The organism is Saccharothrix sp. AJ9571 (assembly GCF_021725495.1).
Lineage (GTDB): Bacteria > Actinomycetota > Actinomycetes > Mycobacteriales > Pseudonocardiaceae > Amycolatopsis > Amycolatopsis magusensis.
Window position 1 is genome coordinate 2,959,778 of the sequence record NZ_CP091382.1, and the last position, 57,086, is coordinate 3,016,863.

At 70.6% G+C, this 57,086-nt stretch carries 51 protein-coding genes and 1 tRNA gene (2 of these 52 running past the window's edge); 36 read left to right on the plus strand and 16 right to left on the minus strand.

The window, feature by feature from the left end:
* Window positions 1-64, plus strand: the end of a protein-coding gene (locus L3Q67_RS13230; RefSeq protein WP_499189777.1) for a PadR family transcriptional regulator. 503 nt of this gene lie to the left of the window's left edge; 64 of the gene's 567 nt are visible here — the last part of the coding sequence; the start codon falls outside the window, past its left edge; the stop codon is at window positions 62-64.
* Window positions 61-501 carry a PNPOx family protein gene (locus L3Q67_RS13235; RefSeq protein WP_499189778.1) on the plus strand — a complete coding sequence of 147 codons (441 nt, stop codon included), beginning with the start codon at window positions 61-63 and terminating at the stop codon, window positions 499-501. The genes L3Q67_RS13230 and L3Q67_RS13235 overlap by 4 nt, the downstream gene beginning before the upstream one ends.
* A 24-nt stretch (window positions 502-525) precedes the next feature.
* Here L3Q67_RS13235 and acs read toward each other — a convergent pair whose 3' ends face one another.
* Together acs and L3Q67_RS13245 are read right to left on the minus strand one after the other, a co-directional pair.
* Complete coding sequence (gene acs / locus L3Q67_RS13240; protein WP_499189779.1) at window positions 526-2,505, minus strand: acetate--CoA ligase; 1,980 nt, start codon at window positions 2,503-2,505, stop codon at window positions 526-528.
* 164 nt (window positions 2,506-2,669) lie between these two features.
* Window positions 2,670-3,251 carry a GNAT family N-acetyltransferase gene (locus L3Q67_RS13245; RefSeq protein WP_499191521.1) on the minus strand — a complete coding sequence of 194 codons (582 nt, stop codon included), beginning with the start codon at window positions 3,249-3,251 and terminating at the stop codon, window positions 2,670-2,672.
* A gap of 94 nt (window positions 3,252-3,345) precedes the next feature.
* Between L3Q67_RS13245 and L3Q67_RS13250 the strand changes: the two genes are divergently transcribed.
* On the plus strand, window positions 3,346-3,840 hold the full coding sequence (locus tag L3Q67_RS13250; RefSeq protein WP_499189780.1) for a phosphoribosyltransferase: 495 nt from the start codon (window positions 3,346-3,348) through the stop codon (window positions 3,838-3,840).
* Window positions 3,837-4,562 carry a Fic family protein gene (locus L3Q67_RS13255; protein ID WP_499189781.1) on the plus strand — a complete coding sequence of 242 codons (726 nt, stop codon included), beginning with the start codon at window positions 3,837-3,839 and terminating at the stop codon, window positions 4,560-4,562. The genes L3Q67_RS13250 and L3Q67_RS13255 overlap by 4 nt, the downstream gene beginning before the upstream one ends.
* 41 nt (window positions 4,563-4,603) lie before the next feature.
* Here L3Q67_RS13255 and L3Q67_RS13260 read toward each other — a convergent pair whose 3' ends face one another.
* From L3Q67_RS13260 to L3Q67_RS13285, 6 genes are all read right to left on the minus strand, one after another.
* The gene (locus L3Q67_RS13260) at window positions 4,604-5,554 is read right to left on the minus strand and encodes an N-acetylmuramic acid 6-phosphate etherase (RefSeq protein ID WP_499189782.1); all 951 of its coding nucleotides are present in this window, start codon (window positions 5,552-5,554) and stop codon (window positions 4,604-4,606) included.
* Window positions 5,555-5,565: 11 nt separating this feature from the next.
* Window positions 5,566-6,528: a MurR/RpiR family transcriptional regulator gene (locus L3Q67_RS13265; protein WP_499189783.1), complete on the minus strand. Its 963-nt coding sequence runs from the start codon at window positions 6,526-6,528 to the stop codon at window positions 5,566-5,568.
* Between the two features lie 278 nt (window positions 6,529-6,806).
* Window positions 6,807-8,549: a serine hydrolase domain-containing protein gene (locus L3Q67_RS13270; RefSeq protein ID WP_499189784.1), complete on the minus strand. Its 1,743-nt coding sequence runs from the start codon at window positions 8,547-8,549 to the stop codon at window positions 6,807-6,809.
* 9 nt (window positions 8,550-8,558) lie between these two features.
* Window positions 8,559-9,812 (minus strand): exo-beta-N-acetylmuramidase NamZ family protein, encoded by a 1,254-nt coding sequence (locus tag L3Q67_RS13275; protein WP_499189785.1) that lies wholly within the window; start codon window positions 9,810-9,812, stop codon window positions 8,559-8,561.
* 4 nt (window positions 9,813-9,816) lie between these two features.
* Window positions 9,817-11,667 carry a glycoside hydrolase family 3 protein gene (locus L3Q67_RS13280; RefSeq protein ID WP_499191522.1) on the minus strand — a complete coding sequence of 617 codons (1,851 nt, stop codon included), beginning with the start codon at window positions 11,665-11,667 and terminating at the stop codon, window positions 9,817-9,819.
* Between the two features lie 559 nt (window positions 11,668-12,226).
* Window positions 12,227-13,036, minus strand: a complete 810-nt coding sequence (locus L3Q67_RS13285; RefSeq protein ID WP_499189786.1) for an HAD family hydrolase — start codon at window positions 13,034-13,036, stop codon at window positions 12,227-12,229.
* Window positions 13,037-13,427: 391 nt separating this feature from the next.
* Between L3Q67_RS13285 and ssd the strand changes: the two genes are divergently transcribed.
* The 8 genes from ssd (at window position 13,428) to L3Q67_RS13325 (ending at window position 19,543) form a co-directional block, all read left to right on the plus strand.
* Window positions 13,428-14,507 carry a CpaE-like family protein gene (gene ssd, locus L3Q67_RS13290; protein WP_499189787.1) on the plus strand — a complete coding sequence of 360 codons (1,080 nt, stop codon included), beginning with the start codon at window positions 13,428-13,430 and terminating at the stop codon, window positions 14,505-14,507.
* A 670-nt stretch (window positions 14,508-15,177) separates the two neighbouring features.
* On the plus strand, window positions 15,178-16,329 hold the full coding sequence (locus L3Q67_RS13295; RefSeq protein WP_499189788.1) for a TadA family conjugal transfer-associated ATPase: 1,152 nt from the start codon (window positions 15,178-15,180) through the stop codon (window positions 16,327-16,329).
* Window positions 16,323-17,102: a type II secretion system F family protein gene (locus tag L3Q67_RS13300; protein ID WP_499189789.1), complete on the plus strand. Its 780-nt coding sequence runs from the start codon at window positions 16,323-16,325 to the stop codon at window positions 17,100-17,102. The genes L3Q67_RS13295 and L3Q67_RS13300 overlap by 7 nt, the downstream gene beginning before the upstream one ends.
* A complete protein-coding gene (locus tag L3Q67_RS13305; RefSeq protein WP_499189790.1) occupies window positions 17,099-17,674 on the plus strand; it encodes a type II secretion system F family protein in 576 nt (191 codons plus the stop codon). The genes L3Q67_RS13300 and L3Q67_RS13305 overlap by 4 nt, the downstream gene beginning before the upstream one ends.
* 17 nt (window positions 17,675-17,691) lie before the next feature.
* Window positions 17,692-17,841, plus strand: a complete 150-nt coding sequence (locus L3Q67_RS13310) for a DUF4244 domain-containing protein (RefSeq protein ID WP_209663015.1) — start codon at window positions 17,692-17,694, stop codon at window positions 17,839-17,841.
* 20 nt (window positions 17,842-17,861) lie between these two features.
* Entirely contained in the window at window positions 17,862-18,185 is a 324-nt protein-coding gene (locus L3Q67_RS13315) for a TadE family type IV pilus minor pilin (RefSeq protein ID WP_499189791.1), read from the plus strand.
* Window positions 18,172-18,525, plus strand: coding sequence for an Rv3654c family TadE-like protein (locus tag L3Q67_RS13320; protein ID WP_499189792.1), 354 nt, complete (start codon window positions 18,172-18,174; stop codon window positions 18,523-18,525). Before L3Q67_RS13315 ends, L3Q67_RS13320 begins: the two co-directional genes overlap by 14 nt.
* A gap of 379 nt (window positions 18,526-18,904) precedes the next feature.
* Window positions 18,905-19,543, plus strand: a complete 639-nt coding sequence (locus L3Q67_RS13325) for a bifunctional DNA primase/polymerase (protein ID WP_499189793.1) — start codon at window positions 18,905-18,907, stop codon at window positions 19,541-19,543.
* Here the strand turns inward: L3Q67_RS13325 and L3Q67_RS13330 are convergent.
* Window positions 19,510-21,924 (minus strand): DEAD/DEAH box helicase, encoded by a 2,415-nt coding sequence (locus L3Q67_RS13330; RefSeq protein WP_499189794.1) that lies wholly within the window; start codon window positions 21,922-21,924, stop codon window positions 19,510-19,512. The genes L3Q67_RS13325 and L3Q67_RS13330 overlap by 34 nt on opposite strands.
* A 248-nt stretch (window positions 21,925-22,172) precedes the next feature.
* Here L3Q67_RS13330 and L3Q67_RS13335 point away from each other — a divergent pair, with 248 nt between their 5' ends.
* From L3Q67_RS13335 to L3Q67_RS13350, 4 genes are all read left to right on the plus strand, one after another.
* Window positions 22,173-24,467 carry a proton/sodium-translocating pyrophosphatase gene (locus L3Q67_RS13335; RefSeq protein ID WP_499189795.1) on the plus strand — a complete coding sequence of 765 codons (2,295 nt, stop codon included), beginning with the start codon at window positions 22,173-22,175 and terminating at the stop codon, window positions 24,465-24,467.
* A gap of 143 nt (window positions 24,468-24,610) precedes the next feature.
* Window positions 24,611-25,225, plus strand: coding sequence for a hypothetical protein (locus L3Q67_RS13340; protein WP_499189796.1), 615 nt, complete (start codon window positions 24,611-24,613; stop codon window positions 25,223-25,225).
* Between the two features lie 128 nt (window positions 25,226-25,353).
* On the plus strand, window positions 25,354-25,980 hold the full coding sequence (locus L3Q67_RS13345; RefSeq protein WP_499189797.1) for a hypothetical protein: 627 nt from the start codon (window positions 25,354-25,356) through the stop codon (window positions 25,978-25,980).
* 72 nt (window positions 25,981-26,052) lie between these two features.
* Window positions 26,053-26,670 (plus strand): hypothetical protein, encoded by a 618-nt coding sequence (locus L3Q67_RS13350; protein WP_499189798.1) that lies wholly within the window; start codon window positions 26,053-26,055, stop codon window positions 26,668-26,670.
* Here the strand turns inward: L3Q67_RS13350 and L3Q67_RS13355 are convergent.
* Window positions 26,660-27,496 (minus strand): S1 family peptidase, encoded by an 837-nt coding sequence (locus L3Q67_RS13355; protein WP_499189799.1) that lies wholly within the window; start codon window positions 27,494-27,496, stop codon window positions 26,660-26,662. The two genes, L3Q67_RS13350 and L3Q67_RS13355, sit on opposite strands and share 11 nt — an antisense overlap.
* A gap of 243 nt (window positions 27,497-27,739) precedes the next feature.
* Here L3Q67_RS13355 and topA point away from each other — a divergent pair, with 243 nt between their 5' ends.
* The 4 genes from topA to L3Q67_RS13375 all read left to right on the plus strand — a co-directional run bounded on the left by topA (window position 27,740) and on the right by L3Q67_RS13375 (window position 34,624).
* Window positions 27,740-30,607 carry a type I DNA topoisomerase gene (gene topA, locus L3Q67_RS13360; RefSeq protein WP_499189800.1) on the plus strand — a complete coding sequence of 956 codons (2,868 nt, stop codon included), beginning with the start codon at window positions 27,740-27,742 and terminating at the stop codon, window positions 30,605-30,607.
* A 115-nt stretch (window positions 30,608-30,722) separates the two neighbouring features.
* Window positions 30,723-31,268, plus strand: coding sequence for a hypothetical protein (locus L3Q67_RS13365; protein ID WP_499189801.1), 546 nt, complete (start codon window positions 30,723-30,725; stop codon window positions 31,266-31,268).
* A gap of 111 nt (window positions 31,269-31,379) precedes the next feature.
* Window positions 31,380-33,434 carry a bifunctional MFS transporter/dTMP kinase gene (locus L3Q67_RS13370; RefSeq protein WP_499189802.1) on the plus strand — a complete coding sequence of 685 codons (2,055 nt, stop codon included), beginning with the start codon at window positions 31,380-31,382 and terminating at the stop codon, window positions 33,432-33,434.
* Window positions 33,431-34,624 (plus strand): DNA polymerase III subunit delta', encoded by a 1,194-nt coding sequence (locus L3Q67_RS13375; protein WP_499189803.1) that lies wholly within the window; start codon window positions 33,431-33,433, stop codon window positions 34,622-34,624. The genes L3Q67_RS13370 and L3Q67_RS13375 overlap by 4 nt, the downstream gene beginning before the upstream one ends.
* Window positions 34,625-34,681: 57 nt before the next feature.
* On the opposite strand, the gene L3Q67_RS13380 is transcribed toward L3Q67_RS13375, so the two are convergent.
* Complete coding sequence (locus tag L3Q67_RS13380; RefSeq protein WP_499189804.1) at window positions 34,682-36,334, minus strand: hypothetical protein; 1,653 nt, start codon at window positions 36,332-36,334, stop codon at window positions 34,682-34,684.
* 102 nt (window positions 36,335-36,436) lie between these two features.
* Between L3Q67_RS13380 and L3Q67_RS13385 the strand changes: the two genes are divergently transcribed.
* Window positions 36,437-36,513 (plus strand) — tRNA-Thr (locus tag L3Q67_RS13385).
* Window positions 36,514-36,597: 84 nt separating this feature from the next.
* Here L3Q67_RS13385 and L3Q67_RS13390 read toward each other — a convergent pair.
* Both L3Q67_RS13390 and L3Q67_RS13395 read right to left on the minus strand, forming a co-directional pair.
* Window positions 36,598-36,744 carry a hypothetical protein gene (locus L3Q67_RS13390; RefSeq protein WP_499189805.1) on the minus strand — a complete coding sequence of 49 codons (147 nt, stop codon included), beginning with the start codon at window positions 36,742-36,744 and terminating at the stop codon, window positions 36,598-36,600.
* Window positions 36,745-36,899: 155 nt separating this feature from the next.
* A complete protein-coding gene (locus tag L3Q67_RS13395; protein WP_499189806.1) occupies window positions 36,900-38,363 on the minus strand; it encodes a DUF262 domain-containing protein in 1,464 nt (487 codons plus the stop codon).
* A 258-nt stretch (window positions 38,364-38,621) separates the two neighbouring features.
* Between L3Q67_RS13395 and L3Q67_RS13400 the strand changes: the two genes are divergently transcribed.
* The 5 genes from L3Q67_RS13400 to L3Q67_RS13420 all read left to right on the plus strand — a co-directional run bounded on the left by L3Q67_RS13400 (window position 38,622) and on the right by L3Q67_RS13420 (window position 44,562).
* On the plus strand, window positions 38,622-39,887 hold the full coding sequence (locus L3Q67_RS13400; protein ID WP_499189807.1) for a M14 family metallopeptidase: 1,266 nt from the start codon (window positions 38,622-38,624) through the stop codon (window positions 39,885-39,887).
* Window positions 39,888-39,905: 18 nt separating this feature from the next.
* A complete protein-coding gene (locus L3Q67_RS13405) occupies window positions 39,906-40,430 on the plus strand; it encodes a gamma carbonic anhydrase family protein (protein WP_499189808.1) in 525 nt (174 codons plus the stop codon).
* 35 nt (window positions 40,431-40,465) lie between these two features.
* Window positions 40,466-40,885, plus strand: coding sequence for an uL11 family ribosomal protein (locus tag L3Q67_RS13410; protein ID WP_499189809.1), 420 nt, complete (start codon window positions 40,466-40,468; stop codon window positions 40,883-40,885).
* A gap of 385 nt (window positions 40,886-41,270) precedes the next feature.
* A complete protein-coding gene (glyA, locus tag L3Q67_RS13415; RefSeq protein ID WP_499191523.1) occupies window positions 41,271-42,539 on the plus strand; it encodes a serine hydroxymethyltransferase in 1,269 nt (422 codons plus the stop codon).
* 367 nt (window positions 42,540-42,906) lie between these two features.
* Complete coding sequence (locus L3Q67_RS13420) at window positions 42,907-44,562, plus strand: MDR family MFS transporter (protein WP_499189810.1); 1,656 nt, start codon at window positions 42,907-42,909, stop codon at window positions 44,560-44,562.
* A 69-nt stretch (window positions 44,563-44,631) separates the two neighbouring features.
* Here the strand turns inward: L3Q67_RS13420 and L3Q67_RS13425 are convergent, their stop codons facing one another.
* The 3 genes from L3Q67_RS13425 to L3Q67_RS13435 all read right to left on the minus strand — a co-directional run bounded on the left by L3Q67_RS13425 (window position 44,632) and on the right by L3Q67_RS13435 (window position 46,530).
* Window positions 44,632-45,147 carry an inorganic diphosphatase gene (locus L3Q67_RS13425; RefSeq protein ID WP_499189811.1) on the minus strand — a complete coding sequence of 172 codons (516 nt, stop codon included), beginning with the start codon at window positions 45,145-45,147 and terminating at the stop codon, window positions 44,632-44,634.
* Window positions 45,148-45,384: 237 nt separating this feature from the next.
* The gene (locus L3Q67_RS13430) at window positions 45,385-46,260 is read right to left on the minus strand and encodes a hypothetical protein (protein WP_499189812.1); all 876 of its coding nucleotides are present in this window, start codon (window positions 46,258-46,260) and stop codon (window positions 45,385-45,387) included.
* 39 nt (window positions 46,261-46,299) lie between these two features.
* Complete coding sequence (locus L3Q67_RS13435; RefSeq protein WP_499189813.1) at window positions 46,300-46,530, minus strand: hypothetical protein; 231 nt, start codon at window positions 46,528-46,530, stop codon at window positions 46,300-46,302.
* Between the two features lie 36 nt (window positions 46,531-46,566).
* On the opposite strand from L3Q67_RS13435, the gene dacB reads away from it, so the two are divergent.
* The 10 genes from dacB to folE all read left to right on the plus strand — a co-directional run.
* On the plus strand, window positions 46,567-48,078 hold the full coding sequence (gene dacB / locus L3Q67_RS13440; RefSeq protein WP_499189814.1) for a D-alanyl-D-alanine carboxypeptidase/D-alanyl-D-alanine endopeptidase: 1,512 nt from the start codon (window positions 46,567-46,569) through the stop codon (window positions 48,076-48,078).
* Between the two features lie 17 nt (window positions 48,079-48,095).
* Window positions 48,096-49,163 (plus strand): zinc-dependent metalloprotease, encoded by a 1,068-nt coding sequence (locus tag L3Q67_RS13445; RefSeq protein ID WP_499189815.1) that lies wholly within the window; start codon window positions 48,096-48,098, stop codon window positions 49,161-49,163.
* Window positions 49,139-50,137: a tRNA lysidine(34) synthetase TilS gene (gene tilS, locus L3Q67_RS13450; protein WP_499191524.1), complete on the plus strand. Its 999-nt coding sequence runs from the start codon at window positions 49,139-49,141 to the stop codon at window positions 50,135-50,137. The genes L3Q67_RS13445 and tilS overlap by 25 nt, the downstream gene beginning before the upstream one ends.
* A 17-nt stretch (window positions 50,138-50,154) precedes the next feature.
* On the plus strand, window positions 50,155-50,703 hold the full coding sequence (gene hpt / locus L3Q67_RS13455; RefSeq protein ID WP_153028803.1) for a hypoxanthine phosphoribosyltransferase: 549 nt from the start codon (window positions 50,155-50,157) through the stop codon (window positions 50,701-50,703).
* A 129-nt stretch (window positions 50,704-50,832) separates the two neighbouring features.
* Complete coding sequence (locus tag L3Q67_RS13460; RefSeq protein ID WP_209662992.1) at window positions 50,833-51,201, plus strand: hypothetical protein; 369 nt, start codon at window positions 50,833-50,835, stop codon at window positions 51,199-51,201.
* A 20-nt stretch (window positions 51,202-51,221) separates the two neighbouring features.
* The gene (locus L3Q67_RS13465; RefSeq protein WP_499189816.1) at window positions 51,222-52,553 is read left to right on the plus strand and encodes a WXG100 family type VII secretion target; all 1,332 of its coding nucleotides are present in this window, start codon (window positions 51,222-51,224) and stop codon (window positions 52,551-52,553) included.
* Window positions 52,553-53,353 carry an ESX secretion-associated protein EspG gene (locus tag L3Q67_RS13470; protein WP_499189817.1) on the plus strand — a complete coding sequence of 267 codons (801 nt, stop codon included), beginning with the start codon at window positions 52,553-52,555 and terminating at the stop codon, window positions 53,351-53,353. The genes L3Q67_RS13465 and L3Q67_RS13470 overlap by 1 nt, the downstream gene beginning before the upstream one ends.
* A gap of 49 nt (window positions 53,354-53,402) precedes the next feature.
* Window positions 53,403-54,197 (plus strand): ESX secretion-associated protein EspG, encoded by a 795-nt coding sequence (locus L3Q67_RS13475; RefSeq protein ID WP_499191525.1) that lies wholly within the window; start codon window positions 53,403-53,405, stop codon window positions 54,195-54,197.
* 182 nt (window positions 54,198-54,379) lie between these two features.
* Window positions 54,380-56,752 (plus strand): ATP-dependent zinc metalloprotease FtsH, encoded by a 2,373-nt coding sequence (gene ftsH / locus L3Q67_RS13480; protein WP_499189818.1) that lies wholly within the window; start codon window positions 54,380-54,382, stop codon window positions 56,750-56,752.
* Between the two features lie 25 nt (window positions 56,753-56,777).
* Window positions 56,778-57,086 carry the 5' portion of a GTP cyclohydrolase I gene (gene folE, locus L3Q67_RS13485; protein ID WP_499189819.1) on the plus strand. 261 nt of this gene lie beyond the right edge of the window, so 309 of the gene's 570 nt are visible here — the first part of the coding sequence; its start codon is at window positions 56,778-56,780; the stop codon falls past the right edge of the window.

Genomic DNA, 57,086 nt, shown 5'->3' on the forward strand with positions numbered 1-57,086 from the left:
GGCCTGGTTGCGCGAAATCCTGGCGGATCTGCCTGGATTGGGCTGGAGCGAGGGAGAGTCATGAGCGGAGTTTCGCTGCCACGCGGATTGCGGACGATCAACCGCGTGGTCAAGGCATTGCAGGGTTCGGGCCTGCGGCTCGGCGATGTCCACGTGCTGACCGTGGTGGGACGCAAGAGCGGACGACCGCGGAGCACCCCGGTCACACCGTACGAAGTGGACGGTGAGCGGTACCTGCTCGGCGGTTACCCCGGCGCCGACTGGGTGCGGAACGCCCGAGTGGCGGGCGAAGGCACGCTCGCGCACGGCCGTCGCAAGAGGCGGGTGCGGCTGATCGAGGTGCCGGTGGCGGATCGGGGTCCGATGCTGCGGGCGTTCCCGGAAAAGGTGCCCAACGGCGTGGACATGATGGTGAAAGCGGGCGCGGTCACCGAGGGCAGCCCCGAGGAATTCGAGGCGAAGGCCGACCGCTTCGCAGTGTTCCGGGTCGTGGGCGCGTAACCGCCCACGACCCGGGAACCGGGGTTATTCGTCGGACTTGCCGGAGTTCAGGCCGGAGGAGATCAGGTCCATCACCGACGAGTCGGCCAGCGTGGTGACGTCACCGACCTGGCGGTTCTCGGCCACGTCGCGCAGCAGGCGGCGCATGATCTTGCCCGAGCGGGTCTTCGGCAGCTCCGGCACGACCATGATCTGACGCGGCTTCGCGATCGGGCCGATCTCCTTCGCCACGTGGTTGCGCAGCGCGGTGATCGCCTCCTCGCCCTTGGCCTCGTCCTGCGCCACGTTGCCGCGCAGGATGACGAAGGCGACAATGCCCTGCCCGGTGGTCGGGTCGGCCGCGCCGACCACGGCCGCCTCGGCCACCGTCGGGTGCGACACCAGCGCCGACTCGACCTCGGTGGTGGAGATCCGGTGCCCGGACACGTTCATCACGTCATCCACCCGGCCGAGCAGCCAGATGTCGCCGTCGTCGTCGTACTTCGCGCCGTCACCGGCGAAGTAGAAGCCCTGGTCGGCGAACCGCGACCAGTAGGTCTCGCGGTAGCGGTCGTTGTCGCCCCAGATCCCGCGCAGCATCGACGGCCACGGCTGGTCGAGCACGAGGTAGCCACCGCCACCGCGGCCGACCTCGGTGGCCTGGTCGTCGACCACCTTCGCGGAGATGCCCGGCAGCGCGCGCTGCGCCGAACCCGGCTTGGCCGCGGTGACGCCCGGCAGCGGCGAGATCATGATCGCGCCGGTCTCGGTCTGCCACCAGGTGTCCACGATCGGTGCCTTGCCCGCGCCGATGTTCTCGCGGTACCAGATCCACGCCTCGGGGTTGATCGGCTCGCCGACGCTGCCCAGCACGCGCAGCGAGGACAGGTCGTACTTCTCCGGGATCTCCTTGCCCCACTTCATGAACGTGCGGATCAGCGTGGGCGCGGTGTAGTAGATGGAGACCTTGTACTGCTGGATGATCTCCCAGTGCCTGCCCTCGTGCGGGGTGTTCGGCGTGCCTTCGTAGACCACCTGCGTGACGCGGTTCGCCAGCGGGCCGTAGACGATGTAGGTGTGCCCGGTGACCCAGCCGATGTCGGCGGTGCACCAGTAGACGTCTTCGCCCGGCTTGTGGTCGAACACGGTGTGGTGCGTGTACGCGGCCTGGGTCAGGTAACCGCCGGAGGTGTGCAGGATGCCCTTCGGCTTCCCGGTGGTGCCGGAGGTGTAAAGGATGTAGAGCGGGTGCTCGGCGTCGAAGGCCTCCGGGGTGTGCTCCTCGGACTGCGAGTCGACCAGTTCGTGCCACCACAGGTCGCGGCCCTCGGTCCACGGCACGTCGGTTTCGGTGCGGCGCACGACGATGACCTTCTCCACCGAGTCCGCGCCCTCGAGCGCCTCGTCGACGTTGGCCTTCATCGGCGCGGCCTTGCCGCGGCGGAACTGCCCGTCGGAGGTGATGACCACTCGCGCCTGGGCATCGTCCACGCGGGACCGCAGCGCGGTGGGGGAGAAGCCGCCGAACACCACGCTGTGCGTGAGGCCGAGGCGGGCGCAGGCGAGCATCGCGACGATCGCTTCGGGCACCATCTGCAGCTGGATCGCCACGCGGTCGCCCGCGACCAGGCCGAGGGAGGCGAGAGCATTGGCGGCCTTGGAGACCTCGCGCTTGAGGTCGGCGTAGGTCAGGTCCCTGGTGTCGCCCGGCTCGCCGACCCAGTGGATGGCGACCTGGTCGCCGTGGCCGTCGTCGACGTGCCGGTCCACGCAGTTGTAGGCGACGTTCAGCTTGCCGCCGACGAACCACTTGGCGAACGGCGCGTCGGACCAGTCGAGCACCTGCGTCCACTTGGTTTCCCAGTGCAGCCGTTCGGCCTGCTTGGCCCAGAACGCCTCGCGATCGGTGTCGGCTTCGGCGTAGAGGTCCGCGGTCGCGTTGGCCTGGGCGGCGAATTCGTCGCTGGGCGGGAAGGTCCGGCTCTCGTTGAGCAGATTGTCGAGCGCCGGCGACTGCTCGGTCATGGTGCGCTGCCTCCTGAATCGCGAAATCCTCGGCTACCCCGGGGGCACCGTAGCGACGTTGGTACCCGAAGTAAAAGGTTGCCTTGAGGTTACACACGCGCAGGTCGATCGGCTGGTACGAGAAAATGCCGCCGGTGGGCCGCCGGGCGCGGACGAACGGCGCCTCAGCCCAGACGAGCGGCCAACCGGTCGCGCACGAACGGCCATTCCGGTTTGGTGACGGAATACAGCACGGTGTCCCGGATCGAGCCGTCCTTGCGGACGCGGTGCCCGCGCAGCACCCCTTCCTTGACCGCACCGAGCCGCTCGATCGCGCGCTGCGACTGCTCGTTGCGGATGTCGGTCTCCCACGACACCCTGTTCGCCTCGATCTCGTCGAAAGCGTGCTGCAGCAACAGGAATTTGGCCTCGGTATTCACCGCGGTGCGCTGCCACGGCCGGCCGATCCAGGTGTGGCCGATGCTCAGGATCCGGTGCTTCGGCACGATCCCGTAGTAGGAGGTGGTGCCGGCGACCGCACCGGTCCGCACGTCGACCTGCGCGAAGGCGACGCGGTCCGGGTCGGCGAGGATGTCGTCGACCATCGCCTCGGCCTCGGCGTCGGTCTCCGGCCGGAACGTGCTCAACCAGGTCCAGACCACTGGGTCGGACCCGGCCTCGCGCAGCCCGGCGGCGTGGTCGGTGGTGAGGGGTTCTAGGCGCACGTGCTTGCCGACGAGCGTCGGCCGACGGGTCCATTCGTTGATCACAGCCTCGAACCTACGAACTCGAGTGGACTTGGCACAGAGCCATTTTCACCCGATTACAGCAGGCCACTTGGTCTGTGCCTATGCTCGGGAAGTGGCAGAACGCGAAGAGCTGACCTGGGAACTGTTCGGTGAGGCGAGCCGGGCGCTGGCCGAGGAGGTCGCGGGCAGCGGGTACGACCCCGACCTGATCCTCTCCATCGCGCGCGGCGGGCTCTTCGTCGCGGGCGCGCTCGGGTACGCGCTGGACGTGAAGAACCTGCACGTGATGAACGTGGAGTTCTACACCGGGGTCGATCAGCGCCTGGACCTGCCGGTCATGCTGCCGCCGGTGCCGAACGTGGTCGACCTGACGCAGAAGAAGGTGCTCATCGCCGACGACGTGGCCGACACCGGCGCCACGCTCAAGCTGGTCCGCGACTTCTGCGTCGACCACGTGGCCGAGGTGCGCTGCGCGGTGGTCTACGAGAAGCCGCACTCGGAGATCAGCAGCGACTACGTCTGGCGGCGGACGGACAAGTGGATCAACTTCCCGTGGTCTTCGCAGCCGCCGGTGGTCAAGCGGGATGAGCAGGTGCTGGACGCATGACCGATCCGCTCGCCCCGCTGCTGGACCTCGACGGTGTCGCCGCCGCGGTGAAGTCCGCGCAGGACGCCGTGTTCGCCGTGCACCGCCACCCGGCGAACCTGCGTGCCGGTGCCGCGACCGCCGCGGAGGCCTCGGTGCGCGCCGCCCGCGCGTCGGCCGGGATCGACGGCGGTGATCCGGACATCCCGGTGGCGGGCTCGGTCAGCGACCCGGTGCTCGCGGGCTCGCTGCGCGTGGCCGAAGCCGTGGAGTCGCTGCTCCCGGTCTGGCGCCGGGCGCCGCTGCAGGCGCTGGCCAAGCTGCACGTGCTCGCCGCCGCGGACCTGACCGCCGACGCCGACTCGCTCGGCAGACCCCGCCAGGGCACCGCCGGGCGCCTCGAACTGCTCGGGCAGCTGGTCACCGGCGCGACCTCGGTGCCGGGACCCGTGCTCACCGCGGTGGTGCACGGCGAACTGCTCACGCTGCGGCCGTTCGGTACCGCCGACGGCGTGCTCGCCCGTGCCGCCGCGCGGCTCTCGATGGTCGCCACCGGACTCGATCCGAAGGCGCTCACCGTGCCCGAGGTCGCGTGCTTCCGGCACGTGCGGAAGTACACCGCGGCCGCCGAGGCGTTCGCCTCGGGCGAGCCGGACGGTGTGCGCGAGTGGTTGCTGTTCTGCTGCCAGAGCTACGAAACCGGCGCGCGCGAAGCGACCGGTATCGCGGACTCGGCGGGCTAGCCCCCGCCGGCCCACCACCGCCCTCAACGGGGCGCTCTGTCCTAGCTGGCGCGCATGTGCAGTGACGCCAAGGCGTTGCGCACGTGCCCCTGGTTGGCTTCCAGCGCCTTGCCCGCCGTGGTGGTGTCCACTCCGGACAGCAGGTGCACCAGCGCGACCTTGAGGTCGTCACCGGACTCGGCCAGCGCTTCGGAGCAGTCCTGCTCGCTCATGCCGGTGGCCTCGCGCAGGATGCGCACGTTGCGGCCGCGCAGCTTCGCGTTGGTCGCCCGCATGCTGACCATCAGGTTGGAGTAGGTCCGGCCGAGCTTGATCATCGTGGCGGTGGAGAACGCGGTCAGGATGATCTTCTGCGCGCTGCCCGCCTTCATCCGGGTGGACCCGGCGATGGCTTCCGGGCCGGTGTCGACCGCGATCAGCACGTCCACGCCCGGCACGTTCTGCGAACGCGGGTTGCCGGAGACCAGCGCGGTCCGGCAGCCCGCCTCGGAAGCGGCCGCGAGCGCGCCGAGCACGTACGGGGTGCGCCCGGAGGCGGTGAGGCCGAGCACGAAGTCGCCCGGCTCCACCGATTCGCGGAGTTCGGCGGCACCGGCGGTGTCGTCGTCCTCCGCGTTCTCCACGGCCTGCCGGAGGGCGCGGGGCCCACCGGCGTGGTGCGCGACGAACCAGTCGGCGGGCACGTTGAAGGTCGGGACGAGTTCGGCCGCGTCGAGGGTGGCGAGCCTGCCGGAGGTGCCGGCACCGACGTAGTGCACGCGGTGCCCGCCCCGGAGGGCCTCCACCGCGAAGTCCACCGCGCGGGCGATCTGCGGCAGCACCGCGTTGACCGCGTCCGGGACCAGCTTGTCCTCGGCGTTGAGCGCGCCGAGGATGCCCACGGTGGACATCAGGTCGATGTCCATGGTGCGCGGATTCCGCTGCTCCGTCGGGGAGTCCACGTGGACCACCTGGCGGCGCAGGCCGACGAGGGGCCGAACTGTGTCCTTCACCTTCACATCCCTCATTTCCCGGTCTCCCTTGGCCGGCGGCGGCCGTCCGGCCGGACGCCGAGCCGGTGGTGGCCGACGGCGTCACGGGTGGCGTCCAGCGCGGACACGGCGGCGTCCATGTGCCGCTGCGCCACGCCGATGAACATGCAGTCGATGACGGTGAGCTGGGCGATCCGGCTGGCCGTGGCCCCCGAGCGGAAGGTGGTTTCCCTGGCCGCGGTGGTGAGCACGTGGTCGGCCACCTCGGTGATCGGGGAGCGGGGGAAGTTGGTCAGCGCGATGGTGATGGCGCCGTGCTCACGGGCCACGCGCAGGGCTTCCACGGTGTCGGTGGTGGCCCCGGTGTGCGAGATGCCGACCGCGACGTCGCCGGGCTTCAGCACGGCGGCCGAGGTCAGCATGATGTGCGTGTCGGACCAGGCGAAGCTGACCCGGCCGATGCGGTGCAGCTTCTGCTGCAGGTCGGCGGCGACGAAGGCGCTGGCGCCCACGCCGTAGACGTCCACCCGGCCCGCGCCGGCGATGAGCTCGATGACCCGCTGCAGGGCGGCCACGTCGAGCTGGTCGGCGGTCTCCTCGACCGCACGGGCGTCGGCGAAGCTGACCTTGCCGATCACCGCGGCCAGGTCGTCGTCCGGGCCGATTTCGCCGCCGAGGTTGCGGCTGGAGTGGACCTCGGACCGCGCGGTGTCCGCGGCCAGCGCGATGCGCAGCTGCGGGTAGCCGCCGACGCCGATGGCCTTGCAGAACCGGGTCACCGTGGTCTCGCTGGTGTTCGCGGCCAGCGCGACCTCGGTGATGCTGCGTCTGGCGACGTTGGACGGGTCATCGAGGACGACTTTGGCCACGCGCTGCTCCGCCCTGGCCAGGCCGGGGAGCAGCGACCGGATCCGGACCAGCGGGCTGGCTTCGGATTCCCGCACGACGGCGGGCGTTTCCGGGGTGGAGTCCGCTGCGGACTCAGGGCTGGTCACCGTGGGAAACTTACTAACCGTAGGAATCTGCGACAAGGCAACCCACACCCTTCGAGAGGAGTGCCACCCGACGGTGTTACCTGGTCGGGCAGCGCGAACTTGGTTGCTGTGAAAGTCGCTAACCAGGTCGAAGATGTTAACGTTCACTTGTTAACAACTTCGCAACTTGCTACACCCAGTGAAACTATCTGCCTCGACTGAGCCGAACGGGTAACGAAGTTGTGACTAGTCGTAGAAGATTCAACATCTTTGCGCCCGTTCAATGAGCGCTTGGTGACTCAACGACTACGCAACTGCCATCCCTCGGGCGTTACAGCTTCCGGCGCGCGTTCCAGGTCGAGGACGGCGTTACCGGACACAACGGCCTTAACGCCGTCCAAGAGCACGCCGCGGCCCGTGTACGCCTTGTCCGTGGTGTAACGCCAGCGCAGGGCCACAATTTCACTCGGCAGCACCATCGCGCTGACCGTCCACCAAGATCGGTGCCCGGTGCCGGACAGCGCCGTGACCTCCCCGCCGGGCGCGCCGGGGCCGACGGCCCGGAGTGACACCGGATGCCAGCTTGTCCCGTCCACCGTGGACTCCAGCATGAGCTGATCGGTCGGTTCGGTGTCCACGAAGGCGTCGAAGGTCACCCGCAGTGGGCGGCTACCGAGCGTAAGCGGTTTCGTGGTGAGGGTCGCCGTGGAGAGGTTGCCGATTTCGGTGAACCACGCGTCGGCGCCGTGCTTCGGCGGTACCGCGAGCGCGCGCGCCAGGCCGGTGGCCCAAGCCTCCCTGGCGACGTTGATCGACCCCCAGCTCCGGGTCGGGTGCACCCGGTTGGTCAGCAGGATGGCGATCGAGCGCGAGGTCGGGTCGATGACCAGCGAGGTGCCGGTGAACCCGGTGTGCCCCGCGGTGGCGGGTGAGGTCAGCCCGCCCATGTACCAGAGCTGGTCCAGTTCGAAGCCGAGGCCGTGGGCGTTGCCGGGGAAGGCCTGGTTGTAGTCGGTGAGCATCTGCCGGACGCTGTCCTCGCGCAGGATCCGCTGGCCGCCGTAGGCCCCGCCGTTGAGGATCGCCTGCCCGAGCCGGGACAGGTCGGCGGCGGTGGAGAACACCCCGGCGTGCCCGGCGACCCCGCCGAGCGACCAGGCGTTCTCGTCGTGCACCTGGCCGCGGACCATGCCGCGGTCCGGCACGGCCATGAACTCGGTCGCGGCGACCCGGTCGAGCTTCTCCGCGGGTGGGTTGTACCCGGTGTCCACCATGCCCAGCGGCTCGGTGATGTGCTCGCGCACCCGTACGTCCAGCGGCTGCCCGGTCAGCCGCTCGACCAGCACGCCCAGGGTGATCAGGTTCAGGTCGGAATACTTGTAGGTGCTGCCCGGCTGGTACATCGGCTTGACGTCCATGACCGCCTTGATGCGCGCGGCCTTGTCCGGCCAGTCGCGCCACAGCGGCAGGAACGGCTCCAGCCCGGAGGTGTGCGTGAGCAGCTGACCGACGGAGATCCCCGCCTTGCCGTTCACGCCGAACTCCGGCAGGTAGGTGGCCACCGGCTCGTCGACCCGGACCTGCCCGGCCTCGATCAGCTGCATCACCGCGAGCGAGGTGAACAGCTTCGAGATCGACGCCAGGTCGAAGATGGTGTCCATCCGCATCGGCACCTGCTGCCCGGCGGGCAGTTCGGTCCCGGCGCCGTCGGCGTAGCGCAGCGCGGACCCGGCCGTGTGCGTGTTGACGATCATGCCGTCGTGGATCTGCACGCCGACCGCACCGGCGAACAGCGGGTGCCCGGTGCTGTCCGGCCGGGTCCAGGCGTCGACCTTCTGCTCGGCGGCCACCAGCGGCGCCGGGTCGAGCCCGGCCTCCGCGGGCGTGGCCGGGCGCAGGGTGGTGCCCGGCGGGGCGAAGCCCGGCTGCGGCCGGTCGAACCGGCCCGCCACCGCCTCGCCCTCCGCGGCGACCACGCTCGAGGTCATGCCTGCCATGGTGACCGCCGCGATCGCGATCAGCGCGCCGAGCCTGGTCCGCATCGGTTCCCCTTACCGGTAGAGCAGGTACTGCCGCCGCTTCCGGTCGAAGTCCGCCAGCTCGCCCTGCCACGAGCCGACGATCTCGTCCACGCCCGCGCCCGCGTCGATCATGGTCCGCAGGCGCGTGGAACCGGAGAGCTTGTCGATGAAGTTGTCCGGCCGCCAGCCGAACAGGTCCGGGTGCACCTGCTTCGCGGTGACCAGCATGGCCACGCCGGTGCGGATCGCGTCGAAGGCCCGCGCGTCGGTGACGGTCAGCTGGACCCCGCCGCAGGTCTCGCCGACGAACTTGTGGAACGTCGGCACGAAGTAGTTCTCGCGGAACCGCGCGCCCGGCAGGTTCAGCTCGTCGAGCGCCTCGCGCCAGCGCCAGTCCAGCTTGGGCGCGCCGATGATCTCGAACGGCCTGGTGGTGCCGCGGCCCTCGGAGAACACGGTGCCCTCGAACAGGCAGGTGCCCGGATAGGCGAGCGCGGTGTCCGGCGTGGGCACGTTCGGGCTCGGCGGGGTCCACTGCAGCCCGGTGCCGGCGAAGAAGGTGTCCCGCCGCCAGCCCCTGACCTGGATGATCTCCAGCTTCGCCAGCTGCACGCCCTCGGCGGGCAGGAACTCCCCCTGGAAGAAGCGGGCCAGCTCGCCGACGGTCATGCCGTGCTGCTGCACGATCGGCTTGCGGCCGATGCCCGAGGCGAACGCCGGGTCCAGCATCGGCCCGTAGGCCTTGCCACCGAGCGGGTTCGGCCGGTCCAGCACGACGAAGGCGGCGCCGGTCTTCGCGGCGGCCACCATCGCGGTGTACATGGACCAGATGTAGGTGTAGAAGCGGGCGCCGACGTCGGCGATGTCGAACACCACGGTGTCCACGCCCGCCTTGGTCAGCATCCCGGCCAGCTTCGTGGCGTCGGCGCCGTACGCGTCGTACACCGGGACGCCGGTGCGCGGGTCCACGTAGTCGCCCTCGGACCCGCCGGCCTGCGCGCTGCCGCGGAAGCCGTGCTCCGGCCCGAACACGGCCAGCGGGCGGACGCCGGCGGCCACCATCGAGTCGACGATGTGCTCGTAGTTCGCCAGCACACCCGTCGGGTTGGACAGCACGCCGAGCTTGCGCCCGGCGAGCGGCTGCCAGCCCTGCTTGGCCAGCTGGTCCGCGCCGGTGACCACGCCGTGGTGCTGTGCCGTGTTCTCCTGCGCGCTCGCGCTGCCCACGGTCAGCAGTGACGCCGCCGCCGCGCCGCCGAGCAGGCGCCTCCTGGTGAAGCCCATCGCGTTACCAGCCCAGTCCGTGGCCGAAGGGGAAGAGGACCTGGCCGTCGGCCGCCGGGATGTTGACCGGCAGCTTGCCCTGCGGCGCCACCTCACCCTTGAGCACCTTGGCCAGCGAGTTCATCGTGACCTCGCGCCAGTCGTAGGTGACCGCCCAGGTCGGCACGTCCGCGTACCCCGGGTCGTACGGTTCCTGCACGCCGACCGCGATGACCGGCTTGCCGGTGGCGAGCAGGCCCTTGACCAGGTTGACCTGGTTCGCGCTGGTGCGCAGGCCGCTGGTCAGCACGATGACGGTGTCCGCGGCGTTCGCCGCTTCGACGGCCTTCGCCACGGTGGCGGCGTTCGGGCTGGTGCCGGTGGACAGCCCGGTCGCGCCCAGCGCCTTGGCCAGCGCGGCGACCGGCTCGGCGCCGTAGCCGGGGTAGTCGGGCCGGTTCCAGCCGGTGACCAGCACCTTGCCCGCGTTCGGCAGCGGCAGCAGGTTCGCGTCGTTGCGCAGCACGGTGGTCGTGCGATCGGTGAGCGCCTGCACGTCGGCCAGGTGCTGCGGGGTGCCGACCTTGCCGGCGACCGCGTTCACGTCGGCCATCGGCTTGGCGAAGACACCGCGCTTGAGCTTCAGCTTGAGGATGCGGATGACGCTCTCGTTGATCCGGTCCTCGGTGATCCGGCCGCTCTTCACCGCGTCGAGCACGCCGTTGATCGCCACGTCCAGGTGCGGCGGCATGAGCATCTGGTCGACGCCCGCCTCGAGCGCGAGCACCGGGATCTCGTGGTCCGGGTGCAGCTTGCGCACGCCCGCCATCTGCAGCGAGTCGGTGACCACGACACCGCGGTAGCCGAGTTCGCCGCGCAGCAGGTCACCCATGATCGGCTTGGACAGGGTGGCCGGGTTCCCCGACGGGTCCAGGCTCGGCACGGTGATGTGCGCGGTCATGATCGAGTCGGCGCCCGCGTCGATCGCGGCCTGGAACGGCGGCAGGTCGATCTCGCGCCACTCCTGCTCGGTGCGGTCGATCTGGGGCAGGCCGGTGTGGCTGTCCTCGGCGGCGTCACCGTGGCCGGGGAAGTGCTTGGCGGCGGTGGACACCGTTTCGGTCGCGCGCCCGGAGCGCTGGTAGCCGTCGATCTCCGCGGTGACCAGCGAACTGGCCAGCGCCGGATCGGCGGAGAACGACCGCGAGCCGATCACCGGGTTGAGGTGGTTGGAGTTGATGTCCGCGTCCGGCGCGAAGTTCTGCGAGATGCCCACGGCCCGCAGTTCGTGGCCGTTGATGGTGGCCAGGCGCTGGGCGTCCTCGGTGCTGCGGCCCGCGCCGATCGCCATGCTGCTGGGGAACTCGGTGGCAGGCTTGCCCATGCGGGTGACCCGGCCGCCTTCCTGGTCGATCGACAGGATCAGCGGCAGCCGCGCGTTCGAGTCCAGTGCGGCCCGCTGCAGGCCGTTGGAGAACTTCGCGAGCTGGACCGGGTCGTCGATGTTGTCGGTGCCGGGGTTGTTGAAGTAGATGACCCCGCCGACGCCGAACTTCTCGACCACTTCGGCGGCGGTGCCCACGCCGTACTTGGTCTGGTTGCCCGAGTGCACCTCGTCGGCCGACTTGCCCCAGACGTCGGCGACGAACAACTGGCCGACCTTCTGCTCCAGCGTCATGCCCGCGAGCGACTGCCGCGCTTCGGCCGTCTCGGCTTCGTCCAGCCGTTGCGCCGCCTGCTCCCGCTTCACCGGGCTGTCCGCCGGGTTCATCGCGGAGGCGGGAACGGCCCCCGCGAGACCGGTGGTGGCGAGCAACGCGGCGAGCGAAGCGGCGACCGCATGATGCCTCCGGGGGTGGTTTCGCGTGCGCGCGATACTCACGTCGGCCTCCCTGTTCTGTTCTGCTTGCTGACAGGTGTAGCCGGTGTGGCGTGGGTGACTCACTTGAATGGACCGGCATCGGGAAGCTACTCACCGGAGCTGGGCAGGTCAACGACCCGCTGTGCCGTTCGGAGTACGCAGCGCTCACACCGTGACTCCGGCGTGTCATGAATATCGTTCAAGCCCCGAACGTGCTGCAGGCGGTACCGACGAATCGGCACCGCCTGCTCGCGCGGACTGCTGGGTTACCAAGCGTGCAACTCCAGTCGTACCTACCTGGACTCGGCGTCCGGCGTCCCGGTACGCAATCCCTAGACGACAAGCCTCCCGCGGCGTGCTGCGCGTGGGTGCCCGGAGTCCGCGCACGGAGTTCTTTCGGGGTGGAGTGAGGCTTCTCTTCGCCTCGTCCCTGGCCGACAAGATGTCCGCACTCACTTTGTACGCCAGTGACGCCGGTCACTTCAAGGGCTTGATCGGGTGCACCGGTACAGAGACCCGATTCAGTGACCCCCGCACCCGCTGTCACCAGCGGTTATGGCATCCGGGTGGAGTTTCAGGGCTTGCTTTTCCGGCGTTTGGCGAGGCCGTACCAGGTGGCACCGGCGGCCACCGCGCCCACACCGATGCCGACCGCGAGCGCCGGGCCCGCGAGGCGGGTCCGCAGCGGCACGGGGTGGGTGAAGGCGAGCACCGGCCAGCCGCGTTCGGCCGCCAGCCGGCGCAGCAGCCGGTCCGGGTTGACCACGTGCGGGCTGCCGACCACTTCGAGCAACGGGATGTCGGTGCTGGAGTCGGTGTAGGCGGCGCAGCCGGCCAGGTCGTACCCGCGCTCGGCGGCCAGGCGCTTCGCCGCGACCGCCTTGTTCTCGCCGTAGCAGTAGAAGTCCACTTCGCCGGAGTAGCGGCCGTCGACGATCTGCATCCGCGTGCCCACGCTGTGGGTGGCGCCGAGCATTTCCGCGATCGGCGAGACCACCTCCTCACCGGTCGCGGACAGCACGATCACGTCGTGGCCCTTTTCGCGGTGTTCGGCGATCAGCTCGGCGGCTTCGGCGTAGACCAAGGGATCGACGACGTCGTGCAGGGTCTCGGCGACGATCGCGCGCACCTGCTCCACGTCCCAGCCGCGGCACAGCGCGGAGATCTCCGCGCGCATCCGCTCGGTTTTGCTCGCGTCCGCCCCGGAAAGCGAGAAGACGAGCTGTGCGTACGCGCTCTTCAGCGCGGCGCGGCGGTTGATCAACCCGCGGCTGAGCAACGGTCTGCTGAACGCCAGCGCGCTGGACGAGGCGATGATCGTCTTGTCCAGGTCGAAGAACGCGGCCACCGGGGACGCCGACGGTGTGAAGCGGGGATCTGCCACCCCACAACCATAAGCGCGGTCCGGGGGTGGGCCCGACACCGTCCCGCGCCGGGGGTTGAAAATCCACGACAGGGACCGGTCGTGGACCCGTAGTTCCGTTACCGAATTGTGGGCGTCTTGAACAGCGATAACGCGCTGATCCGGTGGTTACAGTGGACTGGCCCGGTGTCACCCGGGCCGGTTCAGTCCGACCCCCCGGGGCTGGACCTCCAGCGACCCCCGCCCCTCCCCCCTGGCGGGGGTCGCTCTATTTCCCGGGCTCCCCAAGTTGTCCACAGCAGGCCACTTGTCCACAGGGGACCCACCTCGATCTTGTCCCGCCCCGCCCGCACGGGCGACCGTGGAAGCCGGGCCACCCCAGGCCCGTCCAGCGGAAAACGGGGGGACAACTGTGACCGGAAATCGTGCGCTCGTCGTCGCGGCCGACACGGTCGTGCTCGACGAAGTACTGCGCCTCGCCGCGGTCGCGAATTGCGAAACCGAGTGCGTGCCCGATCTCGTCGCCGCCCGGGCGCGCTGGAAAGAAGCGCCACTGGTGCTGGTCGACGAGGTCGCCGTCGCCGAAGACGACCCGGTTCGCCTGCCACCGAGAAAAGGCGTGCTGGTGGTGTGCAAAGGGCCGCCGGCGCCGGGTACCTGGCAGCGCGCGTTCGCCGTGGGCGCGCAACAAGTGCATTCCCTGCCCGATGACGAAACCGCGGTGCTGAAGGCGTTCGCCGAAATAGTCGAGGGTCCGGCGCGCCCCGGCGGCCGCGTGCTCGCGGTGGTCGGCGGACGAGGTGGCGCAGGCGCTTCCGTGCTCGCCGCCGGCATCGCCACCACCGCGGCGTCCGCCGGCGAAAACGTCCTACTGGTCGATTGCGACCCATTGGGCGGTGGCCTGGATGTCCTCTTCGGCGCCGAAAACCACCAGGGTCTGCGGTGGCCGGCATTACGGGTGGATTCCGGGCAGGTCCTGTTGTCCGCATTGGAAACGGCGTTACCCCATCGCGATTACGGCACCGGCCGCATCCGTTTCCTGTCCACCGGCGAGAAAGGCCCGGACCCCAGCGGCGAAGCCATCGCCGGCGTGGTCACCTCCGCCCGCCGCGCGGGCCGCCTCGTCATCTGCGACCTACCACGGCATCTAGGCGGCGGCGCCGCCGAAGCCGCCGCCCGCGCGGACCTGGTGCTCGTGGTCGTGCCACCGGAAGTACGGGCGTGCTCGGCCGCCAAACGGGTCGTCGACCTCCTACGCCGCACCGGTGCCGACGTCCGCCTGATCGTCCGGGGCCCATCCCCAGGCGACCTCTCCGCCGCCTACGTCTCCGCCACCGTCGACGTCCCCCTGCTCGCCGAACTACGCACCGAGCGCCGACTGGCCCACGCCATCGAAAAGGGCCACTTCCACCCCAAACCCCACGGCCCCCTCCACACCACCGCGACGACCGCCCTGGCCGCCCTGACCACCCTCCCGGAGCCCACCCCATGACCACCCCACGCACCCCCGCCCAACGCGCCCCCGCCCACCCGACCGCCTCGCCCGCATCCCCGCCTCCTCAACCGGTCGCCTCGTCCTCGCCCACGCCTACTCACCCGATGGCCTCGCCCTCGCTTCTCCACTCGGCCGCTTCGCCCGTATCTCCGCCCCTTCAACCGATCGCTTCGCCCTCACTCGCGTCCCGGCAGACACCTCAGCCGACGGCCTCGCTCCCACACCCGAAACCCCACCCGCCTCGGCCGTTCGCCTCGCTCGCCTGCCCCACGCCCCAACGGCCTCGCCCGAGCGCCCTGGCGTCGGCCACATCCCGACCCCCTCGGCCGCTTGCCCCGGCGACATCCCGGTGCCCGCGCCCTCAACCACCCCACCCACTCGCCTCGGCGTCGGCCTCGTCCGCGTCGCCTCGATCGCCTCAGCCGGTGGCCTCGAACTCCGCCCCATCGCCACATCCACCGTCGGCGACGCCGCTCGTGAGCCGAGCGCCCTACCGTCCATTCGCGACTCCGGAAGCCGCTGATCTAGCGGAGCGCATCCGTACCTGCCTCGCCCGTGACGACGCTCGTCCCCTTTCGCTCGTCTCTGCCCCCTACACATCAGCCGACACCGATCGGCACTTCCCGGCCCACTGCCAACGAGGCCCGAGCAATCCGGAGCTCGCGTCATGACCGCCGATCTCCTCGAGCGCGTCCGAAGACGCCTCGCCCGTGACGGCGCCGGGCCCACCGCGCTGGCCGAGGCCGTGCGCGCCGAGGCGACCGGCATCGCCGGGCACGAGGAACTGCTCGAGACCCTTCGCCTCATCCGGCACGAGTTCGTCGGCGCCGGGCCCCTCGAACCGCTCCTGTCCGATCCCGGCGTGACCGACGTGCTCGTCACCGCACCGGCCGAGGTCTGGGTCGACGGCGCCGAAGGACTCAAGCGGACCGACATCAGCTTCGCCGACGAGGACGCGGTCCGGCGGCTCGCGCAGCGCTTGGCGCTCAACGCCGGGCGGCGGCTCGACGACGCCCAGCCCTTCGTCGACGGTTGGCTCCCCGGGTCCGGTCCGCACGGCCGCATCCGGCTTCACGCCGTCCTGCCGCCTCTGGCTCCCGACGGGACCTGCCTGTCCCTCCGCGTACTCCGCCCGGCGGTGCACGACCTCGCCGAACTCCAGCGGCTCGGCACGTTCGGGGCGACCGGGGCCGCCGTGCTCCGATCGATCGTCGCCGCGCGACTGGCCTTTTTGGTCACCGGTGGCACCGGCGCCGGCAAGAGCACCCTGCTCTCCGCGTTGCTGGGCATGGTCCCGGCGACCGAGCGCATCGTCTGCGTCGAGGACGCCGGGGAACTCCAGCCGTCGCACCCCCAGTTCGTCCGGCTCGTCGCCCGTCCGCCCAATGTGGAGGGTGCCGGTGAGGTCACCCTGCGCGACCTGCTCCGCCAGGCGTTGCGCATGCGGCCGGACAGGCTGGTCGTCGGCGAGGTCCGCGGCCGCGAGGTGTGCGAGCTGCTAGCCGCGCTGAACACCGGGCACGAAGGCGGCGCGGGCACCCTCCACGCCAATTCGCCGACAGAAGTCCCGGCCCGGCTCGAGGCGCTGGCGGCGCTCGGCGGCTTGTCCAGGGACGCGGTCCACAGCCAGGTCGCCGCGGCGATCCGGGTGGTGCTGCACATGGTCCGCGGCCCGGACAACACCCGGCGCCTCACCGAAATCGCCGTGGTGCGCCGAGGCGGCGACGGGCTCCAAGCCCTCACGGCCTGGCAAGACGGGATCTGGACCGAGCACGGACCCGCCCTGCGCAGCCTCCTTCCGGGAGGCGCCCGATGCTGACCCTCACCCTGCTGCTTGCCGCGGCCGCGCTGCTCACCTGGCCCGGCCGAGCCACCGGCCTCCGCCTCCGAGGACGAACGCACCGGAAAACGGGCGATCGCGGCCGTCTACTCGCGACCGTCCTCGGTGGTGCCATCGCGTTGCTGGCGGCTTTCTTCGTGCTCGGCCCGGCCGGTCCGGTCGTGGCCCTGGTGCTGGCAGCGGCCGGCCGGTACTTCTGGAAATCGGCTGCCACCAACAAAGCCCGCATAGCCACGGCCGCGAGCATGGCCGAAGCCATCCGCACGATGGCGGCCGAACTCGACGCGGGCGCCGATCCCGCCGTGGCTGCCGAGTCGGCTGCCATGGACGCGCCTCCCCAGGTCGCGGCGGCGATCCGAGCCGTCTCCGGCGCGGTCCAGGTCGGCGAAACCTCGGTGCGGGAGGTGCCCGGCTTGCCCGAAGGGTCCGTCGGTCAGCTCGCCCGGTCCTGGACGCTGGCCCAGCGCTACGGGCTGCCGATGGCGAAGGTGCTGGGTGCCGTGCGGCGCGATCTCGACGCGAGCGTGGAGTTCGCCAAGCGGACGCATGCCGCGATGTCGGGCCCGAGGACCAGCGTGCTGGTGCTCGCCGTGGTGCCGCTCCTCGGGATCGGTATGGGCGAGGCGATCGACGTGCGGCCGTTGCACATGCTCGCCCACACCGGCCTCGGTCAGGTGGTGCTCGTGCTCGGTACGTCCTTGATGGCCGCGGGCCTCGCCTGGACGGCCCGCCTGACCAGGGTGGCGCTATGACCGCCGTCGCGGTGGCGCTGCTCGCCGGAGCCATAGCGCTTTGGCCGGGCCAGACCCGATTGCCACGCAAGGTCGAGCGCCGTCGATTGCCGCTGGTCGCGCGGTTCGCCGTCGGACGTCCGCGGGCTCCGTCCGCTGCGGACGCGCGCCGCCTCGCGACTTGCTGGGATCTGCTCGCCGCGGCTCTGAGAGCTGGGCTGCCGGTGCCGGTCGCGATCCGCGCGGTCGCGCCGGGCGCGCCTGCCGAGGTGGCCGCGACCCTGCGATCGACGGGCGAACTGCTCGCCTTGGGCGCGGACCCGGTCGAAGCCTGGAAGGCGGCGAGCACCTGCGCCGACACCGCCGAACTGGCGCGAGCCGCTCGTCGCACCGCGAAGTCCGGGGCGGCGTTGGCCGGGGTCGCCGAGGTGATGGCCGAGCGGGTCCGCGCGGCGATGGCGGACCGGATCGAGGCTCGTGCGCAACGGGCAGGCGTGCTCGTCACCGGGCCGCTCGGGCTCTGCTTCCTGCCCGCCTTCCTTTGCCTCGGCCTGCTGCCCCTGCTCGTCGGCCTGGCCGGACAACTGCTGTGAACCACGAAAGGAAACCCATGGACGCCGGTTCTTCGACCGTCGAATACCTCATGGTCACGCTGGTCGCCGTCGCGATCGCCGCGGTGCTCTATTCGCTGGCCACCAGCGACATGGTGGCCGGGCTGCTGGCCGACCTGCTCGAAGGCGCATTGCAGGGGCAGACGTGAGGCCGGGCGACCGTGGCGCGGTGAGCGTGGAGGCGGCCATCGCCCTCAGTGCGCTGACGGCGTTCTTCCTCCTGCTCATCGGTGGCCTGGTGGCCATGGTCGACCAGCTGCGCTGCGCCGACGCGGCACGGGAGGCAGCCCGGCTGGTGGCCCGCGGGCAGCCGGAGTCGGCTGAACGGGCGGTGCGCGAGATCGGGCCGGTCGGTGCCGAGTACGCCGTGCGGCCGGAGGGTGACGCGTTCACCGTCGAGGTGGTGGCGGGCGCCAAGCTCCTGCCGGGGTTGCGGCTGAACGGTCACGCCTACGCGATGTACGAGCCGGAGGTGGCTCATGCGCCGGGATGACGGCGTGGCCACCGTCTGGGCGGCGTCCGTGGTCGCCGCCCTGATGGTCGTGGTGACCGCGCTCTACGGGATCGGCGTGGTGGTGCTCGTCCGCCAGCGGGCGGCGGCAGCCGCCGACCTGGCGGCGCTCGCCGCCGCCGGAGCCGCGGTCGAAGGGGCGGGGGCGGCCTGTGCGAAGGCCGGTGCGGTGGCCGCGAAAATGCGGGTGGAGCTGGCCGGATGCCGGCTCGACCGATGGGACGCGTTGATCGAGACGCGGACCGCGCTGCCCGGTCCGCTGGGCCGATTGCCACCCGCTTCCGGGCGGGCGCGAGCCGGGCCGGTGGACAGCTCGTCGTGAGGTCTGCGACGAACGGCAGGGCTGAACGGTCCCACTGCTCGCGCGTACGGCGAACGGTCACCCGGAGCCACGAGCAGCGGTCGGCCAGGCGCGGTGAGCGGTATCACGTTCTGTTGCGTGCACGTACCACTGTGTGCTTCGGGATCGGTGCCGGAGGGGCGAAAACCGTTGTGGCGGCGAGGAAATGTCCGCTTCCGGTGAACGGGAGGTGTCGCCGAGGCGGCGATTCGGCCGATCTTCGGTTCGCCGGTCCCCGGCGATTCGTTCGTCGTCCGATACGAACCGGCTGTCGCGCCGGTACTTCCGGCCTTGTGCAAGTTGCCGTTTATTGGAGTGCAGAGCCGCTCACGCGGTCAAGCAGCTAGGAGAGCAGGCAGGAATGTTGGACACAGACTGGTCGGATTGCTGGCGCGGTGCCTTCCGCATCGAACTGCGCGCCGAAGCCATCGGACTCGCCGGGCGTGGCTGGCCGGTGCTGCCGGGCACCTACCCGGCGGTGGGGGAGTCGGTGACTGACCAGACCGGGGCCGACCCCGACTGGCAGACCCCGGTTCCGGTGCACCAGAACTGGCAGGACGAGGTCGGTGCCCACCCGCACCGGGTCGCGGCCTGGTGGACCGAGGCGCCGTACAGCCTCCTGGTCGCCACCGGCACCGTGGTCGACGCGGTCGAGGTGGACGACCAGCTGGGCCGCCGCGCGGCCGGTCTGCTGCGCGCACTCGGCCAGCCGGCGCCGATCGTGGCGATGCCGAACGGCCGGTGGCTGTTCCTCACCACCGCCTCGGCCACCGGGTGCCCCGCCGAACTGCGGGACCGCGAGTCGGTCCGGTACCACGGCGAGGGCAGCTGGATCCCGCTCCCGCCGACCCCGTTCGAGCACGGTGTCGTGCACTGGCGGGTCAAGCCCGAGGTTTGGGGCTGGCGACTGCCGGACGCGGCTGTCGTGCACGACGTGCTCTTCCGCGCGCTGGCCGGCGCGCGTGCTCAGCTGGCCGTCGCCGGACCGTCGGCGGCCTGATCGACCCCGTGACCACGCGGGACCTCGTGATGACCAACAGCCCCTAGCACGAGATCCAGCACGGTCACCGCCCCCGCCTTGTCCAGTGGTTCGTTCCCATTCCCGCACTTGGGCGACTGAACACAGGACGGGCACCCCGCCGGGCACTCGCAGGAGACGATCGCCTCCCGCGTAGCGGCCAGCCAAGGGACCAACGCGGCAAAACCGCGATCGGCGAATCCCGCACCCCCGGGATGGCCATCGTGCACGAACACCGTCGCCTCCCCGGTGTCAGCGTGCAGCGCGGTTGACACGCCGCCGATGTCCCAGCGGTCGCACGTAGCGAACAGCGGTAGCAGGCCGATCGCCGCGTGCTCGGCGGCGTGCAGGGCACCGGGGATTCGCGCCGACTCGACCCCGGCGCGACCCGGTGCCCTGCACCCGGCTTCCCGGTCCCCACCGGAGAGCAGGTCGTCAGTGATCGTGTACCAGACGGCCCGCGTGCGCAGCACTTGTTCCGGCAGGTCCAGCGCGACCTGGTCGAGCACCGCGCCCGACGGCAGGCGGCGCAGGTAGCCGATCACCTGCGAGGTCACCGCGACCTCGCCGAGGCAGACGGTCACCCCGCCGAACTCTCGGCGTTCGTGCGTTTCCAGCACGGTGATGTCCACGACCTCCCTGGCCGAGGTGCTCCACTCCGGCTCCTCGGCGTGCACCATCGCCAGGCCGGTCTCCAGGTCCAGCTCGTCGACCACATAGGACGAACCCTGGTGCAGGTACAGCGCGCCGGGGTGCACGGTGTGGCAGGCCGAGCCGGGGTCGACCGTGCCGAGCAGGCGGCCGGTGTCGCCCTCCACCACGGCGATCGGCTCACCGCCGGAGCCGCGGATGTCCACCTGGTGCTGCGGGCGGTCCCGCGAGGTCCAGTACCAGCCGCTCGACCGGCGGCGGAGCACGCGATCGGCGACCAGCGAATCGAGCACCTCGCGGGCGGTGTCGCCGCCGAAGGCGTCCAGCTCGCCGGTGGTCAGCGGCAGTTCGGCGGCCGCGCAGGCCAGTTGCGGGGCCAGCACGTACGGGTTGCCCGGGTCGAGCACGGCTGTCTCGACCGGGCGTTCCAGCACGGCGGCCGGGTGGTGCACGAGGTAGGTGTCCAGCGGGTCGTCGCGGGCGACGAAGACCACCAGTGCCTGGTCACCCGAGCGCCCGGCCCGCCCGGCTTGCTGCCAGAACGAGGCGAGCGTGCCGGGATAACCGGCCAGCACCACGGCGTCCAGGCCGGCGATGTCGACGCCCAGCTCCAGCGCGTTGGTCGTGGCCACGCCGAGCAGGTCACCGTTCAGCAGCGCCTTTTCCAGTGCCCGGCGCTCTTCCGGCAGGTAGCCCGCGCGGTAGGCGGCCACCTTCTCCGGCAGCATCGGATCGACCTCGGCGAGGATGCGGCGGGCGCCGAGCGAGGTCAGTTCCGCGCCGCGGCGGGAGCGGACGAAAGCGAGTGATCGGGCGCCTTCGATGACCATCTCGGCGAGGATGCGCGAGGCCTCGGCACCCGCCGAGCGGCGGACCGGGGCGCCGTTCTCCCCAGCCAGTTCGTCGAGCAGCGGCGGCTCCCACAACGCGACCGTGCGAGCGCCGCGTGGCGAGGCATCTTCGGTGACCGGCACGCAGTCCACCCCGGTGAGCCGCCCGGCGAACTCCGACGGCTCGGCGGTGGTCGCGGAGGCGAGCACGAAAACCGGCGAGGCGCCGTAGTGCCGCGCCACCCGTTGCAGGCGCCGCAACAGCAGCGCGACGTGTGAGCCGAAGACCCCGCGGTAGGTGTGGCATTCGTCGACGACCACGTAGGACAGCTTCCGGAAGAACCGGGCCCAGCGGCCGTGCGCGGACAGGATGCCGCGGTGCAGCATGTCCGGGTTGGTGAAAACCCAGCGCGCGTGCGCGCGGACCCAGTCGCGCTCGACCATCGGGGTGTCGCCGTCGAACGAGGCCGCGCGGACGCCCGGAACGTCCAAAGAGGACACCGTGCGGAGCTGGTCGGCGCCCAGCGCCTTGGTGGGGGAGAGGTACAGCGCACACGCCTTCTCATCGGCGGTCAGCGCGGAGAGCACGGGCAGCTGGTAGGCCAGCGACTTGCCCGAGGCCGTGCCGGTCGCGATCACCACGTGCCGCCCGGACCACGCCGCCTCGGCCGCCTCGATCTGGTGCGTCCACGGCCGCTCGACCCCCGCGGCGGCGAACGGCCCGGTGACCGACTCGGGTGCCCACGACGGCCAGTCGCCGTAGCCGGGCGCGCGGGCGGGCAACTCGGCTACGTGCGTGACCGGGTTCTTCGCCTCCGGGAGGCCGGCGGTGATCCGGGACAGCAGGTGCCGCCCTCGGTCACGGCTCGTCGCTGGTCGCACCCGACGAGCTTCGCACAGTGCACCGACAGTCTCCGGATGTGTGTTGCGGGGCAACAAGAACGGTCAAGTGAGCAAGCTCACGGCCTTCACGGAGCGTGTTCTCGACGGGACGCCTTGCCGACGCCACTCGCTGTACCAATACACTCCGGCGAACCACACCACTTGTGGTGTAGATCCCATGTCGGCGTCGACACGGCTCCCATCGAGCCTGGTCACGCCGATTACAGGCGACATTTCCAGGAGGACGAATGTCCCGGCAGTTCCTCGCGGAGGGCCCAGTGCTCTCCGGAGGTGACTACAGCATCGTGGCTGTGGTCGCCGTGGTCGCCCTTGCCGCACTGGTCGTTGGCTATTTCCTGCTCAAGGAGGTGCTGGCCGCCGGCCAGGGCACCGAGAAGATGCAGGAGATCGCCAAGGCGGTGCAGGAGGGCGCGGCCGCCTACCTCAAGCGCCAGCGCAACACGCTCGCCGTCTTCGGCGTGGTCGTGTTCCTGCTGCTGTTCGCGTTGCCGGCGGAGGACCTGAACGAACGCATCGGCCGTTCGATCTTCTTCCTCGTCGGCGCGGGGTTCTCGTTCGCGATCGGTTATCTCGGCATGTGGCTCGCCACGCAGGCGAATCTCCGGGTCGCGGCCGCGTCGCGCGAGGACGGCGGCAGGGAGAAGGCCATGCGCATCGCCTTCCGCACCGGCGGTGCGGTCGGCATGGCGACGGTCGGTCTCGGCCTGTTCGGTGCCGCGGTCGTCGTGCTGGTGTACGCGGGCCAGGCGCCCAAGGTGCTCGAAGGTTTCGGCTTCGGCGCCGCGCTGATCGCCATGTTCATGCGGGTCGGCGGCGGCATCTTCACCAAGGCCGCCGACGTGGGCGCGGACCTGGTCGGCAAGGTGGAGCAGAACATCCCCGAGGACGACCCCCGCAACGCCGCCACCATCGCCGACAACGTCGGTGACAACGTGGGTGACTGCGCCGGTATGGCCGCGGACCTGTTCGAGTCCTACGCGGTGACCCTGGTCGCCGCGCTCATCCTGGGCAGTGTCGCCTTCGGTGTCGACGGGCTGCTGTTCCCGCTGATCGTGCCCGCCATCGGGGTGATCACCGCGGTGATCGGTGTCTACATCACCAAGGCGAAGGTCGGCGAGAGCGGGCTGACCACGATCAACAAGGCGTTCTACATCTCCGCGTTGATCTCCGCGGTGCTCTCCACCATCGCCGCGTTCGTCTTCCTGCCCGGCAGCTTCGCCGACTTCGGCGCCGAGTTCGCCGCCACCACCGGCAACCCCGCGGTGATCGCCACCTTCTCGGTGATCATCGGCATCGTGCTGGCCGGCGTGATCCTGTGGCTGACCGGCTACTTCACCGGCACCGAGTACAAGCCGGTCAAGGACGTCGGCCAGACCTCGGAAACCGGGGCGGCCACGGTCATCCTGTCCGGCCTGGCGGTCGGTTTCGAGTCGGCCGTCTACACCGCCCTCGTGATCGGCGGCGCGGTGTTCGGCGCCTACCTGCTGGGTGGTTCGGTCGCGTTGTTCGCGGTCGCGCTGGCCGGCACCGGCCTGCTGACCACCGTCGGCGTCATCGTCGCGATGGACACCTTCGGCCCGGTCTCGGACAACGCGCAGGGCATCGCCGAGATGTCCGGTGACGTGGACGAGAAGGCCGCCGGCATCCTCACCGAGCTGGACGCGGTCGGCAACACCACCAAGGCGATCACCAAGGGGATCGCGATCGCCACCGCGGTGCTCGCGGCGACCGCGCTGTTCGGTTCCTACCAGGACTCGATCCGCCAGGCGCTCGAAGGCGTCACCGGCGCGAGCGCGGACGCGATGAAGTGGTTCGTCAGCGACATCGTCAGCCCGAACACGCTGGTCGGTGTGCTGCTCGGTGCCGCGGTGGTGTTCCTGTTCTCCGGGCTGGCCATCAACGCGGTCTCCCGCGCGGCCGGTGCGGTGGTCTACGAGGTGCGCCGCCAGTTCCGCGAGATCCCCGGGATCATGGAGGGCACCACCCGCCCCGAGTACGGCCGGGTGGTCGACATCGTCACCCGCGACTCGCTGCGGGAGCTGACCACCCCGGGTCTGCTCGCGGTGTTCGCGCCGATCGCCGTCGGCTTCGGCCTCGGCACCGGTGCGCTGGCCGGTTACCTGGGCGGCGCGATCGCCACCGGCACGCTGATGGCGGTGTTCCTGGCCAACTCCGGTGGGGCGTGGGACAACGCGAAGAAGCTGGTCGAGGACGGGAACCACGGCGGCAAGGGTTCGCCGGCGCACGAGGCGACCGTCATCGGTGACACCGTCGGTGACCCGTTCAAGGACACCGCCGGCCCGGCGATCAACCCGCTGATCAAGGTGATGAACCTGGTCTCGCTGCTGATCGCGCCCGCGGTCGTGCAGTTCTCCATCGGCGAGGACGCTTCGCTGGGCATCCGGCTGGCCATCTCGCTGGTCGCGGTGGCGATCATCGTGGTGGCCATCGTGGTGTCGAAGCGGCGGAGCACCTCCATCACCGACACCTCGAACGACGCGGAGCCTGCCAAGGCTTCCTGACCGCGCTCGAACCGACGGGCCCGTCCGCACAACGGTGTGCGGACGGGCCCGTTTCCACGTGTGGCGGAGGCGGCCCAGCGCGCTGCGCCGATCGGAGTACGCTCAGCGCCCTCGTCTGCACACCCCGAATCGAAGGAGCACAGATGAGGCAGAAGGCCTCGCGCCTCGCCATCGCCACCGCCGGACTCGGCCTGGCCCTGTCCCTCACCGCCTGCGGTGCCGACCAGCCCGCGACGAACAACACGGCCGCGCCCACCCCGGCGCCGTCCGCCACGTCGCCCGCTCCCTCTTCCGCCGAGGCCGGCGCGGCCACCGGTGCCTGGGTCAACGACTTCTGCGGGGCGCTGTCCCCGCTGGCCGAACTCGGCCAGTTGCAGCCACCGCAGATGCAGCCCGGCGACCTCGCGGGCGCGCGCAGCGCGGTGGGCGACTTCCTCGGCAAGATCGAGGGCAGCGTCGGCCCGGTGGTCGACGACCTCGAGAAGCTGGGCACGGCCCCGATGCAGGCCGGTGAGGACGCGAAGGCCTCGGTGCTGGAGCTGTTCAAGCCGGTGCGCGACGAGGCCAAGTCGGCCAAGGAGAAGCTGGACGCCGCGCCCGCCAGTGACGCCAGCGCGGTGAAGGAAGCGGCGACCAGCCTGCAGAACGTCGGCCAGGGGCTGCAGAAGGCCAGCACCGGCATGTCCTCGGCGAAGGGCACGGCCGAGGTCGAGGCCGCGGGCAAGGACCAGCCGAACTGCCAGAAGCTCAACGGCTGACCCAGTTCGTCCACGGGGGTCCGGTCAGGCAGAAATTTGCCAACCGGGCCCCCAATGGGTTGCGAACACCTCTGGGCGCTGTACCGTCGGATGCGGCTTTGCCCCCGGTGTCACAGGAGGTGTAGGCGTTGCGGCCCCGGATGGGTGTTTTCGCCGTGGTGATGGGTGTTGGCGTGCTGCTGGGTGCCTGCGGGCAGCCGTCCGGCGAGAACGGGACCGGAACGCTGGTCCAACCGGGAGCGCAGCCGCGGTCCGCGCCGGAAGGCGATCGAGCGGTGACCTGGACCAACCAGTACTGCGGTGCGGTGGTGGGCCTCCTGGAGACGATGGCCGGGATGCCGCGGGTGGATCCGACCAGCCCGCAGAGCGCCGCGAGCACGGCCAGCGAGATGCTCGGCACGCTGGTCGGCGGCCTGGACCGCACGCTGGTGAACCTCAACGGCCTGCCCGCCTCGCCCGCGCCGGGTGGCGACGAGGTCAAGCAGGCGGCCGTGAACAGCTACACCGGCATCCGCGAACGCGTGCAGCACGCCAAGAACCAGTTGGACACCGCCGGACCGGGCACGAAGGACGGCCAGGCGGCCATCAGCGAAGCGGGCAACGCCCTCGAAGAGATCGCGAAAGCCGACCTGCTCAGCGGCCTCTCCGCTTCGCCGGTTCTGCGGACCGCCAGCCGACAGGCCCCGACCTGCGGTTCCCTGACCGGCGAGAGCAGTTCGCCCAGCCTCGCCACCCCGCCGCCGCCGACGGCCTGAGTCCCGGCGAGCCCGGAAGCCGTAGCGGCGCGGTTACTATCCATACTCGAACGAGTGTTCTAAACTGCCCGCGTGCGGCAGATCTCGTTCTTCTCCGTGGAAGCGAGTGGGCCACAGCTGTCCGACCTCGCGGGGGTGCTCTGTGCGCAGGGCAGGCCGACCGCCTTCGGGCGGACGGCGGCGCGCCTGCAGGTTGTCGTCGAGCAGCCGTGGCGGGCGCGGCTGCTCGCGGCCGAACTCGCCTGGCGTGGCGTCCGGGTCACGCTGACCCGGGCCGAATGCGGGAGTCCGCTGGTCCGCACGGCCTTCCAGGTCGACCTGCTGCCGATGGCGAACGCCTGGCTGGACGGTGACGAGAAGGTCGTGCCGCCGGGGTTCCGGCTCGACGGCGGAATGCTCCGGCTCTGGGCGCTGGCCGCCGGGCGCAACGAGTCCCGCGGCTACTTCTTCCCGTTCGATCCCGAGGTCCCGCGAACGCATGCGCCGCTCACCGCCGCGCTGGCGGCGGTGGGGGTGCCGGGGTCGGTGGTGGGCCCGCGCGGCGGCGGTCCGGCGGTGCGGGTGACCGGCAGGCGGCGGCTGGACACGCTCACCGAACTGATCGGGGATCCGCCGCCCGGCGCCGAAGCGCTGTGGCCGGGCGGCGTGATCGAAACCCCGGTCGAAAACCCCGCGGCCGCTATGGCCTGAACAGTGAAAACTTCGGCTTGGGCAAGTCGCAACCGGGCCGGCTCAGGTCCACGCGGCTGCCCTCGCCGACGCACGCCGGGATGTGGTGGGTCTGCTGCCCGTAGTTCGTGCCCTCGCGCACGGTCACGTTGCCCTGCTCGTCCACCTCGCAGGGGTTGTTCATGGTGCACTCTTGGCCCGACTCGTTGCCGGTGTTGTTCACCCCGACGACCTTGCCGCTGCCGGCGTCCACGATCGGCGAGCCCGAGGTGCCGCCGATGGTCTGGCACTCCGGCGTGTACCGGATCGAGTCCCGCCAGGTCCAGTCGCCTTCGCGCAGTTCGTGCACGAATCCGTCCACGGAACAACGGTAGATCTTCTGCCAGTAGCCGGAGACCACGCTGATGGCCGTACCGGCGCTCGGCCGCTCGGCCAGTTCGAGCGCGGAGATCCCGTACGACTGCTCTATCTGGGTGTAACTGACGTCGAGACGGTAGAGCGCGGCGTCGGTGCCGGTCATGGTGGCGTACTCCAACCGGTTGGCCCGCAGTTGCCCGACTGCGCCGCTGCCGTCCGCCGAGAGCAGGGAGAAGGTGCGTGTGGACGGCTGGTCGACGAGCACCTCACCGGCGTCCGGGAAACCCTCTTCCAGGCAGTGGCCGTTGGTCAGGACGAGTGCGGGGTCGTCCGCGGCCGCGGTGGCGGTCTTCACCACCGAGCCGGAGCAGTTCGACAGCGCGACCGCGCCGGCGAAGTCGACGGCGGTGCTCGCCACCGCCGGGAGCGCGCTGACCAGCGCGAATCCGGCTGTCACGGCGAAGGTGGCGCCCAGCAGGCGTCGGATCATCGGGAATACCTTTCCGGTGGGGCGTCAGTGCCAACGCAGAGGGTAGGCGATCGATTACTCAGGGGCCGATGGTTATTCCGGTGGACGATGTGTGTTAGCTCTGGAAAGGGAAACGTCCACGGCCCGTCGGCCGATGCGCTGGACGTGCGGTAATCGGCGTGTTGCGCCACCTGTGCGGACACGAACGGGCGGTGGCGTGCACACTGGCGGGTCGAACAGGCGTCACGGTGACGGCGGCGAGGGATGAGCGGAGAGCGGAACAGCGTGGCTGGATCGACACGGACGAAGAAGACTGCGGGCAGCGATGGCGCCGCGGGCGGCCGGGCGACGAGCCGCGGCACCGGGAGCAACGGCGCCGTGCGGCGCCTGGTGATCGTCGAGTCGCCGACCAAGGCCCGCAAGATCGCGCCCTACCTCGGCCGCGACTACGTCGTGGAGTCCTCGGTCGGCCACATCCGTGACCTCCCGCGTGGGGCCGCCGACGTGCCCGCCCAGTACAAGGGCGAGTCGTGGGCCCGCCTCGGCGTGGACGTGGACAACGACTTCAAGGCCCTCTACGTGGTCACCCCGGACAAGAAGTCCAAGGTGAGCGAGCTGAAGAACCTGCTCAAGGACGTCGACGAGCTCTACCTCGCCACGGACCCCGACCGCGAGGGCGAGGCGATCGCCTGGCACCTGCTGGAGACGCTCAAGCCCAAGGTGCCGGTGCGGCGCATGGTCTTCCACGAGGTCACCGAGCAGGCCATCCAAGCCGCCGCGGCCAGCACCCGCGAACTGGACGGCGACCTGGTCGACGCCCAGGAGACCCGCCGCATCCTGGACCGGCTCTACGGCTACGAGGTCTCGCCCGTGCTGTGGAAGAAGGTCATGCCGAAGCTCTCGGCGGGCCGCGTGCAGTCGGTGGCGACCCGGATCGTGGTCGAGCGCGAGCGCGAGCGGATGCGCTTCACTTCGGCGTCGTACTGGGACATCTCCGCGACCATGGACGCGGGCCCGGACGCTTCGCCGCAGACCTTCCCGGCGCGGCTGCTCTCGGTCGACGGCTCCCGCCTGGCGACCGGCCGTGACTTCGGCCCGGACGGACAGCTCAAGGCGTCCGCCTCCGAGGTGCGCATCCTCGACGAGACCGGGGCGAACCAGCTCGCGCAGGCCCTGCGCGACCAGGCGTTCGCCGTCTCGAGCGTGGAGGAGAAGCCGTACACCCGGCGGCCCTACGCGCCGTTCATGACCTCGACGCTGCAGCAGGAAGCCGGGCGCAAGCTGCGGTTCTCCTCGGAGCGCACCATGCGCACCGCCCAGCGGCTGTACGAAAACGGCTACATCACCTACATGCGTACCGACTCCACGACGCTGTCGGAGACGGCGATCCAGGCGGCACGCAGCCAGGCGGCGCAGCTGTACGGCAAGGACCACGTGGCCGACAAGCCGCGCCAGTACACCCGCAAGGTGAAGAACGCGCAGGAGGCCCACGAGGCGATCCGCCCGGCCGGTGAGGTGTTCCGCACCCCCGGTCAGGTCGCCGGTGAGCTGGAGACCGACGAGTTCCGGCTGTACGAGCTGATCTGGCAGCGGACCATCGCCTCGCAGATGGCCGACGCCAAGGGCACCACGATGTCGGTCCGGATCACCGGCAACGCGACCTCCGGCGAGGAGTGCGTGTTCTCCGCGTCGGGCCGCACGATCACCTTCGCCGGGTTCCTCAAGGCCTACGTCGAGGCGGTCGACACCGAGACCGGTGGCGAGGCCGACGACAAGCAGAGCCGCCTGCCGCAGCTGGTCAAGGACCAGGCGGTGACCGCGACCGAGCTGAGCCCGGACGGCCACACCACCTCGCCGCCGGCGCGGTACTCGGAGCCGAGCCTGGTCAGCAAGCTCGAAGAACTGGGCATCGGCCGCCCGTCCACCTACGCCTCGATCATCAAGACCATCCAGGACCGCGGGTACGTCTGGAAGAAGGGCTCCGCGCTGGTGCCCTCGTGGGTGGCCTTCGCGGTGATCGGCCTGATGGAGCGGCACTTCGAGCGGCTGGTCGACTACGACTTCACCGCCGGCATGGAGGACGAGCTCGACCGCATCGCCGCCGGTGACGAGCAGCGCACGCAGTGGCTGTCGAAGTTCTACTTCGGCGGCGACATGGGCGTGGACGGCTCGATCGGCCGGCTCGGCGGGCTGAAGAAGCTGGTCGAGGGCAGCGTCGAGGACATCGATGCGCGGGAGATCAACTCGATCCCGCTGTTCAACGACGACGAGGGCCGGACCGTGGTGGTCCGCGTCGGCCGCTACGGGCCGTACCTCGAGCGCGAGGTCGACGGCGCGTCGCAGCGCGCGAACCTGCCCGAGGACCTGCCGCCGGACGAGCTGACCACCGAGATCGCGGAGAAGCTGTTCTCCACCCCGCAGGAGGGGCGGTCGCTGGGCACCGACCCGGTCAGCGGGCACGAGATCGTGGCCAAGGAAGGCCGTTTCGGGCCGTACGTGACCGAGGTGCTGCCCGAGCCGGAGCCGCTGCCCGAGGACGCGACGGCCGCGCAGAAGAAGGCCGCGAAGGCGAAGCAGCCGAAGCCGCGCACCGGTTCGCTGTTCAAGTCGATGTCGATCGAGACGATGACCCTGGAGGACGCGCTCAAGCTGCTGTCGCTGCCCAGGGTGGTCGGCAAGGACCCGGAGTCCGGCGACGAGATCACCGCGCAGAACGGGCGCTACGGGCCGTACCTGAAGAAGGGCACCGACTCGCGGTCGCTGGAGACCGAGGACCAGCTGTTCTCGGTCACCCTCGAAGAGGCGCTGAAGATCTACGCGGAGCCGAAGCGCCGGGGACGGCAGGCCGCCGCGAAGCCGCCGCTCAAGGAACTGGGCGACGACCCGGTGTCGAAGAAGCCGATGGTGGTCAAGGACGGCCGCTTCGGCCCCTACGTCACCGACGGTGAGTACAATGCGACGCTGCGCAAGACGGACAGCATCGAGTCGCTGACCGCCGAGCGGGCCGCGGAACTGCTCGCCGAGAAGCGGGCGAAGGGCCCGGCGCCGAAGAAGAAGGCTCCGGTCAAGCGCAAGGCACCGGCGAAGAGCACCACGACGAAGGCGAAGTCGACGGCCAAGTCCAAGAGCTGAGTCCGGGCGGGCCGGGTCCGGTGGGCGGAAAACCTCGCCCATTGGGCGGATTCGGCCCGCTCGATCGTGGATACCCTGGAGGGTGACCCTTGTCAGGGACCACGAGGAGTGTGCGGTGGCCGACGGAAAGCTGTACGACGGCGACGGGACCCAGCCCCCGCCTCCGCCTTCGGCGTTCGCCGACCCGATGACCGGCCTGGCCGGTTCCGCCGATGGCGGATCGGCGGCCGACGACGTGGAGCGGATGGAGATCGCCCAGCCGATCCAGCCGGACGCCGAGGCGGTCCGGGAGATGGTCCGCGCGGCGATGGCCAACGAGCCGGACCTGTTCGGCCCCCGGACCTCACCCGAAGCCGGGGCCACCCCGCCACCGCCCGCGCAGGAGCCACCCACGCCGGCGACCGGGCTGCAGGCGCCGATGGGGGTGATCCCGCGCCAGCGCACCTGGCCGGTCCGGCCGCAGAACCTGATCCGGCAGCGCCTGCGTGGTGCCCGGCAGTCCGCCGCGCAGAAAGCACCCAGGGCACCGCGGCCGCGGACGCCCGCTTCGCGCGGTTCCGCGGGCGTGGCGATCGCCGTGGTGCTGCTGATCCTGTTCGTGGTGATCGCGATCCAGCTGGTCTCCAGCCTCGTCAGCGGGATCGCCGGGATCTTCACCTGATCCTTCCCGCCGCACCCTCCTGCCGCGCCTCTCAGCCGACCCCGGCTACGCTGACCCGCGAATGCCGGGGGATCCGTCGTGCGAGGTGGGGCAAACAGTGAGGGAACGGGCGTGACCGCGGAGGCGGACGCGAAACCGTCGGCGAACACGTCGACGATCTACCGCGCGCGCCGGGTGCTCGCGATCAAGCCCTTCCGGCGGCTCTGGGGCGTCACCGGTTTCTGCAGCACCGCGGACTGGCTGCAACTGCTCGCGGTCTCCGCGCTGGCCAGCAACATGGCCAGCGGGTACATCGCGAAGAACTTCGCCTTCACCAGCGTGATCTTCACCAGCCTGATCCCCGGCCTGCTGTTCGCGCCGCTGGGCGGGCTGCTCGCGGACCGGTTCGACCGCCGCAAGGTGATGGTGGTCGCCGACATCTTCCGCGCCGGGCTGCTGCTGTCCATCGTGCTGGTGGACACGCTGTGGTGGATCTACGCCGCGATCTTCCTGCTGAACTGCGCGGCGAGCATGTGGATCCCGTCGAAGGACGCGGCGGTGCCGAACCTGCTGCGCCGCCCCGAGCAGGTGGAGACGGCCAACCAGCTCGGCCTGGTGATGACCTACGGCGTGGCGGTGCTCTTCGGCGCCGGGCTGTTCACCGTGATCACCGGGGTGCGCACCACCTTCCACCTGCCGGACGACCTGCTCGGCGCGAACGGGGTGATCAAGCTCGGCATCATCATCGCCGCGCTGTTCTACCTGATCAGCTGCCTGAGCATCGCCTTCCGGATCCCCGAGCTGTCGCTGCGGAACGTGCACGCCGCGCCCCGGCGCAGCGAATTGGCCAAGCCTGCCGACGAGCAGCCCGGCTTCTTCCAGATGATCAAGGAAGCAGGCGGCTACATCCGCACCACACCGCTGGTGCGCGGCCTGCTGATCGGCATGATGGGCGCGTTCGCCGCCGGTGGGGCCGTGGTCGGTTCCGCGCAGACCTACGCATCGAGCCTGCTCGGTGGCGAGTCCGCCTGGGGTCTGCTGCTCATCTCGGTGTTCCTCGGCCTGATCGCCGGCATGGTCGGCGCGCCGAAGCTGGCGCGGCGGCTGCCGCACGACCGGCTGTTCGGCGTCGCCATCGTGCTCGCCGGGCTGGCGCTGATCCTGGTCGCGCTCTCCCCGCACCTGGCCGTGTCGATGATCGTGGTCGCGGTGGTCGGCGCCTGCGCCGGCGCGGCCTTCCTGACCGGTGTGACGATCATCGGCTCGCAGATCGACGACGCCATCCGCGGCCGGATCAACGCGATCTACCAGTCCATGCTCAAGGTGGTGCTCGGCGGTTCGATGGCGTTGGTGCCGCTGCTGGTCGGCCTGATGCAGCCGCGCGAGGTCAACGTGTGGGGTGGCACGATCCTCGTCAACGGCACGCGCCCGGTGATGCTCGGCGGCGGCTTGCTGGCCGCTCTTGTCGGGGTCATCGCCTATCGTCAGATGGACTCACGCCGGAGCGAGCCGATCCTGTCCGACCTGCGCAACGCGCTGCGCCGCCGCCCGCGGCGGGTGAACGGGCTGCTGATCGCGGTGGAGGGCACCACGGCGACGGACACCGCCAGCCAAGCGGCGAAGCTGGCCGAATGGCTCGACGGCGGGCCGCGCACGGTGGTGCTCGCGGCCGACCCGGCGCTGGACGAGCAGCGGCTCGAAGCGCTGCTGTCCGGGGCGTCGCTGTCGGGCGCGCGGGCGCAGGCGCTGGCCGCGGCGGCGGTCCGCGCGGACATCGTGGAGCGGGACGTGCAGCCCGCGCTGGACGCCGGATCGGTGGTGGTGATGGAGCGGTTCGTCGACTCGCCGCTCGCGCACCTGTCCGCGGTGGCCGGGCTGGACGCGGAGGAGTTCGAAGGACTGGCCGACTGGGCGACCGGGCAGCTGCGCCCGGACGTGACGGTGCTGCTGGACGCCGCGCCCGACGTGGTCACCGAACCCACCCAGAAGCACGTGACGGACCAGCAGTGGCGCGTGCAGCACGTGCTCACGGAACTGGCTTCGGCCGATCCGGAGCGGTACGTGGTGGTCGACGCCGAAGGTACCGAGGACGAGGTCAGCGAACGGGTGCGGACGGCCGTGCGGGCGGTGCTGGTGGGGCCGTACGCCGGGCTGGCGCCCGTGGTGGTGGAGGAGGGCACGGCGTGACTTCCGGCGTCTGGTCGCAATTGGTGGGCCAGGAGCCCGCGGTCGAGGTGCTCTCCGCGGCGGCGGCTTCCGCCGCGAAGCTGGTCGACGGGGAGACAACGGCGGCGGGCGCGATGACGCACGCCTGGCTGTTCACCGGCCCGCCGGGGTCGGGGCGGTCGGTCTCGGCGCGCACCTTCGCCGCCGCGCTGCAGTGCATCATCGGCGTCGGCTGCGGGGAGTGCCCCGGCTGCCGCACGGCGCTGGCTGGCACGCACGCGGACGTGAAGCTGGTGGTGCCGGAGGGCCTGTCGATCTCGGTGGCCGAAATGCGGGCGCTGGTGCAGGCGGCTGCCCGGCGCCCGACCACCGGGCGCTGGCAGGTGGTGATCATCGAAGACGCCGACCGGCTCACCGAGGGCGCGGCGAACGCGCTGCTCAAGGCGGTCGAGGAACCGCCGGAGCGCACGGTGTTCGTGCTCTGCGCGCCGTCGGACCACCCGGAGGACATCTCGGTGACCATCCGGTCGCGGTGCCGGCTGGTGAACCTGCGCACGCCGCCGGCGGCCGCGATCGCCGAGGTGCTGATCCAGCGTGACGGGGTGCCGCCGGAGCGCGCGGAGTGGGCCGCTTCGGTGTGCGGCGGGCACGTCGGCCGCGCGCGGCGGCTGGCCACGGACGAGAACGCGCGCGAACGGCGAGAGTCCGTGTTGCGCATCCCACTGGGCCTGCGGACCCCGTCGGACGTGTTCACCTGCGCCGACGGGCTGATCAAGGTCGCCGAGGCCGACGCGTCCGAGGAGAGCAAGGTCCGCGACGATTCCGAGAAGGCCGAACTGCGCACCGCGATGGGCGGTGACGCGACCGGCAAGGGGCTCGGTGGCGCGAAGCGGGCCGCGGAAGCCGCGGTGAAGGCGCTGGAGAAGAAGCAGAAGTCGCGCTCGACGCGGACCCAGCGCAATACGCTCGACCTGGCGCTGATCGACCTGGCCGGGTTCTACCGCGACGTGCTGGTCACGCTGAGCCGGTCCGGGGCGTCGCTGACGCACCCCGACCGGGCCAACGACATCACCGCCGCCGCGCGCCAGTGGTCACCGGAATCGACGCTGCGGCGGCTGGAAGCGGTGCTGGAATGCCGCGAGGCGATCGAGTGGAACGTGAAGCCGCGCATCGCCATCGAGGCCATGGTCACCACCCTGCGCCAGGGCTGATGCCGTGAATGTGGCTTTCACGGCACATTCCGCCGTGAAAGCCACATTCACGGCACCTCAGCTTCGGGGGCGTGGGGAGGGTTTGACCGCAGCGGGGGCCGGTGCGGGCTTTCGGGTCCGGCGCGGTAGTGCGGCGACCATCACGACACCGAGCAGCAGCAACGCGGTCCCGGTCCAGAACAGCGGCACGGTGGCGTAGGCGGCGCTGGTCTGCGCGAGCTTCTTCGGCACGCCAGGCGTCTCACCACCGCCGGGCGGCGGCGTGGTGGAGGTGCTCCCGCACTCGACGCCGTTCTCCGGTGCGTACGCCCGCGCCACCTGCTCGCCGAGCGTCAGCTGCGCCAGCGACGAGGGCAGCGAGGCCCCGGCCGCGCCGAGCGAGTCCTTCAGCGCCTTGGTCGGCAGCACCTGCAGGTCGAGCAGGCGGGCCGCGGCGCCGAGCTGGAAGCCCTTGAACGGGTCGGTCATGTCGAGCTTCTTGTCGTCGAGCTGTGCGATGCCCAGGCGCAGCACGCCGAGGTCGAGCACCTTGCCCGCGGTCTCGCCGATCGGCTGCACGCCCTTGGTCAGCGTCGACACCAGCCCGCCGACCACCGGCACGCTCTCCAGCGGGCCGAACTGCTGGGTCAGCCCGTCCAGCGGCAGGCCGACCGGGATGTCCTTGGTCGGGTTGGCCGCGTCGAGGGTGTAGAGCACCTTGCCCTGGCGCTCCACGGTGAGCACCGGGGCGGTGTACTCCACCTTCGAGGTCTCCCGCTTGCCGGTCGAGGTGACCCGCAGCGTCGGCTGGCTGGCCACCTTGATGGTCAGCTCGAGCGGGGTGCCCTTGAGCAGGTTGATGTTCGCCGCCTGCAGGGTCGAGGTGGACTCGACCGCCTTGTTCTTCGAGCCGGGGATGTCGACCAGCCGCACGGTGGACCGGGCGGACAGCGTGTTCGGCAGGCTCAGCAGCGCGTTGGTGCCGTCGGCGCTGGTCTGCCCGCCACCGGAGAGCAGCCCGCCGAGCGCCTGCAGGCCCTTGCCGGGCTCGAAGCCCTGCGCGAGCTTCGCGCCGGCGGGCAGTTGCAGGTTGGGCAGGCCGATGTTCGGCAGCGAGGGGATCGCGTTCAGCACGGACAGGCTGGCGACCTCGGTGGCCGCGTCGGCGATGGTGCCGACGCACGGGCCCTCGATCGCGCTCCAGCGCGCGTGTGCGCTGCCGTTGAGCAGGCCCACGTTGAGCAGCGGGTTCTTCGGGGCGTTCAGGCCGCCGGTGCGCGGCTCGGCGTTGTCCGGCAGCGCGGTCTGCACCAGTGAGCCCGGCGCCTGCGGCGAGTTGCCCGCGATCGAGATGCCCAGCGGTGAGGACTGCGCGACCGAGCGCTCGTAGGAGAGGTACGCCTCGGAGTTCGCCTGCGCGCTAGCCAGGCCCATACCCGCTTCGAGGGCGGCTTGCCTGGGCAGTTCCTCGCCGAGGCCGGGCAGGATCGCGTTGGTCGGCACGGCGTTCGGCAGCAGGCGCAGCACGCCGAGCCCGGTGCCCGCGTCGCCGACCGCGTGACCCAGCGGCTGCGGGTTCGACGGCTGGGTGATCGGTGCCTGGCCCGGGTCGTTCGGCTGGGGGATGGGGGTGGTGGGGACGGTGGGCTGGGCCATGGCTGGCAAGGCGGAGAGGGCGAGCACCGCTGCCGTCAGTGGCAGGGCGAGTGTCCGGGGCAGACTCGACCGCATCGGCGGGGTCCTCCTGAGCTGGGCATGCGCTGGTGCCGTGCTTAACGACGGCGGGGTGGTGAAGTGACGCCGGAGGTTACCGTTACACTGGGAACCGGTCCTGCCGCCTTAGCTCAGTCGGCCAGAGCGATTCACTCGTAATGAATAGGTCAGGGGTTCGATTCCCCTAGGCGGCTCCACCGCTGACCAGGGTCTTTCCGGAATCCGGAGAGGCCCTGGTTTCTTTTGCGCCCTCCCTGCGCGCCCTCCTGGGTGACCGAGATTCACCCGATCGAGCGGGTGAGGAGGGGATGACGGGCGAGCAGTTGGTCGATGTGGTCGATCAGTGACGGGAAGAGCTTTCGCTCCGTGCGGATGTTCTGCCAGCTTTCGACCATGCGGGCCGCCGTCTCCAGCACGAGGCCGCTCACGCGGTCCGGGCTTACTTCGGTCGTGTCGGCCGAGCACCTCGTGTTCGCGGGCGGACAGGTCGTCCGTGTAGTCGAACGAGCTGCCGCCCTTGGCGAAGCTCAATTCGCCGACCTGACGATCCCCCAGCAGGACAACGGCCCGGCCAGTCACCGGTTTACGCATCGTGTGCTGCCTTGCCCAGCAGGCTGCGAGCCGAGAACGAGTCGCGGGCGCCCCACTCCGCGTTGCGATCGACTGTGGCGCGGACCGCCCGGGAGAGCAATTCCGCACGATGTGCTCCGAAGCCCTCGTAGTCGTTGTCGAGCAGGAGGTCCCTCGCTCGGGTATCGAGCAGATGACTGGCCAAGGTGTCCGGGTCCTGCCGGGCGAAGTCGGGGCGGCTCATCGGCGGATGCAGCAGGATGCCTGGCCAGTCGTCGACCTGGTGCACGCGGGGAAGCGGCTCGTCGCTGTCGAAGATTTCCGCCGTACTGATGGGCGCGTGGTTCTCATCGAGGTGCCGTGGCCCGGCCGACCACAGACCGAGTGCGTTGAGGCGGTCGGACGCCTGCCAGTCGGTGTGGTGCATGAGGTCGGGGCACCAGTCACCGGCCTCCGTGGGGGCGGTTTCCAGCAGGCTGAGGATCGCGGCGTCCGGCGAATCCGCGGCAGCCACCCGGGAGAGCGACGCCTCCGGGTGCGGAACCGATTCGACAATGGCCATTCGCCAGACCCACCGGCGGACGAGTTCCGCGGTGCGGCTCTGCGGTGTGCCGAATTTGGCTAAGAACGCGGCGAGCCCGAAAAGCGTCGATTCGTGCGGCAGCAGTCGCAGATGTGGAATGTGGACGTCGCGGCGAAGCGTAGTCGCGATCTGGACGAGAACCTGTTGCGTGGCCGGTTCGGGGGCGAGCGTCCGTACCGCCTGACGGATGAGCTGCAACTGCCGTGCCGAAACCCGGCCGAACCCGGCTCGTTCGAACGGGGTGTCGCTGGCCGGGCGCCGGGTTCGTGCCAAATCTCGATCGGTCAGCGACCTCGTCGAGGTGTTGAGCCTGCGGAAGACTTCCGCCAGCTGCGTCGGGTCGCCGGTGGTGAGCACGTGCACCGGGAGCAGGGTGTCGGTGAGCAGGGCTGACAGCTCATCGAGGAGCTGGTGGTGGTGCTCTGAGAGCCAGTTCGAATTCTCCCGGACCCAGGTGAATCGCCGGTTCGGGTCGAACAAGGTCCGCAAGGGCACCCAGGTCGCAGAGGCGTGGTCGCTCGCGCCACTGACCTGCCGGGTGTTCAGATCGACGCCGACCTCGAAGCGAGGGTCGCTGGCGTCGTCCGTCGGACCGAGCGCGCCGACCAATGCGGTGATCCGCTGGTGACCGTCGACGGCCCACAGTGCGCGCTCGCGAGCTGGAGCGTCGACCACCACCGGGCCGAACGCCAGCGTCTCCGCTGGTGCCCGTTGCTCGGAGCAGAGCAACATGCCGACCGGGTACCCCTGCAGCAGACTGCCGAAGAAGTCGATCACGTGGGAGGCGTGCCAGACGAACGGGCGCTGGAATGCCGGTACCCGGATATCGCCGCTCAAGGCCAGGTCAACGAGCTGCCGGGTCGAATACGTGCGCAACCTCGGGATGTTCGCCACGGGCACCTCCTCCAGAGCATGAGGCTAGCGGCTGTGCCGAAGTGGAGCCGGTACGTGCGTGCCCGACTCGCCCGTGGCGAGCGGCGATGTCAAGCGTCTTCCGTAGGTGACGGGACTTGGTTAATCACTGGCAACCTGAGCCGGGCTACGGGTAGTTACGGCGCTTTGAATCCGTAGCGCTACGGATTGTGCCGACCCCTCTTGGTGAGCAGGGTGGGTCGACAGGCCTTGTTCCGGGCTTGACGACGAGGAGAGCAGATGCGCAAGAGAAGAAGCGTGGCGGCCGCGCTGTCGGCTGCCGCCCTGATCGCGACGGCGGTGGCGGCCAGTCCCTCGGTGGGCGCGGCACCGGACACCGCCGCGGCCGAAGCGGCGACGCAGACGGACTTCTACGAGGTACTCGGCACGAACTCCCCACAGCTGCGGACGAAGGTCTCCGCCACCGGCGTGGACGTCGTCACCGCGGGCGAGACCACCACGATCATCGGCACCGGGAGCGACGCGCAGAAGCTGCGCGGACTCGGCTTCCAGGTGGAGAAGCGGCCCGGGTTCGAGCAGTACCGGGCGAACCGCGCCGCCGACGTGACCACCGCGGCCGCCGACTTCCCGGCGGGCGACGAGGGTTACCACACCTACGCCGAGGTGGTCGCCGAACTGCAGCAGACCGTCACCGACCACGGCAACCTGGTGAAGCTGGGCAGCATCGGCACCTCCTACCAGGGCCGCAACCTGCCGGTGATCAAGATCAGCGACAACGCCGGCACCGACGAGGCCGAGCCGGAGGTGCTGTTCACCTGCAACCAGCACGCCCGCGAGCACCTCACCACGGAGATGTGCCTGCACATCGTCAAGCGGTTCACCGACAAGTACACCACCGACGCCAACGTCAAGAACCTGGTGGACACCAAGGAGATCTGGGTCATCCCGACGGTGAACCCGGACGGCTCCGAGTACGACATCGCCGGCGGCAGTTACAAGATGTGGCGCAAGAACCGCCAGGGCCAGGGCACCGACCCGAACCGCAACTGGGGCCACAAGTGGGGCTGCTGCGGTGGTTCCTCGGGCAGCCCGAGCAGTGAGACCTACCGCGGCACGGCGGCGTTCTCCGCGCCGGAGGTCAAGGCCGTGGCGAACTGGGTCGGTACCCGCCGGATCGGCGGCGTGCAGCAGATCAAGTCGCACATCGACTTCCACACCTATTCGGAGCTGGTGCTGTGGCCGTTCGGCTACACCTACGCCGACACCGCACCGGGCATGACCGCGGCCGAGGCGCAGAAGTTCAAGACCCTCGGCCAGCAGATGGCCGCGACGAACGGGTACACGCCGCAGCAGGCGAGCGACCTGTACATCACCGACGGCTCGGTGGACGACTGGATGTGGTACGACCACAAGATCCTGAGCTACACCTTCGAGATGTACCCCAAGGGCTCGAACCCCGGGTTCTACCCACCCGACGAGGTGATCCCGGCGCAGACCGCCCGCAACGACAAGGCCGTTGACATCCTGATCAACGCCTCGCTGTAACCGCATAGGGTGGGGCTCATGCCGCTGTTCTCCTTCGAGGGCGTGAGCCCCACCGTCCACCCCGATGCCTGGATCGCCCCGACCGCGACGCTGATCGGCGCGGTGACCGTCGAGAAGGACGTGTCGATCTGGTACGGCGTGGTCATCCGCGCCGACTTCGGGAAGATCATCATTCGCGAGGGCGCCAACATCCAGGACAACTCCGTCGTGCACGTCAACGACGGGGTGTGCGAGATCGGCAGGAACGTCACCGTGGGGCACATGTGCCTGGTGCACGACTGCACGGTCGGCGAGCAGGCGCTCATCGGGAACGGCGCGACGATCCTGGACCAGTCGCAGATCGGCGAGCGCGCGCTGATCGCCGCCGGGTCCACGGTCACGCCGAACACCGTGGTGCCGCCCGCGGTGATCGCGATGGGCAGCCCGGCGAAGAAGTTCGTGCCGCTGTCGGATTCCGCGCGTGGCTGGGTCGAGCACAACGCGGTGATCTACAAGCAGCTGGCGCGGCGCCACGCCGAGGGCATCGAGCCGATCGAGGGTTGACCCTCCTCTGACTGGAGTGCTTAGCGTGCCGGGACATGGCACCGAAGAAGCTCCAGTTCCGCACCACCCTGCAACTCCCGGCCGGTGAGGCGCCGGTGGTCGACCTCGGCAAGATGCTCGGGCAGACCGGCGTCAACCTGGTCGAGGTCAAGCGCACCTACGACGCGGCCACCGCGGCACAACGCGGTGACATCGTGCCGGTGGTCGTCTCGGTGTTCGAGGACCGGTCGTTCGAACTGGCCTACAAGACCCCGCCGACGGCCTTCCTGATCCGGAAAGCCTTGGGCAGCAAGGGTTCTTCGCGGCCGGGTCACGAAACCGCCGGCGTTCTGAGCCAGGCGCAGGTCACGGAGATCGCTACACGGAAGCTGCCGGACCTGAACACCGGCGATTTGGAAGCGGCGATGCGGACGATCGCCGGGACCGCGCGCTCGATGGGGGTCAAGGTGGAGTGAGTTCGCGCCGCTCGATGGGGCTCAGCTTCGCACACCCCACCGTCGGAAACCGCGCGCTCATCCACAGTCGAGGCCGCTGTCCACAGATCCCGCTCAGCCACCCCGTCGCCCGGGGGCCTCGGTACGCTGGGTTTGGGGACGCCCCCCAGGGATGGGCGGGGGTGTATGTGCCGGCCTGCGAATCGGCTCCTGGTCGGGGGCGGTCGGGTTTCGGCCGGAAGGGTGGTTGGCGCTCCGAGCATCGGGGGAGGGGCGGGCGTCGACTAGAGTTCGGGGGGCAGCAGCGACTGGCGCCTTGAGGTGGAGCACCACCGGGAAGCGAACGCAACGGCCCCGCACCGCGCGCCTGGGTTCGGGTCGTGGACCGTCCATGGAGACGACAACCATGACGCACCAGCCAGCCCTGCCCACGCTCGCCGCCACCGATCCGGTCATCGCCGGTCTGGTCGAGGACGAGGCACGCCGCCAGCACGAGAAGATCCGGCTCATCGCCTCGGAGAACTACGTCTCGCAGGCCGTGCTCGAGGCCACCGGCACGGTCCTGACCAACAAGTACTCCGAGGGCTACGCCGGCAAGCGCTACTACGAGGGCCAGCAGCTCGTCGACCCCATCGAGACGCTGGCGATCGACCGCGCGAAGGCGCTCTTCGGCGCGGACCACGCGAACGTGCAGCCCTACTCCGGCTCCCCGGCGAACCTCGCGGTCTACCTCGCCTTCGCCAAGCCCGGCGACACCGTGCTCGGCATGGCGCTGCCCGACGGCGGCCACCTGACCCACGGCTGGAGCGTCTCCGCCACCGGCAAGTGGTTCGACGCGGTCCGCTACGGCGTGCGCAAGGAGACCGGCCGCGTCGACCTGGACCAGGTGCGTGACCTGGCCCGCGAGCACCGGCCGAAGCTGATCTTCTGCGGTGGCACGGCGATCCCGCGCACCATCGACTTCCCGGCGTTCGCCGAGATCGCCCGCGAGGTGGACGCGGTGCTGGTCGCCGACATCGCGCACATCGCCGGTCTGGTCGCCGGTGGTGCGCACCCGTCGCCGGTCGGTCACGCGCAGGTGATCACCACGACCACGCACAAGACGCTGCGCGGCCCGCGCGGCGCGATGATCCTGTCCGACGCCGACCACGCGAAGGCCGTCGACAAGGCGGTGTTCCCCGGGCTGCAGGGCGGCCCGCACAACCACACCACCGCGGCCATCGCGGTCGCGCTCGGCGAGGCGTCGAAGCCGGAGTTCCGCGAGTACGCGCACGCCATCGTGGCCAACGCGAAGGCGCTCGCGGAGGCGCTCATCGAGCGCGGTTTCGACCTGGTCTCCGGCGGTACCGACAACCACCTGCTGCTGGTCGACCTGACGAACAAGGCGATCGGCGGCAAGCCCGCCGCGCAGGCGCTGGACCGGGCGGGCATCGAGCTGAACTACAACACCGTGCCGTTCGACCCGCGCAAGCCGTTCGACCCGTCGGGCATCCGGCTGGGCACCGGCGCCATCACCACCCGCGGCCTGCGCCCGGAGCACCAGGTGAAGGTCGCCGAGTGGATCGACCGCACGGTCACCGCGGCCGCCGCCGATGAGCAGTCCACTGTGGACGCCGTGGCCGCGGAGATCCGCGAGTTCCTCAGCGCCTACCCGATCCCGGGCTACACCGCCTGATTCCCGCCCCTCGCCGCCGCGGTCACTCGGCCGCAGCGGCGAGGATGCGGTCGACGAGTCCGGGGAAGCGCTGCTCCAGTTCGCGGTTCCAGGGGTCCTTCGGCGCGACGATCACGGACGGTGGTCGTACGCACAGCTTTGCCGAAACCCCGCGAAACCGGGCAAACCGCTGAATTTCGGGCTTTGAAGCCATTTCGTCACCGGTCAGGTGGTCCTCTCCGAAGATCGGGTGTCGCGTCCCTGGTGACACAGCGCACAAATATTTGGTTGCACGGTACAAGGGGATATGGGAATACTTGCGTAGGTCAGGTAGTTGAATGACGCAAGCAAGTAGCGCCCACTGGGGGCACGATCCGAGGAGCGAGACATGGCCGAACCCACCGCGACGACCGAGCCGGCGGCTCGGGGAGGGCTGTCGCACCGGCAGATCCTCACCGTGCTCTCCGGCCTGATGATGGGGATGTTCCTGGCCGCGCTCGACCAGACGATCGTGTCCTCGGCGATGAAGACCATCGCCGACGAACTGCACGGGCAGACCCTCCAGGCCTGGGCGACCACCGCCTACCTGATCACCGCGACCATCTCCACCCCGCTGTACGGCAAGCTGTCCGACCTCTACGGCCGCAAGCCGATGTACCTGACCGCGATCTCGCTGTTCCTGGTCGGCTCACTGGCCAGCGGCATGGCGGGCTCGATGTACGAACTGGCCGCCTTCCGCGCCTTCCAGGGCCTGGGCGCCGGTGGCCTGATGTCGCTGGCGCTGGCCATCGTCGCCGACATCACCGCACCCCGGGAACGCGGTCGCTACCAGGGGTACTTCATGGCCGTGTTCGGCATTTCGAGCGTGCTCGGGCCGGTGGTCGGCGGGGCCTTCGCCGGGGTGGACTCGTTCGCCGGGCTGGCGGGCTGGCGCTGGGTGTTCCTGATCAACGTGCCGGTGGCGCTGCTCGCGCTGGTGGTGGTCACCCGGGTGCTCAACATCCCGCACACCCGTATCCAACAGCGGGTGGACTACCTGGGCGCGGCCGCGCTGACCGTGGGCCTGGTGCCGCTGCTCATCGTCGCCGAGCAGGGCCGCGAATGGGGCTGGGGCTCGCTGACATCGGTGCTGATGTACCTGGTCGGGGCGGCCGGGCTGGTGGCGTTCGTGCTGAACGAGCGGCGGATGGGTGACGCGGCGCTGCTGCCGCTGCGGCTGTTCCGGCGCCCGGCGTTCGCGCTCAGCTCGGTGGTCACCTTCGTGCAGGGTGCGGGCATGTTCGGCGCGATGATGTCGCTGCCGCTGTACCTGCAGATCGTCAAGGGCGCGACGCCCACCGAAGCCGGGCTGCAACTGCTGCCGCTGACCGCCGGGATCATGGTGGCGAGCCTGCTCTCGGGCCGGATCGTGGCCTTGACCGGGCGGTACAAGGTGTTCGGCGTGATCGGCCTCGGGCTGATGACGGCGGCGATGTTCCTGTTCAGCACGATCGGCGTGGACACCCCGCTGGGGATCGTGATGGCGATGTCGTTCCTGATGGGCCTCGGCCTCGGTGGTGCCTTCCAGACGCTGACGCTGGCCGCGCAGAACGACGTCGAGCCGACGGACCTGGGCGTGGCGACCTCGTCGACCACCTTCTTCCGCCAGATCGGCGGGACCGCGGGCACGGCGGTGTTCCTGTCGATCCTGTTCGGTTCGGTGGGGGACCGGATCGTGGCGGCGGTGGCTTCGGCTTCGGCGAGCCCGGCCTACACGGCGGCGCTGGCGAACCCGGCGAACGCGGAGTTCGCGGCGCGGTTGTCGAGCGGACAGCTGGATCTGAACGACACGTCGTTCCTCAGTGGACTGGACCCGGTGCTGGCGCGCCCGATCCTGGAGGGCTTCTCCAGCGCGATGAGCACGGTGTTCCTGGTCGGCGGCGTGGTGCTGGCCGCCGGATTCGTGCTGCTGTGGTTCCTGCGGGAGACGCCGCTGGCCGAGAAGTCGGCGCTGGAACTGCGGCAGGAGGCCGAAGAGAAACTGGTGCCCGCACTGGCGCACTAGGGCCGGAATGCAATGAGTGGGGCATTACTAGCGAAAAACGCTGGTAATGCCCCACTCATAGCGTTCGTCTCAGTGTTCGCCGTTGTTCGCGGCGAGCTTCGCCAGGCGGTCCTTCTCACGCTCGTAGGAGCGCTCGATCTCCGACTCGGCCTCGACGCGGCCGACCCAGGTGGAGCCTTCCACGCTCTTGGCGGGCTCGAGGTCCTTGTAGACCTCGAAGAAGTGCTGGATCTCGAGCTTGTGGAACTCGTTCAGGTGGTGGATGTCCCGCAGGTGCTCCAGGCGCGGGTCCGCGGCCGGCACGGCGAGGACCTTGTCGTCCGGGCCCTTCTCGTCGGTCATCCGGAACATGCCGATCGCGCGGCAGCGGATCAGGCAGCCGGGGAAGGTCGGCTCCTGCACCAGGACCAGCACGTCGAGGGGATCGCCGTCCTGGCCGAGGGTGTCGTCGATGAAGCCGTAGTCGGCCGGGTACTGGGTGGCCGTGAACAGGGTGCGGTCCAGCTTGATGCGCCCGGTCTTGTGGTCCACTTCGTACTTGTTGCGCTCCCCCTTGGGGATTTCGATCGTGACGTCGAACTCCACGCCGATCCTCGCTGATCTTGTTTTGGCAAGCCCGAGCAAAGGCGGGCGGCTCACCGGTTCGTTGGCTTGACACCACTAGTGTGGACCACGCGTGACCATGGACCCGCACCGATGGGTTCTTGGTGTGAGCTGGGGGACACCGGAGGAGGGTGCGTGCCGGACAGCAGCAGGCCCGACGAGCCGGGGTGGCCGTCGGACGACCACGACGGAACCCAGTCGCTCGCGGAGCAGGAGACCCTATGGGTGCGGCGACCGGGCGCCCAGGCGCACCCGCGGGCCGCCCAGCCGGTGCAACACCTGAAACCGCAGGGCTCGCTGTTCCAACCGGCCCCGCCTCCGGAGACGGAGGAGCAGTCGACGCAGTGGCCCGCTGAGCAGGCGCAGCAGTACTCGGGGCAGCAGGCAGCCGTGCGGCAGTGGGCTGAGCAGACCGCCGCCCTGCCGCACCCCGGCCAGGAGCAGGCGGGGAGCGACAGCCGGGCGCCTTGGCAGCGGAACCCGGAGAACCAGCCGCCGCAGAACTATCAGGGCCAGCGCGGGCAGGGAAGCCAGCAAGGCCGCCAGGACTACCCGGGCTCGCCGGACCAGGAGGGCCAGGGCCGCCAGGGCCAGGAGGATTACCAAAGCCACCCCGGTCGCCAAGGGCAGCAGCGGCAGCAGGATCGCTCGGGCCAGTCGGGACTGGCTGGCCAGCAGGACTATCAAGGTCAGCGGGGCTTCCAGGACCAGCAGAATCAGCCGGGCCAGCAGGGCTCTCAGGGTTACCCGGACCAGGCGAGGCAGCCAGGGCAGCCGGATCTGCGCACTCCGCAGGGTTCGGCGGGCCAGGGTTACCCAGATCGCCAAGGCGGCCAGCAAGAGCAGCAGGGCTCGCCGGGCTACCAGGATCAGGCGGACCAGCAGGAGCAGCGGAACCCGCAGGGTTCGGCGGGCTACCCAGGGCAGCCAGGTCGCCAAAGCGGCCAGCAAGAGCAGCCGGGCCACCAGGACCAGCTGGGGCACCCGGGCCGGCAGGGCTACCAAGGTCACCCGGACCACCAGGGTGGCCAGCAAGAATCGCAAGGCCAGCCGGGACAGCAGGGTCACTCGGGTCAGCCGGGCTACCAAGGTCACCTGGGTCACCAGGGCGGTCGGCAAGAGTCGCCAGGCCAGCTAGGCCACCAGGACCAGCCGAGCGACCAGGGTCAGCCGAGCCAGCTGGGGCACGCGGGTCAGCCGGGCTACCCAGGGCAGCCAGGTCGCCAAGGCGGCCAGCAAGAGCAGCAGGGTCACCTGGGCCAGCAAGAACAGCAAGGCCACCAGGACCGGCAGGGCCAAGGCCAGCCGGGGCAGCAAGGGCAGCAGGACCAGCGGGGCCAGCATCAGCAGGGCCAGCCGGGGCAAGAGCAGCAGGAGTCGAATCGGCCTCAGGTGCCGGTGGTGCCGGCGGCGGGGCACGCCCAGCCCATGCGGATCGAGCCGTCCGGGGAGCAGCGGCCGGCGCCGGCGACGACCGGGTCGGAGGAGGGGCCGCCGGCGGCTACCGAGGTGGCGCCGAAGCGGAGGCGCAAGTGGCCGTGGATCGCGGCGGCGCTGGTGGTGTTGCTGGTGCTGGGCGGCGGGACGGTCGCCGCGGTGCAGCCGGCGGTGGCGAATCGGCTGGAGCTGCCGTGGGCGCCCAACAAGCCCAAGGGTGACCCGCCCGCGGCGCTCGCGGTGAACCGCCAGTTGCAGGCGCCCGGTCCCTCCGCGCCCAGTCCGACGCCCGAAGGGGTCGCGGCGGCGCTCAAGGGGCCCGCCGGCGCCGCGGCGCTCGGCACGCTCAGTGGCAGCGTGATCGACCCCGCCACCGGCACCGCGCTCTGGGCGAAGGACGCCGACAAGCCGCTGACCCCCGCCTCCACCACGAAGGTGCTCACGGTCGCCGCCGCGTTGCTGGCGGTGGACCACGGGCACCAGATCTCCACCAAGGTCGTCCAGGGCGCCGACCCGGGCACGGCGATCGTGGTCGCGGGCGGCGATCCGACGATCAACTCGCTGCCCGACGGCAAGGACTCCGTCTACCCCGGCTCCGCGCACCTCGACGACCTCGTCAAGCAGGTCATGGAGGCCTCCGGCGGCAAGATCGAGCAGGTCCAGCTCGACCTCAGCGTGTTTCAGGGCGACACCTTCGGCCCCGGCTGGGCGCCGGAGGACGCGCCCTCCACCTACGCCGCGGTGGTCGAGCCGGTGATGCTCGACGGCGGGCGCAGCAGTGCCACCGACGAGAAGTCCATGCGCGTGGCCAACCCGGCGAAGTCGTTCGCGGACAAGTTCGCGAGCAAGCTCGGCGCCACGGCCGGGGGCAACGCGAAGGCACCCGAGGGTGCCAAGGTGCTCGGCGAGATCAAGTCCGCGCCGCTCACCGAACTGATCAGCAACGTGCTGAACCACTCCGACAACCTGATGGGTGACGTCGTCGCCCGGCAGACCGCGCTCGCCACCGGCGAGAAGGGGTCGTTCGAAGGCGGCGCCAAGGCCACCGAGGAAGTCCTCAAGAAGAACGGCTTCGACCTCGAAGGCGTGGAGCTGTTCGACGGCAGCGGCCTCTCGGTGGACAACCGGATCCCCGCGAAGGTGCTGGCCGAGGTGCTGTCGGTGGCCGCCGCCCCGGACGGCAAGGATCCGCGCACGGCCAAGCTCCGGCCGCTGCTCGGCGACCTGTCGGTGGCCGGGGGCAGCACCGGGCGCTTGGTCAGCCGGTACACCTCCGGCCCGGAGGAAGCCGGCAAGGGCTGGGTGCGGGCCAAGACCGGCACGCTCTCGGGGGTGAACACGCTCGCCGGGGTGGTCCTGGACAAGGACGGGCACCTGCTGGTCTTCGCGCTGATGTCGCTGGGCTCGGAGTCCGACGCCGCCCGCAGCGCGCTGGACGCGGTGGTCGCCGAGTTGCGCGGTTGCGGCTGCCGATAAGCCGTATCGTCGAAGGCATGACCGTCCAGTCCCCGAAGTCCCCGGAAACCGCAGGCGAAACGGACCGCACCAGATCGGTGGTCGACTGGCGGCTGGCCGCGGCCACCGGCGCCTTCCTGGTCCGCAGTGGACCGGTGGTGCCGCGGGCGGAGGCGGAGACCGCGGTCACCGAATTGCGCGAGCTGACCGTGGAGGCCGAGGCGCACGTCCGCGAGCTGACCGGGCTCGGCGCCGGGTTGCCGCTGCTGCCCGGTGAGGTGGTCGACCGCCCGGCGTGGGTCCGCTCGGCCGCCGCCGGCCTCGACGCGCTCACCAGCAAGGCGCTGGCCAGGGAGAAGGGGCCGTTCGCGCCGGTGCTCGCCGCAGGCGCGGGGGTGCAGACCGGCGTGGTGCTGTCGTTCCTGGCTTCCCGCGTGCTCGGGCAGTACGACCCGTTCGGTGGGCCGGACAAGGAGGGCCGGCTGCTGCTGGTCGCGCCGAACGTGGTGGCGGCGCAGCGCGCGATGAACGTGCCCGCCAAGGACTTCCGGATGTGGGTCTGCCTGCACGAGTGCACCCACCGGCTCCAGTTCACCGCGGTCACCTGGCTGCGCGACTACTTCGCCGACGAGGTCGAGCGCCTGGTCGGCGGGCTCGCGGACGCCGACGGCTTCGGTGACCTCCTGGGCAGGCTGCCGGACACGATCAAGGACGTGAAGAACCGCCGGAACCTCGCCGAGTTGTTCCAGTCACCGCAGCAGCGGGCCGTGTTCGACCGGCTGCTCGCGCTGTCCACCCTGCTCGAAGGGCACGCCGACTACGTGATGGACGCGGTCGGCCCGGCCGTGGTGCCGAGCGTGGCCACCATCCGCGGCCGGTTCACCGAGCGGCGCCAGGGCGGGGGCCTGCTCGACCGGCTCCTGCGCAGCCTGCTCGGCATCGACGCGAAGATCCGCCAGTACGCCGAAGGCGCCGCGTTCACCAGGCACGTGGTCGCCCAAGCCGGGATGGACGGGTTCAACGCCGTCTGGACCTCGCCGAACACGCTGCCCACCCGGGCGGAGATCGCCGATCCGGACGCCTGGCTGCGGCGCATGGGCCGGTGAAACCGGATCCCGCGGTCGCCAGGGTTCGCCGCGCGGTCCGGGAGTTCTTCGGTGAGCCGGTGCGGACTTCGGCGCTGACCACGGGTGAGCTCGGGGTGGCGGTCTCGGGCGGGGCGGACTCGCTGGCGCTCGCCGAGGCCGCCGCGTTCGTCGGCCACCGGATGGGCCTGCGGGTGCGCGCGCTGGTGGTCGACCACCGGCTCCAACCGGGATCCGCCGAAGTGGCCGAGCACGCGGCGGCGACGGCGAGCAAGCTCGGCGTGGACGAGGCGACCGTGCTGCCGATCGAGGTGACCGGTCCCGGCGGACCCGAGGCGGCGGCGCGCAAGGCCAGGTACGCGGCGCTGTCGGCGGCCATACCGGGGGCGCTGGTCCTGCTCGGGCACACCCGCGACGACCAGGCGGAGACCGTGTTGCTCGGGCTGGGCCGGGGTTCCGGCCCGCGGTCGGTGTCCGGCATGCGCCCGCTCGACCCGCCGTGGGGACGGCCCTTGCTGGACCTGCCGCGGTCGGCGACCGAAGCGGCGTGCGCGGCGCTCGGCGTCGAACCGTGGTCGGACCCGCACAACGCCGATCCCCGCTTCACCCGCGTCCGCCTGCGCCGCGAAGTGCTGCCACTTCTGGAGGACGTCCTTTCCGGTGGCGTGGCCGCCGCGCTGGCGCGCACGGCGAAGCAGTTGCGCGAGGATTCCGAGGCGCTCGACCAGCTCGCCGACGAGGTGCTGCTCAACGCCCGCAACGGCCCGGTGCTGGAGATCGAGCCGCTGCTCACGGCGCCGGCGCCCCTGCGCCGCCGGGCACTGCGGCGCTGGTTGCTCGACGCCGGGGTGCGTGAACTGACCGACGCGCACCTGCGGTCCGTCGACGACTTGGTCGGTGCTTGGCGGGGACAGGGTGGTGTGTGGTTACCCGGCGACTTGGTGGCCGGGAGGGCGCATGGCAGGCTGAGCCTGCTCCCACCCGGACGGACCTAGAGCTAAAGGGGATCCCCGTGTACGAAGGCGACATCGCCTCCGTGCTCATCACCGAGCAGCAGATCAACGACAAGATCACCGAACTGGCCGAGCAGGTCGCCGCGGACTACCCGCCCGGCGGCACCGACCTCCTGCTCGTCGGCGTGCTCAAGGGCGCGGTCATGTTCATGACCGACTTCGCCCGCGCGCTGCCGGTGCCCGCCCAGCTGGAGTTCATGGCGGTGTCCTCCTACGGTTCGGCGACCTCGTCGTCGGGCGTGGTGCGCATCCTCAAGGACCTCGACCGCGACATCGCCGGGCGGGAGGTGCTCATCGTCGAGGACATCGTCGACTCCGGGCTCACCCTGTCCTGGCTGCTGAAGAACCTGGCCAGCCGCAACCCGGCCTCGCTGCAGGTGTGTTCCCTGCTGCGCAAGCCGGAAGCGGTCAAGGTGGACGTACCGGTCAAGTACATCGGCTTCGACATCCCGAACGAGTTCGTCGTCGGGTACGGCCTCGACTACGCCGAGCGCTACCGCGACCTGCCCTACATCGGCACCCTGGACCCGAAGGTCTACTCGTCCTGACCGGCGGAAAAACCGGGAACCACATCACCGGAGAACGCGTCATAGGTCGGCATCGGGTGCGTTAACCTATGCGAAGGACGGATCTCGCCGCGCGTGGACGCGGCCCGGACTGGGGACAGGAGAGGCAGGATGGGGAACAGCAGCTTGGCGGACGCCGCCGCCTTCCGCAACGCCGCGGCCACCGGCCAGGTGGGGGTGGACCCCGACGCCGCGCAGACCGTGCTGAACAAGATCCGCACGGGCAAGGACGCCGTCGAAGCCCTGATCGGTGGTGCGGGCACGCTCGCCGAACCACCGAAGCTCGGTGCCAACCCGGTCGGCCAGGCCATCGCCGCGAAGGTCTCGGAGCGCGCGGACGGTGGCGGGGATTCCTACGCCACCGCGCTGCGCAACCTGCTCTTCCAGTACGAGCAGGCCGAGCAGGGCATTCTCGCCGCGATGAAGCACTACCAGGACTTCGAGCACGACACCGTCAACGCGCTCAACGGCCGCGCGTGAGACTCAGGGGGTAATCGAGCATGGCACCGCAGGATGGGTCGAACGTCCCGCTCGGGGACAACTCGTCGACCGTCGACATCGTGGAGAGCGCCCGCGGCCGGTCCGACGGCCCCGACATGGGTGCCGACCGCGCGATCACCAACCCGCCGAACTGGCAGGCGCAGGAGAGCCAGCAGCTCTACGAAGGCGCCACGGTGAACAACGACCCCGGCACCGCCGAGGCCACCAGCCAGGTCTGGACCCAGCACAGCAAGGAGCTGAACCAGGCGGCCAACGACCTCTACAACGCGATCAGCGAGCTGGGCGCGGCGTGGGTCGGCCAGGGTGCCGGTGCGGCGCAGGGCACGCTCGTGGCCATCGCGAACTCCAGCTCCACCGCGTCGGAAGCGGCCAGCACCATGTCCACCCGGCTGGCCCAGCAGGCCGCCGCGGCGGCCGAGGTGAAGAAGATGCCTGCGCCGATGAAGTTCGACCCGCAGAAGCAGACCGAGGCCATGCTGGCAGGCGGCCCGGCGGCGATGGTGGCCGACATGAAGGCCCAGTCGGACGCCGCGGACGAGGTCAAGGCCCAGCAGGTCGCCTTCTTCAACCGCTACACCCAGGCGATGTCCGAGGTGGACAGCACCACGCCGAGCTTCGGCCCCGAGTCGCTCGGGCTCAAGCCGTACGGCGGCACCGGCCCGTCCGGGCTCGGCCTGACCGGCGTCGGCGCGGGTGTGTCCTCGGTGGGCGGTGCCTCGGTGACCGGTCCGTACGGCTCGTACGGCGCCGGGTACTCCGGTGCGGAGACCACCGGTCTCGGCAACAGCTCTTCCGCCGCTTCCGGGGTCGCCCCCGGTTCGTCGGTCAGCTCGGCCACCACGCAGGCCGGGTACACCGCGCCCGGCCAGGGCGTCGGTGCCGGCACGGGTGCCGGTGCGGTGCCCTCGGCGCCCGCCGCCCCCGCCGCTCCGGCGGGCAGCCCGGCGTCCGCGCTGGGTGCGGCCGGTCTCGGCGGTGCCGCCGGGCTCGCCGGTGGCCGCGCGCTGAGCAGTGGCAACCGCAGTGGTGCCACCCGCTCCGCGTCTTCGGAGACCGGCGCCGCCGCGCAGGCCCAGCCGAACAGCGCCGCCAGCGCCGCGCCGCAGAACCCGGGCCTGGTCTCGCCGGGCGGCACGATCGGTGGCCAGGGCACGCCGCCGCCGATGGGCATGGGTGGCATGGGCGGTGCCCACGGCGCCCAGGCGCAGGAGGAAGAGGAGCACACCCACGCTTCGTTCCTGATCGAGCCCGACCCCGACGACGCGTTCGGCGCGAACGAGGCCACGCCGCCGCCGGTGATCGGTGCTTGGACCGACGACGAGGACCGTTAATGGCGCAGGCGGAGCTGCTGACTCCGCTGGAGCTCGACTTCCTGTGGGAGTCCTACGGCAACGCCGAGTTGCCGTACCCGCTGAAGGCCCGCTCGCACGGCGACACCGTCGACGAGCGGGCCACGCTCCGGCAGCAGGTGCTGACCGGCCTGGTGCAGCGCGGGGTGGCCGACAGCCGTGGCCGCCCCGAACCGCACATCGAGGACTGGTTCGGCGTGCTCGCCGGGGCGGAGCTGAGCCTGGATTCGGTGCACATCCCGAACCCGGGTATCGAGCCGCTGCTGGCGGTGGCTTCGGCGCTCGGCGGGCAGGGCCTGCTCGCCGTGCAGGACCACCGCGGCCTGCACCTGCACCAGACCCCGGCGGACGGACTGGCCAGCGCCATCGTCGGCCTGCTGCCGCCGGCGCCGCGTGGCAGTGAGAAGTCGATCACCGTGCCGCTGGAGCAGCTGATCTCCGGGTCCGGTGTGGACTTCATGCAGCGCCGCGCCCCGGCCGGGGCCGACGGCCGGTCCAGCGCCGACGACGACCGCAAGGCACTGGCGCGGCTGCACGCGCAGCCGCGCCTGCGTGGCGGGCAGATCGGCGCGAACGCCCGCAACCGGACGGGCGGCAGGGTGCGCACGCCGGTGCTGAGCTGGTTCGACACCGAGTCGGGCCGGTACTTCACCCAGGCCACCCGCGGCCGCGACGGCCGCGACTGGATCACCATCGCCCCGGCGGACGCCGCCACGCTGCGGAACCGGCTCGGGGAGATGCTCGCGGGAGCCGCCAGCGACGCGGGCGCCGCCCGCATCTGACCCGAAGGAGGAGCGCGTTTTGGCCGCCGCACAGGAGTTCTTCTCGCCGATGGCGTTCGACTTCCTCTGGGAAGCGATGAACCTCGGAGAACTCCCGTACCCGCTGCGGGTCCGCTCGCACGGGGACACCGAGGACGAGCGGATCGCGCTGCGCCAGCGGGCGAACGCCGAGCTGAAGGCCCGCGGCATCCGTGACGCGCACGGCAGGCTCGAACCGCACGTGGAGGAGTGGCTGACCCTGCTGGCCCGCCCCTCCTCCAGCATCGACGCCCTGCACATCCCCGACTTCCAGGCCCCGCCGGTCGGCGTGCTCGCCGCCTCCGACGGCCGCGACGCGGTGGTCGCGGTGCAGGACAACGACGGCATCTGGATCCGGCCCGCCTACCCGGAGAGCCTGGTCTCCTCGGTGGTGGACCTGCTGCCCGCCGGGCCGCGCGGCACCGAGGCGTCCATCACGCTGCCGTTGCAGGAAGCCATGCGCACCCCGCCGAAGCGGCCGGTGCTCTCCGGCGCGGCCAAGGAGGGCGAGTCCGCGGGCCGGGGCCGTGAGCGCCGCCGCCCGTCGCTGGCCGACCGCCCGTCGGACCCGCGTGAGGCGTACGCCCTGCTTTCCGGGCAGCCGCGCATCCGCGGTGGTCAGCTCGCAGCGAACACGCGGAACTCGATGGGCACCCGCCGCCGCTCGCCGGTGCTGGCCTGGTTCGACACCGCCACCGGCCGTTACCTCAGCCTTTCCCGGGCCGGCCGCGATGGGAGCGAATGGGTGACGGTGGCCCCCGCCGACCCGAAGACGCTGCGCAGCCGCCTGGGTGAGATGGTGGCCACCCTCGCCGAGACCCGGTAGGGAACACGGACGGGCACACATCCGTTGACCTGCGGGAGGCTCGCAAGGGTGCCCGTCCGGTACGGGCGGTACCCTGGTGGGACGCGTAGCCCCGTGCGCCGCTGAAGTTGTCAAGATCGTGACGGCGGATGTCACACAAACCGCCTAATCAGGGAGGGCTGAGGCCACCACGGCCGAGTCATATGGACCGGAAGCGCCTGCTCAAGAACCCACTGCTGTGGATCCTGGCCCTCGTGCTGCTCTACTTCGTGTTCTCCACGATCTTCGACAGCGATCGCGCGTACACGCAGACCCCGACTTCCCAGGCGATGGCCCAGGTCACCGGCGGGAACGTCAAGGAAGCGAACCTCGAGGACAAGGAACAGCAGCTCAAGCTGACCCTGGCCAACCCGATCGAGGTCGACGGCAAGCAGGTCACGCAGATCCGCACGCAGTACCCGGCCGAGGCCGGTGACGAGCTGTACAACGGCCTCATCCAGGCCAAGAACAACGGCCAGCCGATCAAGTACGCCACCACGGTGAGCCAGGACTCGATCTTCACCCAGCTGCTGATCTACATGATCCCGCTGGCGCTGCTGCTGCTGTTGCTGATGTGGATGATGAACAACGCCCAGGGCGGCGGGAACCGCGTCCTCAACTTCGGCAAGTCGAAGGCCAAGCAGCTCAACAAGGACATGCCGAAGACGACCTTCGGGGACGTCGCCGGCGCCGACGAGGCCGTCGAAGAGCTGTTCGAGATCAAGGACTTCCTGCAGAACCCGGCGCGCTACCAGGCGCTCGGCGCGAAGATCCCGAAGGGCGTGCTGCTCTACGGGCCGCCCGGTACCGGTAAGACGCTGCTGGCCCGCGCGGTCGCCGGTGAGGCAGGCGTGCCGTTCTACACGATTTCCGGTTCGGACTTCGTGGAGATGTTCGTCGGTGTCGGTGCCTCCCGGGTGCGCGACCTGTTCGAGCAGGCCAAGCAGAACGCGCCCTGCATCATCTTCGTCGACGAGATCGACGCGGTCGGCCGCCAGCGCGGTGCCGGCCTCGGCGGCGGGCACGACGAGCGCGAGCAGACGCTGAACCAGCTGCTGGTCGAGATGGACGGCTTCGACGCCCGCGGCGGCATCATCCTGATCGCCGCGACCAACCGCCCGGACATCCTGGACCCGGCGCTGCTGCGCCCCGGCCGGTTCGACCGCCAGATCCCGGTGTCCGCGCCGGACATGCGCGGCCGCCGGGCGATCCTCGCCGTGCACTCCAAGGGCAAGCCGATCGCGGAGGGCACCGACCTCAACGCGCTGGCCAAGCGCACGGTCGGCATGTCCGGTGCCGACCTGGCCAACGTGATCAACGAGGCCGCCCTGCTCACCGCCCGCCAGAACGGGCACGTGATCACCGACGCCGCGCTCGAGGAGTCGGTGGACCGGGTGATCGGTGGACCGGCGCGCAAGAGCCGGATCATCTCCGAGAAGGAGAAGAAGATCACCGCCTACCACGAGGGCGGGCACGCGCTCGCCGCGTGGGCGATGCCGGACATCGAGCCGGTGTACAAGCTGACCATCCTGCCCCGCGGCCGGACCGGCGGGCACGCGTTGCTGGTGCCCGAGGACGACAAGGAGCTGATGACCCGCTCCGAGATGATCGGCAGGCTCGTCTTCGCGATGGGTGGCCGGACAGCCGAAGAACTGGTCTTCCACGAGCCCACCACGGGTGCTTCCTCGGACATCGAGCAGGCGACCAAGATCGCTCGCGCGATGGTCACCGAGTACGGCATGAGCGCGCGCCTCGGTGCGGTCAAGTACGGCCAGGAACAGGGCGACCCGTTCCTCGGCCGCTCGGCGGGCCGTCAGGCGGACTACTCGCTCGAGGTCGCGCACGAGATCGACGAAGAGATCCGCAAGCTCATCGAGACCGCGCACACCGAGGCGTGGGAGGTGCTCAACACCTACCGCGACGTGCTCGACGAACTGGTGATCGAGCTGCTGGAGAAGGAAACCCTGCAGCGCAAGGACCTCCAGCGCATCTTCGCCTCGGTGGAGAAGCGCCCGCACATCACCGTGTTTAACGAGTTCGGTGAGCGCAAGCCGTCGGACAAGCCGCCGATCAAGACCCCCGGCGAGCTGGCGATCGAGCGCGGTGAGCCGTGGCCCCCGCCGCAGGAGCAGCCGGTGGCGCGCCCGGCGCCGACCCCGGTCGGCACCGCGCCCGGTGGTGGCGACCTGCCCGGCGGGCCGCCGTACGGCAGCCCCGAACCGCCGCCGAACCCGAACCCGTTCGCCCCGCCGCCGCCCGGTGGCTACCCGAACGGCGGCGGGCCCTACAACGGGCCGAACGGCACCGCGCACTGGCCGCAGCCGCAGCAGTACGGCGGGCAGCCGCCGTACCAGCCGGGCAGCGGGCAGAACCCGTCCGGGCCGCCGCACTACGGCGCGCCTCCCGGGTGGACCCCGGCCACCTCGCCGGGTGGCCAGCCCGCCCAGCCGTGGCGTCCCGCCGACCAGCCGCCGCCCGCCGATCAGGGTGGTCAGCGGCCCGAAGGTGACGATCAGGACGGCCAGCAGCGCCGCTGAACCCCGGGTCAGCGATGATGGACCCGTGTTCGATCAGGATCGTGCGGAGAAGGCCGTGCGCGAGCTGCTGCTCGCGTGCGGCGAGGACCCGGACCGCGAAGGGCTGGTGGAGACGCCCGCGCGGGTGGCGCGGGCGTACCACGAGATGTTCGCCGGGCTGTACAGCAACCCGGACCAGGTGCTGGACCGCACCTTCGACGAAAGTCACGAAGAACTGGTCCTGGTCACCGACATCCCGATGTACAGCACGTGCGAGCACCACCTCGTGCCGTTCCACGGGGTGGCGCACGTCGGCTACATCCCGAACTGCCACGGCAAGGTGACCGGGCTGTCG

What these genes read in the sequence shown, in the direction of transcription:
- L3Q67_RS13340 (WP_499189796.1), top strand. Translation starts at nt 24,611, where the DNA reads ATGAGGCAGAAGGCCTCGCGCCTCGCCATCGCCACCGCCGGACTCGGC.
- L3Q67_RS13275 (WP_499189785.1), bottom strand. Translation starts at nt 9,812, where the DNA reads ATGGGCTTCACCAGGAGGCGCCTGCTCGGCGGCGCGGCGGCGGCGTCA.
- L3Q67_RS13405 (WP_499189808.1), top strand. Translation starts at nt 39,906, where the DNA reads ATGCCGCTGTTCTCCTTCGAGGGCGTGAGCCCCACCGTCCACCCCGAT.
- ftsH (WP_499189818.1), top strand. Translation starts at nt 54,380, where the DNA reads ATGGACCGGAAGCGCCTGCTCAAGAACCCACTGCTGTGGATCCTGGCC.
- L3Q67_RS13325 (WP_499189793.1), top strand. Translation starts at nt 18,905, where the DNA reads ATGTTGGACACAGACTGGTCGGATTGCTGGCGCGGTGCCTTCCGCATC.
- topA (WP_499189800.1), top strand. Translation starts at nt 27,740, where the DNA reads ATGAGCGGAGAGCGGAACAGCGTGGCTGGATCGACACGGACGAAGAAG.
- L3Q67_RS13445 (WP_499189815.1), top strand. Translation starts at nt 48,096, where the DNA reads ATGACCGTCCAGTCCCCGAAGTCCCCGGAAACCGCAGGCGAAACGGAC.
- L3Q67_RS13300 (WP_499189789.1), top strand. Translation starts at nt 16,323, where the DNA reads ATGCTGACCCTCACCCTGCTGCTTGCCGCGGCCGCGCTGCTCACCTGG.
- L3Q67_RS13410 (WP_499189809.1), top strand. Translation starts at nt 40,466, where the DNA reads ATGGCACCGAAGAAGCTCCAGTTCCGCACCACCCTGCAACTCCCGGCC.
- L3Q67_RS13355 (WP_499189799.1), bottom strand. Translation starts at nt 27,496, where the DNA reads ATGATCCGACGCCTGCTGGGCGCCACCTTCGCCGTGACAGCCGGATTC.
- L3Q67_RS13235 (WP_499189778.1), top strand. Translation starts at nt 61, where the DNA reads ATGAGCGGAGTTTCGCTGCCACGCGGATTGCGGACGATCAACCGCGTG.
- L3Q67_RS13475 (WP_499191525.1), top strand. Translation starts at nt 53,403, where the DNA reads ATGGCGTTCGACTTCCTCTGGGAAGCGATGAACCTCGGAGAACTCCCG.
- L3Q67_RS13255 (WP_499189781.1), top strand. Translation starts at nt 3,837, where the DNA reads ATGACCGATCCGCTCGCCCCGCTGCTGGACCTCGACGGTGTCGCCGCC.
- L3Q67_RS13295 (WP_499189788.1), top strand. Translation starts at nt 15,178, where the DNA reads ATGACCGCCGATCTCCTCGAGCGCGTCCGAAGACGCCTCGCCCGTGAC.
- glyA (WP_499191523.1), top strand. Translation starts at nt 41,271, where the DNA reads ATGACGCACCAGCCAGCCCTGCCCACGCTCGCCGCCACCGATCCGGTC.
- L3Q67_RS13310 (WP_209663015.1), top strand. Translation starts at nt 17,692, where the DNA reads ATGGACGCCGGTTCTTCGACCGTCGAATACCTCATGGTCACGCTGGTC.
- L3Q67_RS13270 (WP_499189784.1), bottom strand. Translation starts at nt 8,549, where the DNA reads ATGCGGACCAGGCTCGGCGCGCTGATCGCGATCGCGGCGGTCACCATG.
- L3Q67_RS13460 (WP_209662992.1), top strand. Translation starts at nt 50,833, where the DNA reads ATGGGGAACAGCAGCTTGGCGGACGCCGCCGCCTTCCGCAACGCCGCG.
- acs (WP_499189779.1), bottom strand. Translation starts at nt 2,505, where the DNA reads ATGACCGAGCAGTCGCCGGCGCTCGACAATCTGCTCAACGAGAGCCGG.
- L3Q67_RS13470 (WP_499189817.1), top strand. Translation starts at nt 52,553, where the DNA reads ATGGCGCAGGCGGAGCTGCTGACTCCGCTGGAGCTCGACTTCCTGTGG.
- L3Q67_RS13400 (WP_499189807.1), top strand. Translation starts at nt 38,622, where the DNA reads ATGCGCAAGAGAAGAAGCGTGGCGGCCGCGCTGTCGGCTGCCGCCCTG.
- L3Q67_RS13320 (WP_499189792.1), top strand. Translation starts at nt 18,172, where the DNA reads ATGCGCCGGGATGACGGCGTGGCCACCGTCTGGGCGGCGTCCGTGGTC.
- L3Q67_RS13335 (WP_499189795.1), top strand. Translation starts at nt 22,173, where the DNA reads ATGTCCCGGCAGTTCCTCGCGGAGGGCCCAGTGCTCTCCGGAGGTGAC.
- L3Q67_RS13465 (WP_499189816.1), top strand. Translation starts at nt 51,222, where the DNA reads ATGGCACCGCAGGATGGGTCGAACGTCCCGCTCGGGGACAACTCGTCG.
- L3Q67_RS13305 (WP_499189790.1), top strand. Translation starts at nt 17,099, where the DNA reads ATGACCGCCGTCGCGGTGGCGCTGCTCGCCGGAGCCATAGCGCTTTGG.
- L3Q67_RS13380 (WP_499189804.1), bottom strand. Translation starts at nt 36,334, where the DNA reads ATGCGGTCGAGTCTGCCCCGGACACTCGCCCTGCCACTGACGGCAGCG.
- L3Q67_RS13420 (WP_499189810.1), top strand. Translation starts at nt 42,907, where the DNA reads ATGGCCGAACCCACCGCGACGACCGAGCCGGCGGCTCGGGGAGGGCTG.